Source organism: Kribbella pittospori, from assembly GCF_004331465.1.
GTDB classification, from domain to species: domain Bacteria; phylum Actinomycetota; class Actinomycetes; order Propionibacteriales; family Kribbellaceae; genus Kribbella; species Kribbella pittospori.
In genome coordinates, this window is sequence record NZ_SJKB01000003.1 from 1 (window position 1) to 56,610 (window position 56,610).

Annotated in this window: 55 protein-coding genes (1 of these 55 only partly in view); 27 read left to right on the forward strand and 28 right to left on the reverse strand. The window is 69.0% G+C overall.

The features are described from left to right. Window positions 1–95 precede the first annotated feature (95 nt). The 4 genes from crcB to E0H73_RS10415 form a co-directional block, all read right to left on the reverse strand. Window positions 96–569, reverse strand: a complete 474-nt coding sequence (gene crcB / locus E0H73_RS10405; RefSeq protein ID WP_131353391.1) for a fluoride efflux transporter CrcB — start codon at window positions 567–569, stop codon at window positions 96–98. Window positions 570–750: 181 nt separating this feature from the next. Next, complete coding sequence (locus E0H73_RS47140; protein ID WP_238163927.1) at window positions 751–894, reverse strand: hypothetical protein; 144 nt, start codon at window positions 892–894, stop codon at window positions 751–753. Between the two features lie 85 nt (window positions 895–979). Continuing rightward, window positions 980–1,831: a helix-turn-helix domain-containing protein gene (locus tag E0H73_RS10410; protein WP_238163928.1), complete on the reverse strand. Its 852-nt coding sequence runs from the start codon at window positions 1,829–1,831 to the stop codon at window positions 980–982. 56 nt (window positions 1,832–1,887) lie between these two features. Further along, window positions 1,888–3,300, reverse strand: a complete 1,413-nt coding sequence (locus E0H73_RS10415) for an MFS transporter (protein WP_131353395.1) — start codon at window positions 3,298–3,300, stop codon at window positions 1,888–1,890. 189 nt (window positions 3,301–3,489) lie between these two features. Between E0H73_RS10415 and E0H73_RS10420 the strand changes: the two genes are divergently transcribed. The 4 genes from E0H73_RS10420 to E0H73_RS10435 are packed head-to-tail and all read left to right on the forward strand — an operon-like array spanning window position 3,490 to window position 9,090. Next, window positions 3,490–4,497, forward strand: a complete 1,008-nt coding sequence (locus E0H73_RS10420) for an LLM class flavin-dependent oxidoreductase (protein WP_131353397.1) — start codon at window positions 3,490–3,492, stop codon at window positions 4,495–4,497. A 43-nt stretch (window positions 4,498–4,540) separates the two neighbouring features. Continuing rightward, window positions 4,541–7,303 carry an ATP-binding protein gene (locus tag E0H73_RS10425; RefSeq protein WP_131353400.1) on the forward strand — a complete coding sequence of 921 codons (2,763 nt, stop codon included), beginning with the start codon at window positions 4,541–4,543 and terminating at the stop codon, window positions 7,301–7,303. Between the two features lie 51 nt (window positions 7,304–7,354). Next, complete coding sequence (locus E0H73_RS10430) at window positions 7,355–8,383, forward strand: LLM class flavin-dependent oxidoreductase (RefSeq protein WP_165555586.1); 1,029 nt, start codon at window positions 7,355–7,357, stop codon at window positions 8,381–8,383. An 8-nt stretch (window positions 8,384–8,391) separates the two neighbouring features. Next, window positions 8,392–9,090: a class I SAM-dependent methyltransferase gene (locus tag E0H73_RS10435; protein WP_165555587.1), complete on the forward strand. Its 699-nt coding sequence runs from the start codon at window positions 8,392–8,394 to the stop codon at window positions 9,088–9,090. Here the strand turns inward: E0H73_RS10435 and E0H73_RS10440 are convergent. Beyond that, window positions 8,994–10,157: an MFS transporter gene (locus E0H73_RS10440; protein WP_131353405.1), complete on the reverse strand. Its 1,164-nt coding sequence runs from the start codon at window positions 10,155–10,157 to the stop codon at window positions 8,994–8,996. The two genes, E0H73_RS10435 and E0H73_RS10440, sit on opposite strands and share 97 nt — an antisense overlap. A gap of 128 nt (window positions 10,158–10,285) precedes the next feature. Between E0H73_RS10440 and E0H73_RS10445 the strand changes: the two genes are divergently transcribed. Next, window positions 10,286–11,362 (forward strand): mandelate racemase/muconate lactonizing enzyme family protein, encoded by a 1,077-nt coding sequence (locus tag E0H73_RS10445; protein WP_131353407.1) that lies wholly within the window; start codon window positions 10,286–10,288, stop codon window positions 11,360–11,362. On the opposite strand, the gene E0H73_RS10450 is transcribed toward E0H73_RS10445, so the two are convergent. From E0H73_RS10450 to E0H73_RS10470, 5 genes are read right to left on the reverse strand one after another with little or no spacing between them, the layout of a single operon-like run. After that, window positions 11,349–13,232, reverse strand: a complete 1,884-nt coding sequence (locus tag E0H73_RS10450) for a Na+/H+ antiporter NhaA (RefSeq protein ID WP_131353409.1) — start codon at window positions 13,230–13,232, stop codon at window positions 11,349–11,351. The genes E0H73_RS10445 and E0H73_RS10450 overlap by 14 nt on opposite strands. Further along, the gene (locus tag E0H73_RS10455) at window positions 13,229–13,654 is read right to left on the reverse strand and encodes a VOC family protein (protein WP_131353411.1); all 426 of its coding nucleotides are present in this window, start codon (window positions 13,652–13,654) and stop codon (window positions 13,229–13,231) included. The genes E0H73_RS10450 and E0H73_RS10455 overlap by 4 nt, the downstream gene beginning before the upstream one ends. After that, complete coding sequence (locus E0H73_RS10460) at window positions 13,654–15,336, reverse strand: MOSC and FAD-binding oxidoreductase domain-containing protein (RefSeq protein WP_131353413.1); 1,683 nt, start codon at window positions 15,334–15,336, stop codon at window positions 13,654–13,656. Before E0H73_RS10460 ends, E0H73_RS10455 begins: the two co-directional genes overlap by 1 nt. After that, window positions 15,333–16,190 carry a DUF427 domain-containing protein gene (locus E0H73_RS10465; RefSeq protein WP_131353414.1) on the reverse strand — a complete coding sequence of 286 codons (858 nt, stop codon included), beginning with the start codon at window positions 16,188–16,190 and terminating at the stop codon, window positions 15,333–15,335. The genes E0H73_RS10460 and E0H73_RS10465 overlap by 4 nt, the downstream gene beginning before the upstream one ends. Before the next feature lie 13 nt (window positions 16,191–16,203). Next, window positions 16,204–16,542, reverse strand: coding sequence for an SDR family oxidoreductase (locus E0H73_RS10470; RefSeq protein ID WP_131353416.1), 339 nt, complete (start codon window positions 16,540–16,542; stop codon window positions 16,204–16,206). Between the two features lie 178 nt (window positions 16,543–16,720). Between E0H73_RS10470 and E0H73_RS10475 the strand changes: the two genes are divergently transcribed. Continuing rightward, a complete protein-coding gene (locus E0H73_RS10475; RefSeq protein ID WP_202867313.1) occupies window positions 16,721–19,468 on the forward strand; it encodes a helix-turn-helix transcriptional regulator in 2,748 nt (915 codons plus the stop codon). Here E0H73_RS10475 and E0H73_RS10480 read toward each other — a convergent pair. Then, window positions 19,465–20,460 (reverse strand): phosphotransferase family protein, encoded by a 996-nt coding sequence (locus tag E0H73_RS10480; protein ID WP_165555588.1) that lies wholly within the window; start codon window positions 20,458–20,460, stop codon window positions 19,465–19,467. The genes E0H73_RS10475 and E0H73_RS10480 overlap by 4 nt on opposite strands. Beyond that, the gene (locus E0H73_RS10485; protein WP_131353420.1) at window positions 20,457–21,911 is read right to left on the reverse strand and encodes a sulfatase family protein; all 1,455 of its coding nucleotides are present in this window, start codon (window positions 21,909–21,911) and stop codon (window positions 20,457–20,459) included. Before E0H73_RS10485 ends, E0H73_RS10480 begins: the two co-directional genes overlap by 4 nt. Before the next feature lie 24 nt (window positions 21,912–21,935). Between E0H73_RS10485 and E0H73_RS10490 the strand changes: the two genes are divergently transcribed. The 5 genes from E0H73_RS10490 (at window position 21,936) to E0H73_RS10510 (ending at window position 27,551) form a co-directional block, all read left to right on the forward strand. Further along, entirely contained in the window at window positions 21,936–22,949 is a 1,014-nt protein-coding gene (locus E0H73_RS10490; RefSeq protein ID WP_131353422.1) for an acetylxylan esterase, read from the forward strand. Between the two features lie 76 nt (window positions 22,950–23,025). Beyond that, window positions 23,026–23,439, forward strand: a complete 414-nt coding sequence (locus tag E0H73_RS10495) for a VOC family protein (protein WP_131353424.1) — start codon at window positions 23,026–23,028, stop codon at window positions 23,437–23,439. Next, on the forward strand, window positions 23,436–24,407 hold the full coding sequence (locus E0H73_RS10500) for an RNA polymerase subunit sigma-70 (protein ID WP_131353426.1): 972 nt from the start codon (window positions 23,436–23,438) through the stop codon (window positions 24,405–24,407). The genes E0H73_RS10495 and E0H73_RS10500 overlap by 4 nt, the downstream gene beginning before the upstream one ends. A 37-nt stretch (window positions 24,408–24,444) precedes the next feature. Then, a complete protein-coding gene (locus tag E0H73_RS10505; protein ID WP_131353428.1) occupies window positions 24,445–25,188 on the forward strand; it encodes a beta-phosphoglucomutase family hydrolase in 744 nt (247 codons plus the stop codon). Further along, window positions 25,185–27,551, forward strand: coding sequence for a glycoside hydrolase family 65 protein (locus E0H73_RS10510; RefSeq protein ID WP_131353430.1), 2,367 nt, complete (start codon window positions 25,185–25,187; stop codon window positions 27,549–27,551). Before E0H73_RS10505 ends, E0H73_RS10510 begins: the two co-directional genes overlap by 4 nt. A 24-nt stretch (window positions 27,552–27,575) precedes the next feature. Here E0H73_RS10510 and E0H73_RS10515 read toward each other — a convergent pair whose 3' ends face one another. Both E0H73_RS10515 and E0H73_RS10520 read right to left on the reverse strand, forming a co-directional pair. Continuing rightward, the gene (locus tag E0H73_RS10515) at window positions 27,576–27,845 is read right to left on the reverse strand and encodes a GlsB/YeaQ/YmgE family stress response membrane protein (RefSeq protein ID WP_131353432.1); all 270 of its coding nucleotides are present in this window, start codon (window positions 27,843–27,845) and stop codon (window positions 27,576–27,578) included. A gap of 104 nt (window positions 27,846–27,949) precedes the next feature. Then, window positions 27,950–28,678, reverse strand: a complete 729-nt coding sequence (locus E0H73_RS10520) for a hypothetical protein (protein WP_131353434.1) — start codon at window positions 28,676–28,678, stop codon at window positions 27,950–27,952. A 290-nt stretch (window positions 28,679–28,968) separates the two neighbouring features. Here E0H73_RS10520 and E0H73_RS10525 point away from each other — a divergent pair, with 290 nt between their 5' ends. The 3 genes from E0H73_RS10525 to E0H73_RS10535 are packed head-to-tail and all read left to right on the forward strand — an operon-like array spanning window position 28,969 to window position 32,031. Continuing rightward, on the forward strand, window positions 28,969–30,072 hold the full coding sequence (locus tag E0H73_RS10525; RefSeq protein ID WP_238163929.1) for a DNA glycosylase AlkZ-like family protein: 1,104 nt from the start codon (window positions 28,969–28,971) through the stop codon (window positions 30,070–30,072). A gap of 31 nt (window positions 30,073–30,103) precedes the next feature. Then, window positions 30,104–31,516 (forward strand): ricin-type beta-trefoil lectin domain protein, encoded by a 1,413-nt coding sequence (locus E0H73_RS10530; RefSeq protein WP_131353438.1) that lies wholly within the window; start codon window positions 30,104–30,106, stop codon window positions 31,514–31,516. Between the two features lie 14 nt (window positions 31,517–31,530). Next, complete coding sequence (locus E0H73_RS10535; protein ID WP_202867314.1) at window positions 31,531–32,031, forward strand: DinB family protein; 501 nt, start codon at window positions 31,531–31,533, stop codon at window positions 32,029–32,031. Here E0H73_RS10535 and E0H73_RS10540 read toward each other — a convergent pair. Continuing rightward, a complete protein-coding gene (locus E0H73_RS10540) occupies window positions 32,028–32,795 on the reverse strand; it encodes an SDR family oxidoreductase (protein ID WP_131353440.1) in 768 nt (255 codons plus the stop codon). The two genes, E0H73_RS10535 and E0H73_RS10540, sit on opposite strands and share 4 nt — an antisense overlap. A gap of 89 nt (window positions 32,796–32,884) precedes the next feature. Between E0H73_RS10540 and E0H73_RS10545 the strand changes: the two genes are divergently transcribed. From E0H73_RS10545 to E0H73_RS10565, 5 genes are all read left to right on the forward strand, one after another. Further along, entirely contained in the window at window positions 32,885–33,178 is a 294-nt protein-coding gene (locus E0H73_RS10545) for a hypothetical protein (protein WP_165555589.1), read from the forward strand. Next, complete coding sequence (locus E0H73_RS10550; protein ID WP_238163930.1) at window positions 33,138–34,592, forward strand: sensor histidine kinase; 1,455 nt, start codon at window positions 33,138–33,140, stop codon at window positions 34,590–34,592. Before E0H73_RS10545 ends, E0H73_RS10550 begins: the two co-directional genes overlap by 41 nt. After that, window positions 34,589–35,251, forward strand: coding sequence for a response regulator transcription factor (locus tag E0H73_RS10555; protein ID WP_131353442.1), 663 nt, complete (start codon window positions 34,589–34,591; stop codon window positions 35,249–35,251). The genes E0H73_RS10550 and E0H73_RS10555 overlap by 4 nt, the downstream gene beginning before the upstream one ends. A gap of 96 nt (window positions 35,252–35,347) precedes the next feature. Next, a complete protein-coding gene (locus E0H73_RS10560) occupies window positions 35,348–35,944 on the forward strand; it encodes a DUF4956 domain-containing protein (protein ID WP_131353444.1) in 597 nt (198 codons plus the stop codon). Window positions 35,945–35,964: 20 nt separating this feature from the next. Then, complete coding sequence (locus E0H73_RS10565; protein WP_131353446.1) at window positions 35,965–36,720, forward strand: polyphosphate polymerase domain-containing protein; 756 nt, start codon at window positions 35,965–35,967, stop codon at window positions 36,718–36,720. Here E0H73_RS10565 and E0H73_RS10570 read toward each other — a convergent pair. The 5 genes from E0H73_RS10570 to E0H73_RS10590 all read right to left on the reverse strand — a co-directional run bounded on the left by E0H73_RS10570 (window position 36,704) and on the right by E0H73_RS10590 (window position 41,069). After that, complete coding sequence (locus tag E0H73_RS10570; RefSeq protein WP_131353448.1) at window positions 36,704–36,892, reverse strand: DUF1918 domain-containing protein; 189 nt, start codon at window positions 36,890–36,892, stop codon at window positions 36,704–36,706. The two genes, E0H73_RS10565 and E0H73_RS10570, sit on opposite strands and share 17 nt — an antisense overlap. 144 nt (window positions 36,893–37,036) lie before the next feature. Beyond that, window positions 37,037–37,423, reverse strand: a complete 387-nt coding sequence (locus E0H73_RS10575; protein ID WP_131353450.1) for a RidA family protein — start codon at window positions 37,421–37,423, stop codon at window positions 37,037–37,039. Between the two features lie 27 nt (window positions 37,424–37,450). Next, entirely contained in the window at window positions 37,451–38,095 is a 645-nt protein-coding gene (locus E0H73_RS10580; RefSeq protein ID WP_131353452.1) for a LysE family translocator, read from the reverse strand. A gap of 59 nt (window positions 38,096–38,154) precedes the next feature. Next, entirely contained in the window at window positions 38,155–40,179 is a 2,025-nt protein-coding gene (locus E0H73_RS10585; RefSeq protein ID WP_131353454.1) for a glycoside hydrolase family 36 protein, read from the reverse strand. Continuing rightward, window positions 40,176–41,069 (reverse strand): DMT family transporter, encoded by an 894-nt coding sequence (locus tag E0H73_RS10590; RefSeq protein ID WP_202867315.1) that lies wholly within the window; start codon window positions 41,067–41,069, stop codon window positions 40,176–40,178. Before E0H73_RS10590 ends, E0H73_RS10585 begins: the two co-directional genes overlap by 4 nt. 40 nt (window positions 41,070–41,109) lie before the next feature. On the opposite strand from E0H73_RS10590, the gene E0H73_RS10595 reads away from it, so the two are divergent. The 4 genes from E0H73_RS10595 to E0H73_RS10605 all read left to right on the forward strand — a co-directional run bounded on the left by E0H73_RS10595 (window position 41,110) and on the right by E0H73_RS10605 (window position 45,361). Continuing rightward, a complete protein-coding gene (locus tag E0H73_RS10595) occupies window positions 41,110–41,628 on the forward strand; it encodes a MarR family winged helix-turn-helix transcriptional regulator (protein WP_131353456.1) in 519 nt (172 codons plus the stop codon). A gap of 111 nt (window positions 41,629–41,739) precedes the next feature. Then, window positions 41,740–43,656, forward strand: coding sequence for a glycosyltransferase family 4 protein (locus E0H73_RS10600; protein ID WP_131353458.1), 1,917 nt, complete (start codon window positions 41,740–41,742; stop codon window positions 43,654–43,656). A 5-nt stretch (window positions 43,657–43,661) separates the two neighbouring features. Next, complete coding sequence (locus tag E0H73_RS45800; protein ID WP_165555590.1) at window positions 43,662–43,820, forward strand: hypothetical protein; 159 nt, start codon at window positions 43,662–43,664, stop codon at window positions 43,818–43,820. Between the two features lie 83 nt (window positions 43,821–43,903). Further along, on the forward strand, window positions 43,904–45,361 hold the full coding sequence (locus E0H73_RS10605) for a glycosyltransferase family 87 protein (protein WP_131354618.1): 1,458 nt from the start codon (window positions 43,904–43,906) through the stop codon (window positions 45,359–45,361). Here the strand turns inward: E0H73_RS10605 and E0H73_RS10610 are convergent. The 5 genes from E0H73_RS10610 to E0H73_RS10630 form a co-directional block, all read right to left on the reverse strand. Continuing rightward, window positions 45,358–46,287 carry a threonine ammonia-lyase gene (locus E0H73_RS10610; RefSeq protein ID WP_131353460.1) on the reverse strand — a complete coding sequence of 310 codons (930 nt, stop codon included), beginning with the start codon at window positions 46,285–46,287 and terminating at the stop codon, window positions 45,358–45,360. The two genes, E0H73_RS10605 and E0H73_RS10610, sit on opposite strands and share 4 nt — an antisense overlap. A 212-nt stretch (window positions 46,288–46,499) precedes the next feature. Beyond that, window positions 46,500–47,348: an ATP-grasp domain-containing protein gene (locus E0H73_RS10615; RefSeq protein WP_131353462.1), complete on the reverse strand. Its 849-nt coding sequence runs from the start codon at window positions 47,346–47,348 to the stop codon at window positions 46,500–46,502. Further along, complete coding sequence (locus E0H73_RS10620) at window positions 47,305–48,324, reverse strand: glycosyltransferase 87 family protein (RefSeq protein ID WP_165555592.1); 1,020 nt, start codon at window positions 48,322–48,324, stop codon at window positions 47,305–47,307. Before E0H73_RS10620 ends, E0H73_RS10615 begins: the two co-directional genes overlap by 44 nt. A gap of 619 nt (window positions 48,325–48,943) precedes the next feature. Further along, window positions 48,944–50,200 (reverse strand): DUF2064 domain-containing protein, encoded by a 1,257-nt coding sequence (locus tag E0H73_RS47925; RefSeq protein ID WP_131353466.1) that lies wholly within the window; start codon window positions 50,198–50,200, stop codon window positions 48,944–48,946. Next, window positions 50,197–50,847 carry a glycosyltransferase family 2 protein gene (locus E0H73_RS10630; RefSeq protein WP_131353468.1) on the reverse strand — a complete coding sequence of 217 codons (651 nt, stop codon included), beginning with the start codon at window positions 50,845–50,847 and terminating at the stop codon, window positions 50,197–50,199. The genes E0H73_RS47925 and E0H73_RS10630 overlap by 4 nt, the downstream gene beginning before the upstream one ends. A 122-nt stretch (window positions 50,848–50,969) precedes the next feature. On the opposite strand from E0H73_RS10630, the gene E0H73_RS10635 reads away from it, so the two are divergent. Then, entirely contained in the window at window positions 50,970–51,668 is a 699-nt protein-coding gene (locus tag E0H73_RS10635) for a response regulator transcription factor (protein ID WP_131353470.1), read from the forward strand. After that, complete coding sequence (locus tag E0H73_RS10640) at window positions 51,665–52,816, forward strand: sensor histidine kinase (RefSeq protein WP_131353472.1); 1,152 nt, start codon at window positions 51,665–51,667, stop codon at window positions 52,814–52,816. The genes E0H73_RS10635 and E0H73_RS10640 overlap by 4 nt, the downstream gene beginning before the upstream one ends. Before the next feature lie 136 nt (window positions 52,817–52,952). On the opposite strand, the gene E0H73_RS10645 is transcribed toward E0H73_RS10640, so the two are convergent. Then, on the reverse strand, window positions 52,953–53,990 hold the full coding sequence (locus E0H73_RS10645) for an NAD-dependent epimerase/dehydratase family protein (RefSeq protein WP_131353474.1): 1,038 nt from the start codon (window positions 53,988–53,990) through the stop codon (window positions 52,953–52,955). Continuing rightward, window positions 53,987–54,769 (reverse strand): S-methyl-5'-thioadenosine phosphorylase, encoded by a 783-nt coding sequence (locus tag E0H73_RS10650; protein ID WP_131353475.1) that lies wholly within the window; start codon window positions 54,767–54,769, stop codon window positions 53,987–53,989. The genes E0H73_RS10645 and E0H73_RS10650 overlap by 4 nt, the downstream gene beginning before the upstream one ends. Before the next feature lie 89 nt (window positions 54,770–54,858). Between E0H73_RS10650 and E0H73_RS10655 the strand changes: the two genes are divergently transcribed. Both E0H73_RS10655 and E0H73_RS10660 read left to right on the forward strand, forming a co-directional pair. After that, window positions 54,859–55,341, forward strand: coding sequence for a hypothetical protein (locus E0H73_RS10655; protein ID WP_131354620.1), 483 nt, complete (start codon window positions 54,859–54,861; stop codon window positions 55,339–55,341). Continuing rightward, window positions 55,338–56,300 carry an RNA polymerase subunit sigma-70 gene (locus tag E0H73_RS10660; protein WP_131353477.1) on the forward strand — a complete coding sequence of 321 codons (963 nt, stop codon included), beginning with the start codon at window positions 55,338–55,340 and terminating at the stop codon, window positions 56,298–56,300. The genes E0H73_RS10655 and E0H73_RS10660 overlap by 4 nt, the downstream gene beginning before the upstream one ends. Here E0H73_RS10660 and E0H73_RS10665 read toward each other — a convergent pair. Then, window positions 56,282–56,610 carry the 3' portion of a bifunctional 3'-5' exonuclease/DNA polymerase gene (locus E0H73_RS10665; RefSeq protein WP_131353479.1) on the reverse strand. It continues 1,327 nt past the right edge of the window, so the window shows 329 of its 1,656 coding nt (coding positions 1,328–1,656); its start codon lies beyond the right edge, outside the window — the gene reads right to left on this strand; it ends in the stop codon at window positions 56,282–56,284. The genes E0H73_RS10660 and E0H73_RS10665 overlap by 19 nt on opposite strands.

A 56,610-nucleotide genomic window follows, 5' to 3' on the forward strand; every position in this document is an offset into this window, starting at 1 on the left:
GTCATCTGGCGCTGCTGGCAAAACCACACCACCTACAACCCCCAGCTCCACGGAGGCGCCATGCAAATCGCGCCCTGAGGTTGACCTAGGGAATCTCATCGGGCCACCAGGGTTCGAGTTGCGGTGACGGTTGCCCAGACGGCGATGAGGGCTCCCGCGACCGTGGCCGCAAGGTAGAGGAGCGCCGTTCCGGGATGCCGGTTGGCGATGAGTTGCTGGATGTCGAGGGTGTACGTCGAGAACGTCGTGAATCCGCCGAGTACGCCGGTGCCGAGAAAGGGCCGGATCAGCCGTTGCCGGGTCAGGACCTCGCTGACCACGACCATCAGGATCCCGATCAGGCCGCAGCCGACGACGTTGATGATCAGCGTCGCCCAGGGGAAGCTGCCGATTGGGGTCGGCCACGCTTGCCCGACCAGATACCGAGCCACCGCGCCGATCGCTCCGCCGGCCGCGATGACGGCCAGGACCGCGGTGTCCCCGGTACGGCGTACCGGGCGGTCGTGGCGCAGGTCGACGTCGGGGTCGACGGGTTCCCAGGGAGCTGGGTCCGTCCGCTCGTGCTGCATCCGATCTCCTACCTGGACATGCGCAGGCGCCTCGTGCTGCGGCGCCGCGCGGTTCGACAGGTAGGGACTGTTGGCCGCCGGGTGGCGACGGTTCGGTCCGGCGAGCCCCACCGCCGGTCAAGCCCCGCCAGCATACCTACTGCCCTGGCCGTCCGGATCGCCCAGTCCGCCTACCGGCAGGTCAGAACCGCTCGAACGGGAACTCCCGCGACTGGACGCCGAAATGGGTGTCCAGCAGTACGTCGTCGTCCGCCGCCGTGGACTGTGAGCGCTCTCCCTCCAGAAGCCGCAGTAACGCCAACATCCTGCGGGTCGCCTCGCACATACCGGATCACCCCCTCCTGAGACCTATCGTCACCAGCCCCCGAAACGTTTCGCCGGGCTTGGTTGCAATTGGCAACAGGACCGAGTCAGGAGGTGATTTCCGCGGTGCCGCGGTCGAGGAGGTCGAAGGCTGCGGCTGAGGGGGAGTCGGGTTGAGCGGTGTACATGAGGAGGCGGTGGGCTGAGGAGTCCGGGAACTGCACAGCCTCGTAGCCGAGTTCCAGCCGGCCGACCGTCGGGTGCTGGAAGAGCTTCGTGCCGAAGGAGCAGTTGAGGACGGAGTGGCTCGACCAGAGCCGGGCGAACTCGGGGCTCTTCATCGAGAGCTCACCGATCAGCTCGGCCAGGTAGCGGTCGTCCGGGTGCCGACCGGCGACCAGCCGCAGCGACGCGACAGACCGCTCGGCCTCCAGTTCCCACTCCACGTACAGCTCGCGGGTGTGGAGGTCCAGGAACAGCATCCGGGTCAGGTTCGGCCGGGTGTCGGGCGAGTCGGGGCTGTGCTCGTCGTAGTGGCCGGCCAGCAGGCGGTGGGCAGTGGAGTTCCAGGCCAGTACGTCGCTGCGCCGGTCCATCGCGACTGCAGCGACACCGCTCATCGCGGTGACCAGACGGCGGGCGCCGTCCCGGGCCGCCTCGGGCGCCGGTGCCTGTGGACGGCGGTGGTTGGACGGGCGGGCCAGGTTGCGCAGGTGGGCAGTCTCGTCGTCGTCCAGGCGGAGTGCCCGGGCGATGGCGAGCAGGATCTCGTCGGAGGCCTGCTCACTGTGGCCCTGCTCCAGCCGGGTGTAGTAGGTCATGCTGACCCCGGCCAGCTGGGCGAGTTCCTCCCGGCGCAGTCCCGGCACCCGGCGGGCGCCGTACGAGACCAGTCCGACGTCCTGAGGCTGCAGCCGGGCTCGCCGGCTGCGCAGGAAGTGTCCGAGGTCGGTCTCCACGAAATCCATCGTAGATCGGGTGCCTGGGTCCCACTCCGCACAATTCCGGCACATGGTCACTCGCCGCCCTTCGCCGGCCGCAGCAGAGCACCAGTCAGTACGGCGCCTAGCACGCACAGGCCGGCGTTCACCCAGATGGCCGTCGTGACCCCGTTGATCACCTGGTCCGGACCGTCCGCGCCGTGCATCGCAGCCGTGGCGATGGCGCTCATCACCGGGATGCCCATCGTGATGCCGACCTGCTGACTCATCGTGGTCAGGCCGGTCGCGAGGCCCTGCTCTTCGTTGGGCAGGTTGGATGTCGCGGTGACCATGAAGCCGACGATGGCGATCAGGTTGGCCACGCCGCCGACGAACGTGGTGATGAGCAACAGAACCATCCAGCCGCTCGAGGTGCCCAGCAGCACCAGCGGGACGGTTGCCGCAGCCTGGAGCCCGAAGCCCGTCACGATCGTCTTCCGCGAGCCGATCCGGCCCAGCACCTTCGGTGCGACCAGGCCGCCGAGGACTGTGCCGATTCCGAGGACCGCAAACGACAGACCGGTCGTCAGAGGCGAGTAGCCGAGCACCTTCTGCAGATAGAGGGTCAGCAGGAAGACCAGCGAGGTCTCGGTGGCGAACGCGAGCAGACCGGCCAGGTTGCCCCACCGGACCGACGGACGACGCAGTACCGGCAGTGGGACCAGCGCGTCCTGCACCCGCCGCTCGACCAGGAGGAAGCTGACCAGCAGTACGACGGCCGCCGCGAGCGCGATCAGAGCGTGGGCATCGGTCCAGGAGGTTTCGCCGACCCTGGTCAGGCCGTACACGAGGACCAGCAGGCCGCCGGTAGCGGTCAGCGCGCCCCAGACGTCCAGCCGCAGCCGGTCCTTCGGCCGGCCCTCGACCAGAGTGCGTGGGCCGAGGAGCAGCACCATGGCAGCGACCGGGATGTTGATGAAGAACGCCCAGCGCCAGCTCAGGATGTCGGTCAGCAGACCGCCGAGGATGGCGCCGGTGGTGAAGCCCGCAGCCATCAGAGCGCCGTTCAGGCTGAGCGCGCGCTCCCGCAGAGGTCCTTCGGGGAACGAGGTGGTCAGCAGCGACAGCGCGGCCGGGGTGACTGCGGCGGTGGCGAGGCCCTGGGCGATCCGGGCCGCGATCAGGATCGTCGGCGAGGTGGCGAGTCCGCCGGCCAGCGAGGCGATGCCGAGGACGGCCATGCCGATCAGGAAGAGCCGCTTACGGCCGAACAGGTCGGCGACGCGGCCGAACAGCAGCGTGAAGCCGGCGGCGCAGAGCGCGAACGCGGTAGCGATCCACTGCAGCTGCGCGAGCGGCAGCCCGACGTCCTGGCCGATGGTCGGCAGCGCGACGTTCAGGATGGAGAAGTCGACCGCGAGGGTGAACCCGGCGGTCAGCAGCACCAGCAACACCAGTCGCTGCCGCGAGGGGCTGACCGCGGGGGTGGTCAGGCCGACGACACTCATGGGAGAAAGTCCTTTCGGAGGTTGGTTTCTCCACTGTCGTGAATCCGGACCCGCCGTACCTCACTCCCTTCTGCCTAGCACTGACAGTGACAGGCAGGACCGGCAGGACCGGTCAGCTGACGGATTCGGACCGTGACCGGCGTCCGTAGCGTCCGGAGCACCCACAGCTCCCGACCGAAAGGCCAGTCGATGAAGTTCGGAGTCGAGGCTCCTACCTGCACGGCCGGAATGATGTACCCGACCCCGTTCGCCACCGCGCAGGACGTCGTCCGCGTCGCTGTGGAGGCCGAGCAACTCGGGTACTACGACGTCGGCGGCAACGATCACCTGAGCACGATGCAGTTCATCCGGGACGCGTGGACCGAGCCGCCGGACTTCTTCGAGCCACTGGTCACGCTCTCGAACATCGCCGCCCGGACGTCGGTGATCCGGCTGACCACCGGGATCCTGGTGCTGCCGATGCGCGATCCGGTGCTGCTGGCCAAGCAGGTCGCGACGCTCGACCAGCTCAGCGGTGGCCGGGTGATCCTCGGCGTCGCGGTCGGCGGCTACCGTGACGAGTTCGAGGGCGTCGTACCGGATCTGGCGGACGCACCGCGAGCCCGGCTGGCGGTCGAGGGCATCGAGTCGCTGCGGGCGCTGTGGACCGAGCGGCGGGCCGGGTACGCCGGGAGGTATCGCCGGTTCGACTCGGTCGAGTCGTACCCGAAGCCGGTGCAGGATCCGCTGCCGATCTACTCCGGCGGCAATGTGGAGGGCTCGCTGCGCCGGGCGGGGGAGCTGTGTGACGGCTGGCTGCCGGCCAAGGTCGGTCCGGACAAGATCCGGGCCGGCCGCGAGAAGGTCGACGCGTACGCCCGGGCCGCGGGTCGCGATCCGGCGGCGATCACCACCGCGCTGCAGTCGGTGGTCTGCCTGGGCGACACTGCGGAGCAGGTGCGTGAGCGGTTCGAGCGTTCCGCCTTCGATCTGTTCCGCCGGTCGTTGCAGACCACGATGACCAAGGGCGTCGACCTGGACGCGTACTTCGACGCCAACCTGATCGGTACGCCGGACGAGGTGTGCGCCAAGGTCCAGGCGTACCAGGAGGCCGGGCTGGAGCACTTCTGTGCGAGCCTCTTCGTCGGCAACACCGTCGACGAGATGCTCGACCAGCTCCGGATGTTCGCGAAGTACGTGATGCCTGCGTTCCAGTAGCACCGGCGTCCACAGCGGGCGGTGGACGCAGTAGCTTGTGGGCATGTTGTTCGGCAGGGAGCCGGAACGGGTCCGGCTCCAGCAGTTGGTCGCCGCCGTTGAGGACGGCCACCCAGGCCTGCTGGTGGTGCGTGGCGAGGCAGGCTCGGGCAAGTCCACACTGCTCGAGCACGCCGCCTCCTGCTGTGCCGACGACACCCTGATCCTGCGGGCGACCGGCGGCGAGAGCGAGGCCGAGCTTCCGTTCGCCGGACTGCACCAGCTGCTTCGCCCACTCCTGTGGCGGACAGGCGATCTCCTGCAACCGCAGGCGGACGCCCTGGACAGCGCGTTCGGTACGACGCCTGCCCGCCACGCGGACCGCATGCTCGTGGGACTCGCCGCGCTGACTCTGCTGTCGGAGGCCGCCGACGAGCATCCGGTGCTGTGCTTGGTCGATGACGCGGACAAGCTCGATCGGCCATCGGTGGACGCACTGTGGTTCGTCGCCGGCCGGCTGCTCGCGGAGCGGATCGGGCTGCTGATGGCCGCCCGGGACGAGTTTCTGAGCGGCGCACCGGAGCTATGGCTGACCGGTCTGGACGAGGAGGCAGCCACTTCGTTGCTCCGGGCCCGCAATCCTGAGCTGACCGATGACATGGTCGCGCGAGTGATCGAGGAGACATCCGCCAACCCACTCGCGTTGCGTGAGGTGCCAACCGCGCTGTCCGCCGCGCAGCGAGCCGGTGTGGAGCCTGTTGTCGGGCCGTTGCCGCTGACTGAGCGGTTGCAGGACATCTTCAGCGCGCGGGTGAGTGAGTTGCCGGAATCGACGCAGAAGCTGCTCCTGCTCGCAGCCGCCGAGGACAGCGGGGAGCTGGCGGTCATCCTGCGGGCGGCGCGGTTCGGCGGCATCGAGGCGACCGGACTGGACGCGGCCGAGGCTGCGGAACTCGTCAGGATCGAGGACGACGTACGCGGTGCGCGGGTGCGGTTCCGGCATCCGCTGGTGCGCGCGGCTGTCTACCGGTCGGCGACGCAGACTGCACGCTTCGCCGCCCACACGGCACTGGCCGAGGCACTGGACCCTGCTCTCGACCCGGACCGGCGTGCCTGGCAGCTCGCTGCCGCCGCGCCAAGTCCGGACGACCGGATCGCTGACGAGCTGGATCGCTGCGCAGTGCGAGCCCTCCAGCGGGGTGGACCGTCGACCGCGGCCACCGCTTACGAGAAGGCTGCCTGGCTGACCGAGTCCGAGGCTGCCCGCGCCCAGCGGCTCGCCTCTGCGGCCGAGGCGGCGGACTCGGCCGGCCATCCGGTGCAGGCCGTGCGGCTCGCCGACCAGTCCGATCAGCTGACCACCGATCTGGTTGTGCACGCCCGGAATCGTCGTCTACGCGCCAACCTGGCCTTCGACCGGGGATCACCGGTGACGGTCCACCGACTCTTGATGACTGACATCGCTGCTGTCGCCGCAGCAGATCCCGATCTGTCCGCTCGGTTGCTGGTCGATGCGGTGAAGAACGCTTGGTTCGCCAACGAACGCGAGTGGTCTCGTGAGGCGATCGCTGGGCTGCGCACGCTGCGACTCCCGGAGAACAGTTCGCAGCGGTCCGCGGCGCGGGTGGTTCTGGAACTGTCGGATCGGCTGGAGGTGATGACCGGCGGGCGGCCGCTCGGGTTGCCGGCGTCGTACGACGTATCGCTCGTGGACGATCGGACGCCGCTGGAGCTGGTGCTGCGAGGGGGCGCGGATCTGTCGCTCGCCGACGACAGCGGTGCGTTGGGCCGTGCGGAGACGGCGGTCAGGGTCTGCCGGGCCGGCGGTCAGCTCGCGCTGTTGGTGCTGTCGCTGCAGATCCTCGCGACAGTCGAGACGATCACTGGCAGATACCGGTTCGCGCGGGCCAACGCACGTGAGGGACTCGAGCTGGCGACCGCGCTGGGGCAGGACAACCGGTCCTGTCACTTCCAGGCCCTACTGGCCTGGCTGGAAGCCGTTGCTGGCAACGAGGAGTCGTGCCGGAAGCTGGCTGCTGAAGCACTCGGGCACGCGCGGCTGCAGCGCATCGCCCCGGTGGTCGCACTCGGCCGCTGGGCACTCACCCTGCTCGATCTTGGCCTGGGGCAACCAGTCCAGGCGCTCGAGCAGGCGACGTACGGCGATGTGGAGGAGTCCGAACATCCGGTGGTTGCGATGCGCCAGAGTCCCGATCTGATCGAGGCCGCTGCCCGCTGCGGCCGCGCCGCGGAGGTCCGTGAACGACTCGAGCAGCTGGCGTCCTGGGCGGAGGACAACGGCCGACCGTCGGCACTCGCGGTCAGTCTCCGCTGCCAGGCGTTGCTGGCTGACGACGAGACCGCCGATGACCTGTACGTGAGGGCGCTCGAGCTGCACGACGAGGCCGGCCGCGGTGGTGAGGTCCGTCCGTTCGACCGGGCGCGCACGCAGCTGCTGTACGGCGAGTGGCTGCGCCGCCAACGCCGGCGTACCGATGCGAGCGCACCACTGCGGGCCGCGGCGGACACGTTCGACCAACTCGGTGCCGTGCCGTGGAGCCGGCGCGCGAACGGCGAACTGCGCGCGACCGGCATCGGGGGACGGCCGAGTCGATCGATGCCGCTGGAGACGCTCACGCCGCAGGAGCTGCAGGTGGCCCGGCTGGCCGGTGAAGGCGCGAGCAACCGCGAGATCGGCGCGCAGCTGTTCCTCAGCCCGCGGACGGTCGCCTACCACCTGCACAAGATCTTCCGGAAGCTGCACCTGCGGTCCCGGGTCGAGCTGGGTCAGCTGGCCGCCGAGGAGTTCGCGGACGGTCAGCGGTAACTGTTCGATCGACGGATGCGGCTCCGGCCCGGGCCGGTGAGAATCCGGATCATGTCCACGCCTTCCGAGACCGACTCGTTGACGTTCGGCGTCCAGCTCCCGACCGGCCTGGCCGGTGCGGGCCGGGCGGCGTCGTACAGCTGGGTCGACCGGGTGATCCGGGTCGCCGTCGAGGCCGAGCGGCTCGGGTTCCACGAGGTCGGCTGCAGTGACCACTTCAGCAGCACCCATGTCGTCCGCGAGAAGTGGGAGAACCCACCGGAGTACTTCGAACCGCTCGTGACGCTGACCGCCGTCGCGGCCCGGACCTCAGTGGTGCGGCTGGCCGCCGGTGCGCTGGTGCTGCCCCTGCGCGAGCCGGTGCTGCTGGCCAAGCAGGTCGCGACACTCGATCGGCTCAGCGACGGCCGGACGACGCTCGCCGTGGGGGTCGGACCACACCGGGACGAGTTCGAGTGTGTGCTGCCGAGTCTCAAAGGCGCCAGACGGTCGCGGCTGACCCGGGAGAGCATCCAGTGCCTGCGCGGCCTGTTCACCGAGCGGCTGACCAGCTTCAGCGGCAACTACCGGCACTTCCGGAACGTCGAGTGCTACCCGAAGCCGGTCCAGACGCCGCTGCCGATCTACTCCAGTGGCAACGACGACGGCGCGATCCGGCGCGCCGGTGAACTCTGCGACGGCTGGCTCGCCGACCGGATCGGTCCGGACGACCTCCGCAACGGCCGCAAGAAGGTGCTCGAGTACGCCGATCGCGCCCGCCGGGACCCGGACACGATCCACACCTCCTTGCGGTCGATCGTTGCGTTGGGCACGACAGCGATGCAGGCTCGCGAGCGGTTCGGGCGGTCTGCACTGGTCCGGTCGCCGCACGTGGCCGGCCCGGATCCGTACCTGGACGGCAATCTGGTCGGTACGCCGGACCAGGTGTGTGCTCAACTCGAAGCCTTCGCCGAGGCCGGACTCGATCATTTCAGTGCCTCGTTCGTCGGGAACACAGTCGACGAACTGCTCGACCAGCTGCAGGTGTTCGCCGACCAGGTTCTGCCGGCCTTCGCCGAGCGCGTGGACCGGACGGCATGATGAATGGCATGAGCGCGATCCGTGAACTCCCGCGTGTGGTGCCGGCCGATCCCGGCAAGCCGGTCCGCAAGGAGGCAGCAGCCAGCCAGCAGGCGTCACTCAACCTCGCGGTCCACCCGTCGTCGTGGTCGCAGGACCAGGCCGACGAGGTGGTACGCCGTTACACCGAGCTGGCACCGGAGTGGGACGGCGAACGCGGTGGCTACCGGCCGGTGCCTTTGTCGGACGCGTTGCAGCGTGGTGGGCCGTGGCCCGACGGACTCTGTCTGGAGGTCGGCTGCGGTACGGGTCTGCTGACCGGTCTGATCGAGGACGTGTGGCCGCGGGTCGTGAGCATGGACCTGACCTGGGAGATGCTGCGCCGGTCGTCAGCGCAGCAGCGGCTGCAGGGGGACGCGTCGCGGTTGCCGGTCCGGGACTGTTGCGCGCAGGCCGTCGTACTGGCTGATGTGCCGTTGTTTGCGGACGAGGTGGTGCGGGCGCTGGCGCCGGACGGTGTGGTCGTGTGGTCGAACGCGCTGGGTGTCGACGCACCGCACCACGTGCCGATCACCACTGTGCTGGGCGTGCTCGAGGATGCGTCAGGCCGATCGTGGTCTGCTGTGACCTCTCACGCCGGTTGGGGACTCTGGGCGGTACTGCGAGTCAACGCCAGCGCAACTGCGGAGACCAGGCAGGTCACCGCGGAGCCGAGGATCAGCGGCTGATAGCCCACGGCAACGGCCAGTGCGGCAGCGATGAGCGGTGCCGTCGCCCGGCCGACAGTGGTGGGGGTTCCGAGAATGCCGGAGATGGTGGCGTACCCCTCGTCGCCGTACCGGTCGAGCAGGATGGCCGGAGTAGCGACCGAGGCGACGCCGAAGCCCAGCCCGAACAGGATCAGGCTGATCGCGGCCCCGGTGATGCTGCGCCCGATGAACGGCAGCAGTCCGATCGCGATGCCCTGCAAGGTCATCACCGCCGCGGTGATGAGCGTGATGGACAGCCACCGCTTGGCCACGGTGGTGACGATCCGGCCGGTGACGGACAGTACGCCGAGCAGTCCGGTGAGGCCGGCGGCGACAGTGGGCTTGTGACCCAGCTGCACCAGGTACGTGACCAGGTGCACGGCTATGACCGCCAACGCCGCGTTGTGCAGGACGAAGGCGCACGCGATCAGCCAGAAGCCGGGATCACGCAGCACGCGGGCCGGTGAGCGCGTGCTGCCCTGGTGCGTGACAGCGGCCGTCGGTCTGGTCCCGCGCAGGCTGATCCCGTGCAGCGGAATGGTCAGCCCGACGAAGACGGCCAGCACCAGGACCGCATGCCGCCAGCCGAGTGCATGGATGAGCTGACCGGCGAGCGGGATGAAGATCGAGCTGGCGAAGCCGGCCACCAGCGTGATGCTGAGGATCGCGCTCGCCCGCCGGGCCGGTGCGGTGATGGCGACGATGACCGCGAACGCCGGTTGATAGAGCACCATCGCCGAGGCAGCGCCGATGAGGACGAAGACGCCGTACAGCTGGGTAGCCGTCTGGACCTGCGACCACGCGAGTACGGCGATTGTGGCCAGCGCGGACCCGAAGGTCATCACGCCGTACCCGCCGTGGGTGTCGAGCCAGCGTCCGACCGGGACAGCCATTGCTGCACTGACCAGGACCGATGTGGTGAGTGCTCCGGTCGCTGTGGTGGTGCTGAGGCGCAGATCGCTGCGCATCGGTTCGAGCAGCGCGCTGAAGGCGTAGTACAGGATCCCGTAACCGATGGTCGTGGTGACCGCGAGCGTGGCGATCACCACCGGACCGCGTGGCCGTTCGCTGAGTCGCAGCGGTCCTCACTCCTCTCCACCGATCCCTTCGCACTCTAGGCGGACGACGCGCCTACCGCATCCGTCGGCTGACCGGTCCGACGTAGGGTTCCAGGGTGACTCTCTCCCGGCATGTGGTCAGCTCCGTCACGACCGCCGAGGTCGGCTCGCGCTATCTGCGGGCCGTCGGACGGAACTCCTTCCGCGGTCATCACGGCAGCGGCAACACCTCGACGGCGTACGTCGTCGAGACCGATCGCGGCGCCAGTGGCTGGGGACTGCCGCTGTACGGCGGTGATCCGGCGAGGCTGATCGGGAAGAACGTGGCCGAGCTGATCGATCCGGAGCGGGGAGTGGTCGATCCGGCCGCGGAGTTCCTCGACTATCCGTTGCACGATCTGGCCGCGCGCATCCTCGACGTACCCGTGTACGCGATGCTCGGCGGTACCGGGTCGCCGCGGGTGCGGAGCTACAGCGGCGGGATCTACTTCGACGACCTGGATCCGGAGGACGCGCCGGCCGGGACGGACGCGATCCGGACGAACCTGGCGCAGGACTACGAGTCCGGCTTCCGCGACTTCAAGCTGAAGCTCGGCCGCGGCTACCGCTGGATGGACCCACAGGAAGGCCTCGAGCGCGACATCGAGGTGACACTGCTGACCCGCGAGCTGTACCCGGACGCGGACATCCTGGTCGATCCGAACGACGGCTACACCGCGAACGCGCTGACCGCCTACCTGGCCGCCGTGTCCACCTGCCACCTGTACTGGATCGAGGAGCCGTTCGCCGAACGCTGGGAGGACTTCCGCTTCCTGCGCGAGCACCTCGCGACGCTCTCCTGGCAGCCGAAGATCGCCGACGGTGAGTTCGACCCGGACGAGGACCACATCCTCCGGCTCGCGCGGGAAGGTCTCGTCGACGTCGCCCTGATGGACGTCGTCGGCCACGGCCTGACCGCCTGGCGCCGCACCATACCGCGCCTCGCCGAGACATCGGCCGAGGCATCCCCGCACGCCTGGGGGATGCCGCTCAAGACCTTGTACGCCGCTCACATCGCGGCCGGACTCGGCAACGTCCCTATCATCGAAGGCGTGCCCGGCAACACGTTGGGCACCGATGGCAACGGCTACACCCTCGCCGACGGCCACCTCACCCTGTCCGACGAACCCGGCTTCGGCATCACGTTGAAGTAGCCAACTGCTGGTCGTACGCCAGTTGGATGGCCTGGTTGAGGACGGGCAGGTCTTGTGGGCCGTCGTGACGGTGGTCGTTGATGAAGAACGTCGGAGTACCGGCCACGCCGCTGCGATCGGCGGAGTCGACGTCCTGCGCGACGCGGGTGGTGTGGTCGTGCTCGACGAGGTCCTCGCGGAAGCGGTCGACGTCGAGGCCGAGGTCGGCGGCGTACCCGAGCAGGTCGTCGAGTTCGAGATTCTGCTGGTTGGTGAGCAGGACGTCGTGCATCTGCCAGAACATGCCCTGCCGGCTGGCAGCCTCGGCGGCTTCGGCGGCGAGTTGGGCGTGCGGGTGTACGTCGGGCAGCGGCAGGTGCCGCCAGACGTAGCGGATGTGGCTGTTCTCGGCGAGCAGTTCGCGGGCTGTCGGTGCAGCCATCTGCGTCCACGGGCACTCGAAGTCGCCGTACTCGACCACTGTCACAGTCGCCTCCGCCGGACCGCGGATGTGGTCGCGGGACGGGTCGACCGGTGGGGCGAGGTCGATGGGCAGAGTGGCGGCCCCGAGCAGCGCGCGGGTGCGGGTGCGGACCGGCAACAGTCCGATCAGCCGGTAGAAGCTCACGCTCAGCACCGCAGCGCCGATCGCGGCGGCCAGTACGCCGAGCTTCGCCTCCTCCAACGTCGGGCCGGTGAAGGCGAGGTCCGCGATCAGGAGGGAGACAGTGAACGGTACGCCGGAGATCATGCCGCTGCCGAGTACGCCGGCCCAACCGACCGACGGACGTACGGCGCCATGCGTCGACCGAGTGAGGATCCACGAAGTGCCCGCCACGGCGATCGGCTTGCCGACGACGAACGCGACGAAGATCCCGACCGTCACCGGAGCGGTCAACGCTGCCTTCAGCAGGTCCGCGTCGATCACGATCCCGGCGTTGGCCAACGCGAACAGCGGAACGATCACATAGCTGGTCAGTCGGTGAAAGGCGTGCTGCAACCGCGCGTTCGCCGACAGCGTCCCCGTGAGCTCACGCGTCGCCTCGCGAGCGAGCTCGGGTGTGGGTTGCTCGCGGAACAGCCGAACAAGAGTGGTCGCCTGCTCCAACGCATCCCGCCGCGGCACGTACGCCGATGTGGCCAGACCGACCGCGAGACCTGCGACGACCGGGTCGATGCCGCTGGCAAGCAAACCCGCCCAGACCACGAGCGCGAGCACAGTGAAGACCGGCCGGCGGTAGCGGTAGCCCAACCGCGTGCTGGCGAGGACCCCGGCGTACGCCGCGATCGCGACCAGCAAGCCGGTCAGGTGGATCTCGCTGGTGTACGCGACCGCGATGACGAGCAGGGCAACGACGTCGTCGACGACGAACACGGTGAGCAGGAATGTCCGGATGCGGTCCGGCACATGCTTCCCGGCCACCGCGAAGACACCGAGTGCCAACGCGGTGTCGGTCGACATCGCCGCACCCCAGCCGTGCACGCCGGTGCCGGAGCGGTTGATCGCGAGGTAGATCAGGACCGGGATCAGCATGCCGGCCAGGCCGGCCGTGACGGGCAGGATCATCCGTCGTCGCTCGCGCAGTTCGCCGAGGTCGAACTCGCGCCGTGCCTCCAGGCCGACGACCAGGAAGAACAACGCCATCAGCCCGCTGTTCACCCAGGTGCGCAGATCCAGCTCGGCCGCCCACGGCCCGAGCCGGATCGCGAGAACCCAGTCCCAGAACGCGTCGTACTGCTCGGTGGCGACGTTCGCCCAGATCAGCGCGAGCACGATCGCGGCGGCCAGGATCGCGGCGCTGGCGGCCTCGGTCCGCAGGAACGCACGCAGCGGACTGGTGGCCGGACCGACCATGGACATCGGCAGGTCGGCCGGGTCCTTCGGTTTCATGAGCGCCTGATCTCCTGCAGCGTCCAGGTGTTGCCATCGGGGTCGGCGAAGTCGGCCAGGCTCGCGTAGCTGCGGCGTTCGGGGTCCACACCGGGTGCGAACGCGCCGTCCCAGGTGTCCACCGGCGCCTTGTGCCGGATGTCGGAGACCTTGATGCCGCGAGCAACCAGTTCGCCGTGCGCGGCGGTCAGATCGGCGACGACGAGGTAGTTCGCACGGGCCGATCCGGGCGCCGCGTCGGTCAGTCCCTCGCCGAACTGGATCGAGCAGGCCGAGCCGGGCGGCGTCACCTGGACGACCCGGAAGCCGTCGCGCGGGTGGTAGTCGACGTCGAGGGCGAAGCCGAGCTTCGCGGTGTAGAAGGCCTTGGCCTCGTCGACGTCGCGGACGGCCAGGGTGACGACTTCCAGTGAAAATTCCATCACATGTCCAGAACTAGATCGGTGGTCGGTCGGGCGCAGCAGACCAGCGTCTGACCTTCGGGCGGTGGCTCCAGCGGCGTGGGGGAGTAGGTGACCTCACCGGACAGCAGCGGAGTGATGCAGTTGTGGCAGACGCCGGTGCGGCAGCTCCAGCGCGTCGGTACGTCGCAGGCCTCGGCGAGCTCGAGCACACTGCCGTCCCGGAACGGTGTGGAGATGCCACTGCGAGCAAACCTCACCAGAGGCCCGTTGCCAGGCGGTCCTGGTGGCTGGTGCGGAGGGCGCGTGGTCTGGTCGGTGATGCCGGGGTTCGTCGGCGGCAGCGCGCCGAACAGCTCGGTCCGGATGCCGGCCGGATCGATGCCGACCGCGGTGAGCGCCTCGCGCATGTCCGTCATGAACCCAGCCGGTCCGCAGATGTACGCCGTCGCGTCGACCGGGAGGTCCAGGTCGACCAGCTGGTCCTTGGTGAGGCGGCCCGCGGTCGCGGTGTAGCAGATGTACTCGTGCGTGTTGGGCAGAGACCGGAGCAGCTCCCGCGCCTCAGCGGCCAGCGGATGCTCGTCCGGCCCCCGAGCACAGTGGATCCACCAGACCTCGCGCGTACTGCGTTGTTCCGCGAGGTCGTGCAGCATCGACAGCACCGGCGTCAGCCCGATCCCGGCGGACAGCAGCACGATCGGACCGGTCGTCTCCTCCAGCACGAACTCGCCCCGCGGCGCGGCAACCTCCAGTACGACGCCCGGCCGCAGCTGCGTGGTCAGGTAGCCGCTCCCGACACCGTGCGGTTCGTGCTTGACGCTGATCCGGTAGGAGCCGGTCCCGGGCGAGGAGGACAGCGAGTAGCTCCGCACCGGGACCGGCAGACCGGCATCCGCGAGTTTGAACGTCAGGTACTGGCCGGCCCGTGCGGCCGGCAGCCGGCTCCCGTCCGCAGCGGCCAGGCGGATCGAGGAGACGGTCGCGGTCTCCGGGATCACCTCGGTCACTCGCAGCGGACGGAAGCCGTCCCAGGCCGGCTTGGGGGTGGTGGTCTCTTCCAGCAGATCGCGGAACGAGCCGAGCCAGCCTGGGCTGAGGGCCGGGATCTGCGTCGCGATGCGCAGCTTCGCGACGTCCCTGTTCGGTAGGTAGAGCAGGGCATCGATGTCCGCGACGCTCAGGGCACCCGGGCCGGTTTTGGTCTTGACGATCCGGTCACCGGCCTCGATGTGCCCTTCGGTGATCACCCGGCAGTAGAAGCCGGGCCGGTGACGGCTGACCAGGAGCGCGGGCAGCTCGGGTTCGCCCATCCGCAGGCCGACGCGGTAGCAGGTGACTCGCGGCTGGGTCACCTCGAACTCGGCCTCGCCGATCCGGTAGCGGTCGCCGATGCACACCTCGTCGTCAGGTAGCCCGTCGACGGTCAGGTTCTCGCCGAACTGCCCGTAGACGAAGTCGTCCCGCCCGAAGTGCTGCTCCCAGTACCGGTACGAGTCGAGCTGATAGACGAGTACGGCGCGCATCTCGCCGCCGTGCCCGGCGGTGTCGCCTTGCCCGTCGCCGTCGATGTTCAGCCGCCGGACCATGACCGGGCCGTCGACCGGTTCCTTCCACACGCCGGTGTAGACGGTCTTGCCGTTCCAGCCGACGTCTTTCGGCCGGCCGACGTTCACCGCCAGCACTGTTGCCGCATCGCTCATCCGGACAGTTCCTCCACGGTCAGATCGCGGTCGACCCCATGCGAGATCACGCTCTGCCCAGGCTCCAGCCGCAGCCGCGTGCCGTCCAGTTCCACCTCGACCTTGTCCGGCTCGAACGAGATCATCCCGGAGATCCGCCGTACCTCGGTCCAGGCGTCTTCGTAGCCCCAGGCCGCACCACGGGCGTCGCCGATGTCCCAGTAGCTGCACAGACCCTTGTACGGGCAGAACGTCTGGCCCTCGACCGGAGTCAGCGCCGAGTCGTCCACGTCCTCGCGCGGCACGTACCACCGCGGTGCGAAGCCAGATTCGTAGAGGGCCAGCGGCCGGGTGGACTCGGCGACGACACGGTCGCCGTCGCGAACGATGAGGTGGCGGCTGGTCTGCCGGATGTCGATCCGGTGGTAGGCGTCGGCCGCGTGGCCGACGATCCGCTCATCCTCCTCGTAGAACGCATCCATCGCCCGCCACGCGAACGCGACGCGTCCCTTCAGATCGCTCGCGTGGTCGGGCAGAGCGGTGTGCTGCCAGGCCGAGCGGGCCTTGCTGCTGTCGCCCGCGGTCACGGTGTACCAGGTCGTCTCGCCGAGGTCGCGATGCTGTGTGGTCCGCTCGGCGGCCTCCAGGACACCGGTGACGATGTCACCGATCGGGAAGTACGCCACCGGATATCGCGCCGGCTCGTGCAGCAGTACGACGTCCGCACTGTCGGCGATCCACCGATCGCCGAACTTGACCCGCATCCGCCGGCGCAGTGGCTCGGCGAACAGCAGTCGCTCCGGCAGCGGATCGGGGACCAGGAATCGGCCGATCGCCGCGGTGGCGAGCGGACCCTGTTGCCAGGAAAGGCCCATGGTTCAGCTCCTCTCAGATGAGCGGTTCGCCGCCGTCGATGCGCAGCGTCGTACCGGTCAGGAAGGTGTTGGTCATCGCGAACAGGACCGCCGTGGCGATGTCTTCGGTGGTGCCGATCCGCCGGGCGGGATTGCGGGTGCTCACGTCCTCGAAGTAGTCCGCCTTGCCCGCGTCGCCGAGGGCGTCCCACGCGCCGGTGTCGTCGGCGTACGCCTTGGCGAGGGCCTCCTGGTCCCGGCCGGCCGCGATGACCTGTGCTCCCGCGTCGCGCGCGGCCGTGGTCACGGCGCGGGCGATCCCGCCGCCGCGCCCGATCACGAGCACGGTGCGGTCCTGGAGTGGTCTGGCCATGGCGAGGGTCCTTTCGGAGGGCAGCCGATTACCGGACGCGAACGGATCGCTCCGGCGATCCGCGGCTCGGGATGCAGGTCCGCGCGCCCTGCACGAGCCTGCGGGACGGGGATCCACGTCCGCATCCGCCACTGGCCAGCCAGGTCCGCTCGTGCTCGCCAGCCGCTAGCGTGATGACGTGCATGGGCAGGGCGAGCCGCCGGGTTGGCGGCGTGCGATCGAGTTGACGGGCCGCGACCTGGAGTGCGGCGTGCTCGACCGGCTGATCGGCGCTGTCCGGGCCGGCGAGAGTCGCGCGCTGGTGCTGCACGGCGAGGCCGGTGTCGGGAAGAGCGCACTGCTCGACTACCTCGAGACACAGTCGGCCGGATGCCGGGTGACGCGTGCCTCGGGAGTGCAGTCGGAGATGGAGCTGGCATTCTCCGGTCTGCACCAGCTGTGCGCACCGGTGCTGGACCGGATCGAGGTGCTGCCGCCACCACAGCGGGAGGCGCTACGGACGGTGTTCGGTATCAGCGCAGGCTCCGCACCGGACATGTTCCTGATCGGACTGGCTGTGCTCGGCCTGCTGTCCGAGGCGGCCGAGCAGGAGCCGCTCGTCTGTCTGGTCGACGACCAGCAGTGGCTCGACCGGTGCTCGGCGCAGATCCTCGCGTTCGTCGCCCGCCGGCTGGACGCCGAGTCGGTGGCGATGGTCTTCGCGACCCGTGCGGTCGCCGGCGACCTGGCCGGCGTACCCGGGTATCCGATCGGTGGTCTGCACGACACGGAGGCGCGCCGGCTGCTGGACGCCGTACTGACCGGGCCGATCGATGCGCAGGTGCGGGACCAGTTGGTCGCCGAGGCGCACGGCAATCCGCTGGCCCTGCTCGAACTGCCGCGTGGGCTGTCTCCGGCTCAGTTGGCCGGCGGCTTCGGTCTGCCGGGTGCGGGCACGATCGAGGAGAGCTTCGTCCGCCGGGTGAACGCCGTACCGGACGAGACCCGGCGGCTGCTCGTGCTGGCCGCCGCGGATCCGTCCGGAGACGCTGTTCTGGTACGACGTGCCGCCGAGCGACTGGGGATCGGTCCAGAGGCAGCGAGTGCGGCGGCCGATGCCGGGCTGGCGGAGTTCGGGACGCGGATCCGGTTCCGGCATTCGCTGGTGCGATGGGCGGCGTACCGGTCGGCCTCGGCCGCGGAGCGGCGTCAGGTGCACGGCGTACTGGCCGAGCTGACCGACGCCGAGGCCGATCCGGATCGGCGGGCGTGGCACCGGGCGCAGGCCACCCCCGGACCCGACGAAGAGGTTGCGGCCGAGCTCGAACTGTCAGCCGGGCGGGCGAGTGCGCGGGGTGGACTGGCCGCGACCGCCGCTTTCCTGCAACGGGCGGCCGAGCTGACGATCGACCCGGCGAAGCGGGCGGACCGGGCGCTGGCGGCCGCACACGCGGAGCTCGGGACCGGCGCCTTCGACTCAGCGGCGGACCTGCTCGCGATGGCCGAGGCAGAGCCTCTGAGCGACCTGCAGCAGGCTCGGGCCGACCTCGTCCGTGCGCAGCTCGCCTTCTTCACCAACCGCGGCAACGACGCACCGCAGCTGATGCTGAAGGCAGCCAAGCGGCTCGAGACCATCGACGTGGCGTTGTCGCGGGCGACGTACCTGGACGCTCTGTCGGCCGCGATCTTCGCCAGCGGGCTCGCGACTCCGGGCGGCGACGTCATCACCGTGGCCCGCGAGGCAGCCAACGCACCGCGGCCGGTAGTGATGCGGTCGGCGGATCTGTTGCTGGACGGCACCGCGACGTACTACCGGGACGGGTACGTCGCCGGAGCGCCGACACTGCACAAGGCTCTGGCGGCGTTCGGCACTGATGTGACCGTCGAGGAGGAGCTCCAACTCCTCTGGATGGCGACCACCACCGCACTGCGGCTGTGGGACGCGGACCGGTGGGAGCAACTGTCCAGGCGGCACCTGCAGCTCGCTCGCGAGACCGGTGTGGTCAACGACCGCGCGCTGGCGCTGACCTCACTCGCCTATGCGTCGTTGTTCGCCGGCGATCTGGACGCGGCGGCGTTGCTGACCGACGAGGTCCAGGCGGCCAACGAGGCAACCGGCGGGAACCTCGCGCCGTACGGGCGGCTCGCGCTGGCAGCGTTCCGCGGCGACCGGACCGAGACGCTGGCGCTCGGTGAAGCCACCAAGAAGGACGGGTCGCGGCGTGGTGAGGGGATCGGGATCGCGTTCGCCGGGTGGTCGGCCGCGGTCCTCGACAACGGGCTCGGCCGCTACCAGGACGCGGCCGAGGCGGCGGAGCGAGCCTGTGAGGATCCGCGCGACGCGTTGTCGGTGATGCTCGTACCGAGCGAGCTCGTCGAGGCGGCTGTCCGCAGTGGGTCGATCGACACGGCGTACCGCGCCTGTGAGCGGCTCGGCGAGATGGCGACCGCGACCGGCACCGACTGGGCGCTCGGAGTCCACGCCCGATCGCTGGCACTGGTCAGTGCGGGCGACACCGCCGAACGGCTGTACCGGGAAGCGATCGCGCACCTGGACAAGACCCGGCTGCGGGTCGAGCTCGCCCGCGCCCACCTCCTGTACGGCGAATGGCTGCGACGCGAGCGTCGCCGTACCGATGCCCGGGAGTCTCTGCGGACGGCACACGGGATGTTCGAGGCGATGGGGATGGCCGGCTTCGCCGAGCGGGCCCGCCGGGAGCTTCAGGCCGCCGGGGCCGCCGCCCGCAAACGCGTCGTACCGGCTCAGAGCGAGTTGACCGCGCAAGAGGCGCAGATCGCGCGGATGGCTCGCGACGGTCTGTCCAACCCGGAGATCGCCACGCGCCTGTTCATCAGCGCCCGCACGGTCCAGTACCACCTGCGCAAGGTGTTCACCAAGCTCGAAGTCACCTCCCGCAGCCAGCTCGACCGGGTGCTTCCGCCCTAGCTGATGGGCGGCTTCCCGGTCAGGGTCGCGCGGGCGTCGAGAGCGTCGATCGCGGCCAGCGACGTCCGGTACCACCTGACGCTGCGCTGGAAGACCGACTGGAAGAGATTGCTGATCACCGAGAACCGGAAGTCCCACTCGCAGAGCTCCCAGCTGTAGTCATCCATACCGGCGGCGCGCAACGCCTCCCAGTAGCGCCGCAGCAGTTCACGATCGCGAGCGAGCCGGTCGCCGGTCGGGACCACCGACAGGCAGTAGGCGAGATCGTGCGGTCCGAGCCCGGGCTTCAGCTCCGACCAGTCGATCACCTTCGGCCGGGGGTCGTCCGCGGTGAAGAACACGTTGCCGAGGAAGTGGAGATCGCCGTGGATCAGCGTGATCGCGCGGCCGTCGGCGACGCGGGCCAGGAACTGGAGCTCCCAGTGCTCCAGGACTTCCTCGAGCACTGAGCGCTCTGCGTCGTCGAGTTCCGTCGCCGCTGGGATGAACCGGGCGGTCTCGCTGCGCACCGCCGCGGCATTCCGCGCGATCATCTCAGCCGGCAACGCCTGCGCCGAACTGGTCACCGACGGCTCCGAAGCGCTGAGCAGGTACTCCGGTACGTCGTCCCAGAACCGCGCGTGCAAACCCGCCAGCATGTCGATCGTGCCGTGCAACTGGGCGTCCGACACCTCGGCACCGACCACGCGGTAGCCGGCCGCCTCCAGGTCCTCGCTCAGCAACAGGATCTCGTCACCAGCATCCGTAGCTCCCAGCAACCGTGGTGCCGGATGGTCCCATCGCGGCGCGAGCTCCTCGAAGAACCGGATCTCACGCCGCGCCGCCGCCACTCCAGCACCGGTCGCGTGCTTGGCGATGACAGTGGTCTCGGATCCCGCCGAACGCACCCGCAACCGCACGACCTCGGCCTCCGACGCGGCGAACGTATCCAGCACCTCCACACCGGACACGGGCGTACCCAAGGCTGCACTCACGTCGGCGGTGCTGGTCATGCGGTCCATGGCCAGTGCGGGTGCGGCGTTGCCGGGCCGGTGTACGGAGTGTCTTGGTAGTGCTCCTGCAGCTCGGTGAGCCGCTGGGTCAGTCCGGACCGGATCTCGGCGTACGTCGGATCGTCCGCGACGTTCGCCAGCTCCTCGGGGTCGTTCACCAGGTCGTAGAGCTCCCACTCCGGTTCGGACAGCTGCTCCGACGACCCGGGTACGCCGAGGCCGGCGCCGTAGTAGTGGATGAGCTTGAACTCCTTCGTCCGTACGCCGTAGTGCGCGGGCGCGTGGTGATTCGGATCGTCGTGCTCCCAGTACCGGTAGTACATGGCGTCCGGCCAGTCAGCGACCTCCTCTCCACGCAGCAGCGGCAGGAAGCTCCGGCCCTGCGACGAGGGCAGAACGGTGGCGGTGTCCATCCCGGTCATGTCCAGGAACGTCGCAGCGAAGTCGACGTTTGTCACCATCGCGTCGCAGGTGGTGCCGGCCGGGATCCGGCCCGGCCAGCGGATCAGCATCGGCATCTGCAGCGACTCGTCGAACATCAGCCGCTTGTCGAACCAGCCGTGATCGCCGAGGAAGAACCCCTGGTCGGACGTGTAGACGACCACCGTGTCCTCGGCCAGCCCTTCGGACTCCAGTACGTCGAGCAGCCGGCCCACGTTGTCGTCGATCGACTGGACGCACTGCAGGTAGTCGCGCAGATAGCGCTGGTACTTCCACCGCATCCGCTCGGTCCGGTTCTCCGGCCCGCGCAGCTCCGTCGGCAGCTCCTCGCCGAGCTCCTCCGCACCGAGGTCGTCCGCCACGGACATCCGGACGCTGCGCACCGCACGGCTGCGGGTGGAGTAGTCGTCGAAGAGCGTGCTCGGCTCGGGGATCGAGCCGACCGGGTAGAGCTCCTTGTGCTTCTCGTCCGGCACCCACGGCCGGTGCGGTGCCTTGTGATGTACGAGCAGCAGGAACGGCCGGTCCGGGTCGCGCTGCCGCAGCCAGTCGATGCTCTGGTCGGTGACGATGTCGGTGGCGTACCCGACCACGGTCTGCGCTCCGTCCGGCCCGATCATCAGCGGATCCACGTAGTCGCCCTGACCAGGGAACACCTGCCAGGAGTCGAAGTGCCGCGGCGCCGACTCCGGCCGCTCGCCGAGGTGCCACTTCCCGAACAGAGCGGTCTGGTACCCGGCGCCGTGCAGCACCTCCGCGAACGTCGGCACGCGGTAGTCGATGTCGGTGTAGATCGAGGCGACCCCGTTGATATGGCTGTACGTACCGGTCAGGATCGAGGCCCGCGAGGGAGAGCAGATCGAGTTCGTGCAGTAGGTGGCGTCCATCCGTACGCCGTCCCGGGCCAAGCGGTCCAGGTGCGGGGTCTGGTTGACCTTGCTCCCGTACGCCGAGATGGCGTGCGCGGCGTGGTCGTCTGACATGATGAACACGAGGTTGGGCGAAGGCATGGTTCCACCTTAGGTTTGTTGCCCATGGCCATGTTCGACTTTTCCCTCGACAAGCTCCGCGCGTATCGGCCCGAGGTGGCCGCGCCCGCCGACCTGGTCGATTTCTGGCGCCGCTCCTTGGAGAAGGCGCGGACCGACGACCTCAACGCGACGTTCACCCAGGTGGACAACAAGCTCGCGGTGATCGACACCTACGACGTGACGTACGCCGGCTTCGGCGGCGCGCCGATCAAGGGCTGGCTGCACGTGCCGGCCGGGGCGACCGGACCACTGCCGACGGTGGTCCAGTACTTCGGATACTCCGGCGGCCGCGGGTTCCCGCACGCCACCAACCTGTGGGCGCAGGCCGGCTACGCCCATTTCGTGATGGACACCCGCGGTCAGGGCTACAGCGCCGGCGGCGGCAGCGGTACGGCGGACGACAGCCCGTACGCCGGTCTCAACCACACTCCCGGCTTCATGACCGCGGGCATCACCGACCCGGAGACCTACTACTACCGCCGGGTGTTCATCGACGCGATCCGGGCGCTGGAGGCGGCCCGGACGTCACCCTTCGTGGACCCGGACCGGATCATCGTCACCGGCAGCAGCCAGGGCGGCGGGATCGCGATCGCGGCCGCCGGGCTCGCAGGCCTGGCCGGGATCGAGTTGCTCGGCTGCGCTCCCGACGTACCGTTCCTGTGTCACTTCCAGCGTGCGCTGCAGATCACCGACAAGGACCCGTACGGCGAGATCACCCGGTTCCTGAAGGGGTTCCGCGAGCACGTCGAGCCGGCGCTCCGGACGCTGGGTTACTTCGACGGCGTCAACCTCGGCCGCCTGGCCACCGCACCGGCGCTGTTCTCGGTCGCGCTGATGGACGCGACCTGCCCGCCGTCGACCGTGTTCGCGGCGTACAACCACTACGGCAGCGCGCAGAAGGAGATCGAGGTCTACCAGTACAACGAGCACGAGGGCGGGCAGGCGTACCAGCAGCTCGCGCAGCTGAACTGGTTCGCGGAGATCTTCGCCGGAACGGAGTCATCGGCGGACCGATGAGTTTCCGCCGCGGCTGTCGTTACACGGTCAACAGCGTCGGTCAGACTGTGACCGACCCGACCGCAGGAGGCAGCAGATGGACTGGAAGCTCGAACTCGTGATCGTGCCGGTGTCGGACGTCGACCGGGCCAAGAAGTTCTACACCGAGCAGCTCGGTTTCACCGAGGACGTCGACCACCGGGCCGGTGACGACTTCCGGGTCGTGCAGCTCACGCCGCCCGGATCCGCGTGCTCGATCACGATCGGCACCGGACTGACCAAGGCCACGCCGGGCACGTACGAGGGCACGCACCTGGTGGTGAACGACGTCGAGGCGGCCCGGGCCGAGCTGGTGGAGCGCGGTGTCGAGGTCAGCGAGCCCTTCCACTTCACCGCGGCGGGCAAGCAGGACGGCGTACACCCGGACCGCAGCGACTACGGCACCTTCCTCAGCTTCCAGGACCCGGACGGCAACGGCTGGACGGTCCAGGAGGTGGGCAAGGCCTCATGAGCACGCTGGAAGAGGCGGCGTTCGCGGGTGACGAGACCGCGTTCGCCGACCTCGCCGGCCGGTACCGGCGCGAGCTGCATGTGCACTGTTATCGGATGCTGGCGTCCTTCGACGATGCGGAGGACGCCGTACAGGAGACGCTGCTGCGGGCCTGGCGCGGCCGGGACTCCTACGACGGCCGCACGTACTTCCGGGCGTGGTTGTACCGGATCGCGACCAACGTGTGCCTGGACGAGACCCGGCGGCACGCACGCAGGCAGAACGCGTCGCCGGGCGAGATGGTGTGGCTCCAGCCGTACCCGGACCGGTTGCTGGACGAGATCGCTCCGTCCGCCGACCAGCCGGACTCGGTCGCAGTGGACCGGGAGACGATCGAACTGGCCTTCCTGGTCGCACTGCAGGCGTTGCCGCCGCGGCAGCGGGCCGCACTGATCGCCCGGGACGTGCTGGGCTGGCCGGCCACCGACACCGCCACACTGCTCGAGACCAGTGTGGCGGCGGCGAACAGTGCTTTGCAGCGGGCTCGGGCGACGATGCAGCAGCAGTTGCCTGCTCGCCGTACCGACTGGACGGCACCGCGACCAACGGCCGCCGAGCGGGAGCTCCTCGATCGCTTCATCGACGCGCACGAACGGTGCGACACGGCGGCCGCGGTCGCCATCGCAGCCGAGGATCTGCGCGTGTCGATGCCGCCGGACTTGCTGTCGTTCGAGGGTCTGGACGCGTGCCTGCCGTTGTTCGAGCGGGCGTTCGGCCCGGACCGCGACGGCGACTGGCGGCTGGTGCCCACCTCGGCGAACCGGCAGCCGGCCGCGGCGACGTACCTGCGCCGGCCGGGGGACACGGAGTTCCGTGCGTTCAAACTCGACGTGCTCCGCGTCACCCCCGACGGGCTGATCTGTGAGATCACCACGTTCGGCTACTCCCGTTTCCCCGCTTTCGGGCTGCCGCCCCTGTTGTCTGTCTAATCTGGAGGCACGCTCACCGGACACGAGAAGGTGGAAGATGCTGGGACTGCCCACGGGGATCCGGGCTTGTCTGTTCGACCTCGACGGTGTGCTCACCGACACCGCGGCCGTCCATGCCGCCGCCTGGAAAGAGATGTTCGACAAGTTCCTCCAGGCGTACGCCGACGAGCACGGCCGGCCGTTCAAGCCCTTCGACGCCCGCGAGGACTACGACGCGTACGTCGACGGCAAGCCCCGCGTCGACGGAGTCCGGGACTTCCTCACGTCGCGCGGGATCAGTCTGCCCGAGGGGACACCGGACGACCCGCCGGACGCGATGACCGTCAACGGTCTCGGCAACCGGAAGAACGAGGCGGTCCAGCGGCGGATCCGGACCGAGGGCGTGCACGTGTTCGAGGGCTCCCGGCAGTACCTGCAGGCTGTCGAGGCGGTCGGACTCCGGCGGGCGGTGGTGTCGTCGAGCGCCAACACCCGCGAGGTCCTCGCCGTCACCGAGCTGGCGCAGTACGTCGAAGAGGTTGTCGACGGCATCACGATCCGGACCGAGGGACTGCGCGGGAAGCCGGCGCCGGACACGTTCTTGGCCGCGGCGAAGAAGTTCGGCGTGGATCCGTCCGAGGCCGCGGTGTTCGAGGACGCATTGGCCGGCGTGTCCGCCGGCCGATCCGGGCATTTCGGGCATGTGATTGGTGTTGACCGGGTCGGACAGGCCGATCAGCTCAAGGTCCACGGTGCCGACGTCGTGGTCCGCGACCTGGCCGAGCTTCTGGAGGGTCGATGATCGATCGCGGGCACCATCCGATCGAGCCGTGGCGGCTGCGGGAGACGCGGCTGCAGATGGACCGGCTGGCCCAGTCCGAGTCGCTGTTCGCACTGTCCAACGGGCACATCGGACTGCGCGGCAATCTGGACGAGGGCGAGCCGTACGCGATCCCGGGCACCTATCTGAACTCGTTCTACGAGCAGCGCCCGCTGCCGTACGCCGAAGCCGGGTACGGCTACCCCGAGTCGGGCCAGACGCTGGTGGACGTGACGAACGGCAAGCTGATCCGGCTGCTGGTGGACGACTCGCCGTTCGACATCCGCTACGGCTACCTGACCCAGCACGAGCGCTCACTCGACTTCCGCACCGGCATCCTGCAGCGCGACGTGGACTGGACGTCACCAGGTGGCAAGCGGATCCGGGTCCGCAGCCGCCGACTGGTGTCGCTGACGCAGCGTGCGATCGCCGCGATCGAGTACGTCGTGGAGCCGGTGGACCAGCCGGCCCGCTTCGTGGTCCAGTCCGAGCTGGTTGCGAACGAGAGCCAGCCGAAGCTGTCCGACGATCCGCGGGTGGCCGCCGTACTGGACAACCCGTTGAAGCCGGTCAGCCACGACGGTGGTGACAACGGCGTCGTGCTGATCCACCGGACCACGCGAAGCCGGCAACTGATGGCGGCCGCGATGACGCATGAGGTCGAGGCACCCGCGCGATACGCGATGGACCTGGACGTGCGGGAGAACTGGGCCCGGTCGACGGTCATCTGCCAGCTGCAGCCGGGGGAGAGCCTGCGGGTGGTGAAGTACCTCGCGTACGGCTGGTCGAGTCTCCGCTCGGAGACGGCGATCCGGGACCAGGTCGCCGCCGCCCTGTCCAGTGCGCGCTTCTCGGGCTGGGACGGTCTGGTCAAGCAGCAGGCCGACTTCCTGGACGACTTCTGGGACGGCGCAGACGTCGAGGTGCACGGTCACTCCGAGCTGCAGCAGGCCGTCCGGTTCGCGCTCTTCCATGTCCTGCAGGCGGGTGCACGCGCGGAGCGACGAGCGATCCCGTCGAAGGGCCTGACCGGGGCGGGGTACGACGGCCACACGTTCTGGGACACCGAGGGCTTCGTGCTTCCGGTGCTGAACTACACAATGCCCGATGCGGCAGCCGACGCACTCCGCTGGCGCCACTCCACCCTTGGCATGGCCAAGGAGCGGGCAGCGGTGCTGGGGTTGCGCGGTGCGTCGTTCCCGTGGCGGACGATCCGTGGTCAGGAATGCTCCGGCTACTGGCCCGCGGGGACGGCAGCGTTCCACATCAACGCCGACATCGCCGACGCCGTGATGCGGCACTACACCGTCACCGGCGACGACCAGTTCCTCGAGGAGGTCGGGCTGGAACTGCTGGTGGAGACGGCCCGGCTGTGGATGTCGCTCGGCCACCACGACCGGCACGGCCGGTGGCATCTGCCCGGCGTGACCGGACCGGACGAGTACAGCGCCGTTGCCGACGACAACGTTTTCACCAACCTGATGGCCGCGCGGAACCTGCGGTCGGCCGCCGAGGTGGCGGTCAAGCACCCGGCCAAGGCCCGGGAGCTCGGCGTCGACAGCGAGGAGGAGGCGTGCTGGCGCGACGCGGCGGCCGCTGTCCATATTCCGTACGACGAGGACCTCGGCGTACACCCGCAGTCCGCGGGCTTCACCGGGTACGCCGAGTGGGACTTCGAGGCGTACAAGGACAAGTACCCGCTGCTGCTGCACGCGGCGTACTTCGAGCTGTACCGCAAACAGGTGATCAAGCAGGCCGACCTGATGCTCGCGACGTTCTGGTGCGGCGACGCGTTCACGCCGGAGGAGAAGGCCCGGAACTTCGACTACTACGAGCGGCTGACAGTGCGGGACTCGTCGCTGTCGGCCTGCGTCCAGGCCGTGATGGCGGCCGAGGTGGGTCATCTGGACCTGGCCTATGACTACGCGTACGAGGCCGCGCTGATCGACATGCGGAACCTGCACCACAACACCGGCGACGGCCTGCACATGGCCTCACTCGCCGGCGCGTGGACCGCTCTGGTCTCCGGCTTCGGCGGACTGCGCCAGGTGCAGGGCGGTCTGTGCTTCGATCCGGCCCTGCCCGAAGGCCTGCCCCGGCTGGTGTTCACGATCCGCTGGCGCGGCGTCCGGCTGAAGGTGGACATCAACTCGGTCGACGTGACCTACAGCGTCCATGACGGTCCGGGCGCCAGCATGACGTTGCGACATGCAGGAGAGCGGATCACCGTGACGACGGATTCGCCGGTGACCCGCTCCCTGGAGAAACGCCAGCCGTTGCTACCGCGGCCGACCCAGCCGGTGGGCCGGGAGCCGCGGTCGGCCATTGCGCACAACGACCACTGAGCTTCGGACTGATGCCTGGTCGGGTCAGTGCTGGCTGATCGAGCGCTTGCGGCGGGCGGAGAGGGACTCCGCGGTGCCGACCAGCAGGACCGAGGAGATGACCGCGACGATGAAGCCGAGGACGTTCAGTTCGAAGATGCCGCCGGTGCCGAGAATGCCGGCGATCGTGCCGCCGATGACGGATCCGGCCAGGCCGAGTAGCAGGGTGGCGAGCAGGCCGAGCTTCTGCTTGCCGGGCGTGAAGAGTCGGGCGAGCGCGCCGATGATGAGTCCGGCAACGATGAAGCCGATCATGGTCTGATTCCTCCGGGTGCGAACGATTCTGTCTCCAGTGTCCGGCAGATCGGCTCACCGCACAGTTGGAGTTGACCCTGATCGCACCCGGAGCCGACCCTGGGTCAGCCGCGCGCCAGAGCCGCGAACAGCCTGGTCGTCTCCAGCAGTTGCGGAGTCCGTTCCAGCAGGTTCAGCACCGAGGTGCTGGTCCGCTGGGCGGCTCGCTCGTCGTTGGAGAGCAGCGCCTTGTAGCTCGCGCGGCAGGTGGACTCGGCGCCGAGCACCTCCGCGTAGAGCTGGATGTCTCCTAGATCCGGTCGCTCCTTGAGCAGTTGCAACGTGCTCTTCGCGCACTCCAGCAGCGTGGTTCCAGGCTTCTTCGTCTTCGAGACCAACTGGTCCGCCAGTCCCTTGACGACGAAGTACTCCGCACTGGACGCCTTGTCCCTCAGGTAGCGCACGCTCGCCGGCTCACGGACGTCGTCGGACAGGGCACACACCGCCCAGCCCGGTGGCACGATGACCGCCTGGCTGGACGGGAACCCCGTCGGCAACTCGGTCACCGCGCTGAGACCGCCGCTACCGATCACGGCTGCCAGCGCCGCCACCGAGGCCGGATCGGTCGGGTTGGCGTGCCGCGCGGCCGTCAGGCGCGTGGTCCAGCGCTCGTCCGGGATGACGACGACCGACAGGAGCCCGGTGTTCTTGAGCAGCAGCGACGTCTGGGTCGCGTCGGTGCTGGCATCCAGCCGTACGCCGTCCATCGCCGACGCCGGCTCCACCGGTACGTCGGACTTGAAGCAGTCGGCCGCCGGCCTCAGTGGAGCTGCCTTGCTCGGCGGTGGAACCAACGGAGTGACCGTGTCCCCACTCGATTGGTCGGCCCCCGCGGCACTCGAACATCCCGCGACCAGACCGAGTACCGCGACACATGCCAACGTCCATGCGCGAACCATCACGATGCCCCCTGCGACCACGCCTCCGAGCTCACCAGGTCCCCACCTGCTCGGGCGTGTACAAGACCAGTTTGCATCGCCCGGGGTTCATCGCCAACGTCCTGCGCGGCGGGTTGTCGATGAACCCGGCAGTGTCGAAATCCGCTCGGCCGGAACTTGTCCGCGGGGTGGATTAGCCTCGGGACGTGACTGTTCATCAGCTGTCCCGGCGGGATGCGCGGCGCCTTGCCGTGCGTGCGCAACTGCTCGGGCGCGAGCGGCCGGCCGGTCTGATGGAGATGGTTCGTGGCCTGACCGCAGTGCAGCTGGATCAGACGGCTGCCGTCGCACCCAACGCCGACCTCGTGGCGTGGAGCCGGCTCGGATGGTCGTACTCGCCGTCCGAACTGGCCGACTCGCTGGCGACGCTGGAGCTGCTGGAGTTGCGGGGATTCGCCCGGCCGAGTGAGAGTCTCGTGCTGTTCCGCGCCGAGATGGAGGCGTGGCCGGGCACGGGTCCACTGCTCGACTGGCAGGAGTACCGGCGCGACTGGGTGAAGGCCAACGAGGGTTGCCGGCTGGACATCTTGGAGCGGCTGCGGCAGGACGGTCCGCTGATCATGCGCGAGCTGCCGGACACCTGCGTGGTGCCCTGGAAGTCGAGCGGATGGACCAACAATCGCAACGTCTCGCAGATGCTGGAGTTCATGATCCAGCGCGGCGACGTCGCGATCGCTGGCCGGGACGGGCGCGACAAGCTGTGGGACCTGGCCACCCGGGTCTATCCGGACGAGCCGGTGATCCCGATCGAGGAGGCGCGGCGGATCCGGGACGGACAGCGGCTGCGATCGCACGGGATCCTGCGGGTCAGAGGTGAATCGTGCCCGGGCGAGCCGCTCGATGCCGGCGTCGCGGGGGAGCGGGCCGTCGTCGACGGCGTCCGGGGCGAGTGGCGCGTCGACCCGGAGCTGCTGGATCAGCCCTTCGCCGGACGGACGGCATTGCTGTCGCCGCTGGACCGGTTGGTCTACGACCGGAAGCGGATCCTGGAGCTGTTCGAGTTCGACTACCAGTTGGAGATGTACAAACCGGTCGCCAAACGCCGCTGGGGGTACTTCGCGCTGCCGATCCTGCACGGCGACCGGCTGGTCGGGAAGGTCGACGCCACCTCGGACCGGAAGGCCGGTGTCTTCCGGGTCGACGCCATCCACGAGGACGCGCCGTTCTCCAAGACACTGAGTGCGGCGGTGCATCGCGAGCTGCAGGATCTGGCCAACTGGCTCCGGCTGCACCTCGTCGTGAAGTCTTGACGAGGCGGCATGTTTACGTGAACATCGCAGCGTGAGATCAACCGCCCGCCGTATCGCAGCCGCCCTGTTCTCCGTCGCCACGCTCAGCACCGCGCTGACCGTTCCCGCCGTCGCGGCACCACCGCCGCCGACGACGAACGACTTCCGCGGGGTCAACTGGGCCGATCCGAGGGACAACTACGCCGACGACGAAGTGGTCCCGTCCGGACTGAGCACGGCCGACGACTACCAGACGACGTACCGGAAGGCGACCGGCATCGTCGGCGAGTTCCGGCACGAACTGAAGGCCAACACGATCCGGCTGCCGATCAACCCGTCGAGCGTCGGCACGGCCTGGTGGAACTCGTACCGCGCCGCGATCGACGCGTCCGTCGCGAGCGGCTTCAAGGTGATCCTGAGCTACTGGGAGGCCGACAACGCCAAGGACGGCCGGGTCGACGACCCCGCGAAGTTCGACACGATGTGGGACACCGTGTTCAACGCCTACGGCAAGAACCCGCGGGTGTACTTCGAGCCGATGAACGAGCCGTTCGGCTACTCGCTGCCCGAGTGGGTGTCGCTCACCTCGTCCTGGATCCAGCGGCACAACAGCGTTCCGCGCGGCCGGTTCGTCATCTCGGGCACCGGCTACAACGACAACGTCACCGGTGTCGGCGCGGCTCCTGAGCTCACGGGCACGCTGTTGTCCCTGCATTTCTACGGCTTCTGGGCCTCCGACACGACCGAGGCCGCGTGGCTGGCGAACCTGCGGCCGCGGATCGGTTCGTACGGCTGGCGCACGGTGATCGACGAGGCCGGCTCACCGATGACGATCGGCCTGAACTACGGCAACCACGAGGGCAACGTCTATACGGCGTACCTCGGTGCACTCACGCAGGTCGCGCGCGAGAACAAGATGGGCATCGTCTACTGGCCCGGGCTGCGGACCGGCGACTCGTACTCGATGACCACGCAGGTCGGTCCGGCGGACCTGGAGGTGAACAGCCAGAGTGGTCGCGCGCAGCTGTGGTGGGGCTGGGGTCTGCTCAAGACGGAGCCGACGAACGACCTGCCGCCCGCGCCTCCGGGTGAGCCGCTGCGCGGAGTCGCCAGCGGCCGGTGCGTCGACGTACCTGGCTTCTCGACCAGCCCTGGTACGGCGCTGGACCTGTGGGACTGCAACAACGGCGGCAACCAGTCGTGGAACTACACCGCCGACAAGCAACTCACGGTCTACACCGACAAGTGCATGACTGCCGGGGCAGCCGCTGGGAGCGCGGTCACGATCGAGAACTGCACCGGAGCCGCCAACCAGGCGTGGGAGCTAAACGCCGACCAAACCGTCACCAGCGTCGCCGATCCCACTCTGTGCCTGGACGCCGCCGGCGCCGGGACGGGCAACGGTACGGCGGTCGACCTGTGGCTCTGCAACGGCGCGGACAATCAGAAATGGACTCGCTCCTGACTACAGTCCAGCGAGTGGATCTGTTTGATGAAGACCTCGCCCGGACCGCGGGTGAGCGCGAGGTGCTCGAGGCGTTCCTCGACGCGCACCGGCGGGTCGCGGTCGAGAAGCTCCGCGGCCTGTCCGAGGCGGACGCCCGCCGGCGGCTGGTGCCGTCGCTGACCACGCCGATCGGGCTGGTCAACCATCTCGCCGGCGTCGAGCGCAACTGGTTCCAGCACAGCATCGCCCGGCGGCCCCGCGAGGAGATCGCGGGTGACGCACGTGGCGGCGAGGCGAGCTGGACGGTTCCCGACGACGTGACCATCGACGAGGTCATCGCCGCGTTCGAGGAGGCGTGCGCAGAGTCCCGCCGGATCGCAGCCGATCTGCCGCTGGACCACGTCGTACCGCATGAGCGGCTCGGGGAGGTTTCGCTGCGCTGGGTCTATGTCCACATGATCCGCGAGCACGCCCGCCACGGCGGCCACGCGGACATCCTCCGCGAACAGATCGACGGTGCGACCGGAGCTTAGGCGAAGCCGCCGTTGCTCAGCAGGAGCTGGCCGTTGATCCACTGGCCCCGTGGTGAGCAGAGGAAGTCGACCAGGTTGGCCGTGTCCTGCGGCGTACCGAGGCGGCCGAGCGGGGTCTGGCGGATGCCGCTCGCGCGGATGTCGTCGGTCATCCAGCCGGTGTCGATCGGGCCGGGGTTGACGACGTTCGAGCTGACACCGAGGTGGGCCAGTTCCTCGGCCGCGGCCAGGGTGATCCGGTCCAGCGCGCCCTTGCTCGCGCCGTACGGGAGATTGCCGACGGTGTGATCGCTGGTCAGCGCGATGATCCGGCCGGTGCCCGGCGTGGCCTTGAACCGTAAGCCGTACTCGCGGATCAGCAGCCACGTCGCCCGCGCATTCACGGCGAAGTGCCGGTCGAAGCTCTCGAGGGTGGTGTCGAGGATGCCGGAGTTGACCGATTCGGTGTGGCACATCACCAGCGCGGTCACGCCGCCCAGCCGCTCCTCGGCCGCGGTGAAGATCCGCTCGGGAGCCGCTGGGTCGACCAGGTCCGCCTCGATCGGGACCGCGGTCGCCCCGAGGCCGGTGAGTTCCTTGGTGATCTCGTCGGTCGCGCCCGACTGCACGCCCCACGTCATCCGCTCGTCGTACGCCGTCCAGTAGGTGAAGGCGATGTCCCATCCGGACGCGGCGAGTTGGCGGGCGATGCCCGCGCCGATGCCGACGGTGCGGCCGACGCCGGTGACGAGCGCGACAGGACGGTCCGAGGTGGGTTGAGTCATGCCGTGATTCTGCCGGTCCGGGCTTCTGGATGAGAAATCTGTAATGTTCGGCTCATGCGGTTCACCGGGAGGGATCGCAGGCTGTGAGCATGCGGTCTCCACGTCTGATCTACGGGCTTGTCGCCGGTGTGCTGGTGGTGGCCGGTTTCGTGCTGCCGCGGTACCTGGCCGAGCGGTCCCAGCCTGAGCTCGGCGACACGGTCGTCGTCCCCGCCGCCACGAGCCCGTCGACGCCGCCACCGACCGCGAACCCGCGGCCGTCGACGCCGCCACCCAGCGTGACCCCTGGCCAGGGCGCCGAGCAGGTGTCGCCGGCCCCGGCCCGCACCGCGGGAGACGACGATGACGATCTGTGGGACGACCCGGACGACGACGATGGATGATCTCCGGCCGTGGCCCGTGGTCAGCGCCCGGGTGCGGATCATCGGCTGGATGTTCGGCGTACTGACGCTCGCCCTGTCCGCGCTGGTCTTCCTCACCTGGCAGGTGCTCGCGGCCCGCGCGGATGACGCGGCCGACGACGAGCTGACCCACGAGGCGAACAAGTTCCGTGCCTTCGCGGGCTCCGGCGAGGCGGCCGCCTTCGACCGGCCCGAGGAGCTGCTGGACCGCTGGCTGCAGAGCAATCTCCCGGACGACTCGGAGGCACTGTTCACCATCGTCGACGGCCGCGCGTACCACCGCAGCCAGGGCAGTCCACCGGCCCGGCTCGACACCGACTCGGCCTTCGTGCAAGGCATCGCCGGTGCGAAGGAGCCGACGTACGGCTGGATCGAGAGCACGGCCGGACGCGTCCGGTACGCCGTGATGCCGGTGCAGATCGGGAGTCAGCCGGTCCGGGCTCAGCTCGTGATGCTCGAGTTCCGGGACATCATCGCGAAGCCGTCGATCGACGCGGCCCGCGCGCTGGTCATCATCGGTGCGCTCACCCTGGTGCTGGCCGCGGGTGCGTGCTGGCTCGTCACCGGCCGGATCCTCGCACCGATCCGGCAGGTGCGGGCCACCGCCGAGCAGATCGGGGAGAGCGATCTGCGGCGCCGGATCGAGGTCGTCGGGAACGACGACGTGGCGCAACTGGCGCGCACGTTCAACACCATGCTGGACCGGTTGGAGGACGCGTTCGTGGCCCAGCGGGAGTTCGTCGACAACGCCGGGCACGAGCTGCGGACGCCGATCACGGTGATCCGCGGGCACCTGGAGTTGATGGGCGACGACCCGCGCGACCGGGCCGAGACCAAGGCGCTGGTGCTGGACGAGCTGTCCCGGATGAACCGGATGGTCGACGACCTGCTGGTGCTGGCGACGACCGAGCGCCCGGACTTCCTCGAGACCGGCGAGATCAACCTGACCGAACTGGTCGTCGAGGTGATCGCCAAGGCCCGGCCGCTGGCCGACCGGGTCTGGCGGGTGGACGAGTCGGCCGACGCGACGATCGTTGCCGACGGCCAGCGGCTCACCCAGGCATTGATGCAGTTGGTGTCCAACGCTGTCCGGCACACCACGACCGGTGACCGGATCACGCTGGGATCCCGCCTGAACGGCGACCACGTCCTGCTGTGGGTGGCCGACTCGGGTCCCGGTGTCCGCGCGTCGGACCGCGAGCGCATCTTCGAAAGATTTGCCCGCGGCAACGATCAGCGGCGGACGGGCGGTGCCGGACTCGGACTGGCGATCGTACGCTCGATCGCGCAGGCCCACGGTGGCGACGTCCGGCTGGCCGACGGCCCGGGCGGCGCCCGCTTCGAGCTCACCTTGCCACTCACCGTGCCGGCCGACCGAGCGGTGGTCGCGCCGTGAACCGGATCCTGATCGCGGAGGACGAGGAGCGGATCGCCTCGTTCGTCGAGCGCGGACTGCGCAGCAACGGCTTCATCACGACGGTGGTCGGCGACGGCGAAACGGCGTACCAGGAAGGGGTCAGCGGCTCCTACGACCTGCTGGTCCTGGACATCGGCCTGCCGCGAGTGGACGGGTTCACCGTGCTGCGACGGTTGCGCGAGGCAAGGGTGACGATGCCGGTGGTGATCCTGACCGCGCGCGACAGCGTGCGTGACACGGTCGCCGGGCTCGAAGGCGGCGCGGACGACTACATCGCCAAACCCTTCGCCTTCGAGGAACTGCTGGCCCGGGTGCGGTTGCGGCTGCGTGGTGGCGACGGTACGCCGGACGCCACCATCCTGCGGGTGGGGGAGTTGAGCCTGGATCTGCGGACCCGGCGTGCCCTCGTGGACGGACAGTCGGTCGAGCTCACCGCGCGGGAGTTCGTGCTGGCCGAGGTGTTCTGCCGGCATCCCGATCAGGTGCTGTCCCGGGAGCAGCTGCTGTCCCAGGTCTGGGGCTTCGACTTCGACCCGGGCTCGAACGTGGTGGACGTCTACATCCGGTATCTGCGCCGCAAACTCGGCCCCGACCGGATCCAGACGGTCCGTGGGATGGGCTACCGCCTGCTTCCGTGAGAGCACTCTCACGTGAACCTCAGACCATCCTCACCGCCGGACGAGACGGTAGAACCACCATCGTCCAGCTAGGGCGTGTCTCCCGAGGAGGAATCCATGTCCGGTCTGGGAATCGCCATCCCCGCCGATCTGCTCGCCATCGCTCTGCTTGCCTATGGCACCTACTTCCGCCGGTACCACCGCCGGGACCTGCTGCTCGCGTACGTCGCGCTCAACGTCGGGGTGCTCGCGGTCACCGCGATGCTGGCCGGCAGTGGTGCCGGCATGGGCCTGGGACTGGGGCTGTTCGGCATCCTGTCGATCATCCGGCTCCGCTCGGACTCGATCACCCAGGAAGAGGTCGCCTACTACTTCATCGCGCTCGCGATGGGGCTGGTGAACGGGCTGCATCCCGGTCCGTTCTGGCTCGCGCCGGCGTTGAGCTTCCTGCTGGTAGGACTCATGTACGTCGTCGACCATCCGCGCCTCACCCTGCGTTCGCGGCGGCAGCGCGTCGTACTCGACCAGGCCTACCCCGATACCCGCGATATCGGTCCCGCGCTCGAGCGGTTGCTGCAGGCCGACGTCCGGTACTTCGTGGTCCTCGATCTGGATCTGGTCACCGACACCACGGTCGTCGATGTCCGATTCCGGGTCCGGCACAACGCCGTACCCGCGAACACCGTCCGCCGGTTCGAGCGGTACGCGTCGTGAGCCCGCGCTTGCAGGCAGCGATGGCGGGAGCACTCTCCGGCTTGCCGTCCGTCTCGCTCGACGAAGTGCTGGCCGAGGCCGCTCTGCAGGTCCGCGTGGATCGTAAGTACCTGGTGCCGATCGGGACGTTCGTGGAGCTGGTGGCCAGACTGCGCGACCGGTTCGCCGTACTCGAGATCGACGGCCGGCGAAGTTTCCGGTACGAGTCGGTGTACTTCGACACGCCGTCGCATCAGTTGTATCGGCAGCACGTGCAGCGGCGGCGGCACCGGTACAAGGTGCGCACGCGGTCGTACCTCGACAGCGGGGAGTGCAGTTTCGAGGTGAAGTTGAAGAGCAACCGGTCGGAGACGGTCAAGTCGCGGATGCCGTACTCGCCGGCCGACCGCGCTCGGCTGACCGGGCCGGCCCGTGAGTTCCTCGGCGAGCAGTTGCGGTCGGCGTACGGCACGACTGCTGACGAAGGACTGCGGCCGTCGCTCATCACGACGTACCGTCGGAGCACATTGGTCGATCCGGTGGAGCACGCGCGGATGACCTGTGACGTCGGGCTCCGGTTCCTCGACGCGGGGAAGTCCATCGAGGTACTGCCGGACACCGTGCTGGTGGAGAGCAAGACGGCCGGGCGTGCGGGACTGGCCGACCGGGTGCTGCGCGAGCTTCAGGTCCGGCCGATCTCGGTCAGCAAGTACTGCGTCGCCGCCGCGCTGCTCAATCCCGATCTGCGGTCCAATCCGTGGCACCGGACCGTACGGCTGTTCACCCGGCCGGGATGATGTGTGCGTCCGGGCCCGGGAAGAACAGGGACTCGGTGTCGGTGTCGGACCAGTGCACCAGGTACGGCGGTGCGCCGCCGGGGTCGTGGACCTCGACGATCTGGCCCTCCCGCCGGTGCGCGCTCAGGTGGGTGCTCTCGACAACTACCTGGTCGCCGGCCGCCGCCTTCACCGAGCCCACCTGCTCGCGTCGAACATCTCCTTCGCTCCCATCACAACCTCCGTCGCCGCTGGTCGGACGGCGATCCCCGTTGCCGCCCCGATTCACCCCCAGCTTGGCCCCGAACCCCGGCCCGGCACCACCCCTTGCGGCCGGTCAGATCACCGCGATCGCATCCACCTCGATGAGCTGCTCGGGGTGGGCGAGCGACTGGATGCCGACGAGTACGTCGGTGGGTTTGTGCTCCCCGAACAGCGAGTAGCGACCGACCTCGACCGCCGCCTGGTGCTCGCGGCGGTACCCGACGAGGTAGATGGTGATCTTGGTGACCTGATCGGGGCGCGCTCCCGCTGCGGCCAGGGCGCGACCGAGGTTGGCGAACGCCTGCCGGGACTGTGCTTCCAGGTCGCCCGCTCCGACCAGGTTCCCGGCGGCGTCCTCCGGTTCCTGGCCGGCGACGAACACCAGCTTCGTCCCACTGGCGATCGCGACGTGACTGTAGGTCTCCGGTTCCAGGAGGCCTTCGGGGTTGATCAGTTCCACGGCTTCTCCGGCAGGTGTCAGGCAATGTCAGTGGATGTCGGTGGCGAGGCGGGCGGCCAGGGCGGCGAAGATGCCAGCACAGACGCGTTCCAGGCGGCGACGGACGGTGCTGCCCGCGCTGAGGAACTTGCTGGTCAGGCCGCCCGCGAGCAGCGCGACCGAGACGTCGACCGGGAAGCCGACCAGGATGAAGATCGCGCCGAGGATCAGGAACTGGACGGTGGCCGGCCAGGCGCCCGCGCCGGTGCTGATGAACTGCGGGACGAACGCCAGGTAGAACAGGATGACCTTCGGGTTGGCGAGGTTGGTCAGCGTCGCCATCACATACGTCTTGCGCAGCGTCCGCTGGGGTACCTCGGGCCCGTCCTCGAGCTCACCGACGTGCTGTCGGCTGGCCCGCCAGGTCAGGTAGGCCAGGTACAGCAAGAACGCCGCTCCCGCGATCCGTACGCCGTTCAGCACCTGGGGTGCCGCCTGGATCAACGCGCCGAGCCCCAGTGCCGCTGCCACGGTGTGCCCCACCAGTCCGGACGACATCCCCGCCGCGGCGACCACCCCGGCTCGTCGGCCCCCGACCGCCGCATTCGCCACCACGAACAGCATGTCCGGGCCCGGTACCACGCTCACCAGGAACACTGCCACCACGAACCCCACGACTACCGAAGTCTCCATCGCCCCATCCTGACCCGGCCTCGCCCAACCCTCACGCGAATTTCCACGTCGTGAAACCGTCAGAGAGCGCTCACCCGGATGACGCGGGCGGAGGGCTCGGGAACGGTGGTCGTGACGGTGAGGGAATCGCCTGACCAGGTGTAGGTCCAGCCGTCGAGGTCTGTGGGGAAGACAGGCGTGATGTCGCCGTGTGGGAGAGAGAACGTGATCTCGGACGGGCCAGGGCTCCGGTGCCACAGACTCAGATAGGTGGTCGAGGAGTCGCTCAGGCCGAGGGCGATCCACTCGTCATCCCAATCCGGGAGGCCCAGAGGCCAGCGGGGGAGCAGGTTCGGCAGATCCTCGAGTACGCCGCGGTGCGCGCTGACCGCGGATCGGACCAGCTCCCGCTCGGACTCGCTCATCTGGTTGAGGTGACCGGACAGATACAGCCGCCCGAGGATGCCGTTGACCAAGGCGAGAGTGAACTCTTCGCGCGTCGTCCCGGTGATCGGATACGCCCAGTGACCGGCCTGCTCGGGGAGTACGGCGGCCGGCGCGGCAGCCGCGATCGGTATGTAGAGCAAGGGGTGTTGCTGGTCGGACGTCGACTGCAGGTGGAGCCGCGACAACATCGCGTAGTCCATCCGCATCGCGCCGGACGCGCAGTTCTCGATCAGTAGGTCTGGGTGCCGTGCCTGGACGCCGTCGAGCCAGCTCAGCAGTGCGCGGTTGTGTTCGAGCAGTCCGTGGCCCAGCGACGTACCACCCTTGTCGGTGCCGGGGCCGGTCATGGTGTTGTTGTCGAACTTGAAGAAACCGATGCCGAAGTCACCGACCAACCGGTCGACGGTGTCGTCGAGGTGCTGGCGGGCGAGCGGGCTGCGCAGATCCAGGAGGTAGCGGCCGTGTTCGGCGACCCGGACGCCCTGGCGGGTGAGGAACGCGTCGTCGGGCAGGCTGCCGGCGATCGGGGAGTCGATACCGATCACCTCTGGCTCCAGCCACAGACCGGGCACCATGCCGCGCTCGTGGATCCGATCGATCACCTCGCCGAGTCCCTTCGGGAAGCGGGTGATCGACGGCTGCCACGCACCGACGGTGCTCCACCAGTCGCCTTCGGCGTACCAGCCGGCGTCGATGCAGAAGTAGTCCGCGCCGGCCTCGGCCGCGGCGTCGATGAGCGGCAGCAGCTTCTCCGTCGTCGGGTCGCCCATCAACGTGTTCATGTAGTCGTTGAAGATCACCGGCATCCGGTCGTCGGCCGGCCGCCGCATCCGCAGCGCGCGCCGCTGCCGCGTGAGGGCGCCGAAAGCGCCGTCCGAGTCGGCACCGATTACCAGCGAGACAGGCACGGTGGTGAAGGGCGCGTCCGCGGTCAGCCGCGCGGTCCACTGGTGTTCCTGATCGGTCGGGCCGCTGAGCAGCAGGTAACCGCCCTGCCGGTTCTCACCTAGTTCGTAGTGCCACGGTCCGTTGTGCTCGATCTGCCATCCCAGCGCGTACTCGCGCTCAACCAGAACGCCGACCGGCAACGACTCGCCACTCGACCACGAGCCCGTACTCGTCACCGCGTGCCGACCCTTCGCTACCGGGTAGTGCGGATCGCGGACGATCTTCGGGACCCCGCCCGACCGCAGTGATTGGACCGACCATCGGTTCTCGGCCATCCAGTCGTTGGCGGCCGAATGCAGCTCCCCTTCGACCGACTCGAGACCGACGACCAGCGACGACAGGAAGGTCAGCACGAGTTCGCCCGGCCCGGTCAGCGACGCCTCGGACCACGCCCGCACGCCGGCTCGCGCCTCGAACACACTGGTGATCCGCAGACCGGTCCCGGCGTCTTCCTGGACGATGCGCACCGTGGATCCGTCGTCGTGATGATCGACGTACCGCAGGCGCTGGCCGAGGATCGTGTCGACGTGCCGGTTGGTCCCCGGGGAGCGCCCGTACCCGAGTGCCGAGACCTCGACCAACGCCTGCCCGGGGACCGGGGACTCGGGGGCGGGTGCCCCGATGGCCTGGACGGCGATCAGCCGGACCGGACCGTCGTCGAGCGTGAAGGTCAGGGTCAGCTCGGGCGTGCTCCAGCGCAGGAGGTTCATCGATAAACCTTAGAAGGTTCCTCCGTCCGCACTTCAACCCTCGATCCGCGTCGTGGACGACTCAGCGTGATCCCCGCGAGAACCAGCGCCAGCCCGGCCACCTGGCGGAGCGTCAGCGCCTCACCCGACAACGTCAGCCCGAGCAGTACGCCGGTCACCGGATTGAGCAGCCCGACCAGACCGACCGTCGCGGCACTCAGATGGCGTAAGCCGGTGAACCACGCCGTGAACGCAACCGCGGTCGCGATCAGACCGACGTACGCGAACCCGCCGACCGCCGCGAGATCCAGCGCCGGCGGCGCGCCCTCGAAGATGACGGCGAACGGAATCAGCACGAGACCGCCCGCGATCAACTGCCATGAGGTCGTGGCGAGCGGTCCGTCGGCGCGGCCCCATTTCTTGGCTAGTACGTAGCCGCAGGACGACATCGTCATCGCCGCCAGCGACGCGATCACACCCCGTACGTCGACTGCCGTCGTACCCGCGCCGAGCATCAGACAGACGCCCGTGAGGCCGGCCGCGGCGCCGACCAGCACCGGCATGGTCGGCCGCTCGGACAACAGGCCCCAGGCGAACAGCGTCATCGCGAGCGGCGACGCGGACATGATCGTCGACGCGAGGCTGACCGGCAGCAGTTGTGATGCGAGGTAGATCAGGGCGAAGAACGCGCCCATGTTGCAGACGCCGAGCAGTAGCGAGCGCCACCACCAGACGCCGCGGGGGAGGCGGCGTGCCAGGCAAAGGAGCAGCAATCCAGCGGGCAGGGCCCGGAACACCGCGCCGTACAAGGGCGATCCGGCCGGCAGGTACTCGTGGGTGACGAAGTAGTTCGTGCCCCACGCCACCGGCGCGATCGCGGTGATCAGCACCCACCGCAAAGTATTTTCCACGGAAGGCACTATATCTTCCCGGGAAGATATAGTCGTCCGTGTGACCGAAGACCACGTGGCCAGGATCCAGGCGGAGTGGCGGGCCGTCCGGCCGGATCTCGACGTCGCGCCGCAGGGCGTGATCGGCCGGCTGCACCGGATCGCGAATCATCTGACCGGCGAGCTGACGCTGCTCTATGCGAAGTACGGCCTGACCGAGGGGGAGTTCGACGTCCTCGCGGCGCTGCGGCGTGCGGGAGCGCCGTACGAGCGGGCGCCGGGCGAGATCGCGCTGCACACGATGGTGACGACCGGCGCGGTCACGAAGCGGGTCGATCGCCTGGAGGAGGCCGGTCTGGTCCATCGTCGGCGCAGCGATGCGGATGGCCGCGGTCGCGTCGTACGGCTGACTCCGGCCGGCCGGAGGCTGATCGACAAGGCGTTCGCCGCCCACATGACGAACGAACGGCGGCTGCTCGGCTCTCTCAGTCCGGCGCAGGCGGATCAGCTGGAGGAACTGCTCACGACGTGGCTCGCCGACCTCGAGCCGCCGGGGGATACTCGAGCCGTCAGCGAGTGACGGCAAGGCCCTACGACTCCGGTACGATCCCTAGGCTGTCCGTGAAACCGTGCAACGCTTCTGTGCGTTCGGCACGTTTCCACAGTGCCGAAGTCTCATGAAGGAGAGTACGTGGCCGGCCCCCATGTCGTCATGATCGTCGCGAACGACATCGCCAACGACACCCGAGTCCTGAAGGAAGCCGTCGCTCTCGGGCAGGCCGGGCGGCGGGTGACGCTGCTGGGCGTCTCGGCGTCCGGCGAGCTGAAGATCGACACGATCGACGCCGGCGTGGTGATGATCCGGCTGCCCGGGAAGTTCCTGCTGCGCGACGACCGGAACCGGCGCCGCCGGGTCCGCCGGGCTCGCCGGATGCTGATGGTCAGCAAGCCGGCACCGGTCCGGAAGGCTCTCCTCACGGCCCGGCTGGCCGATCTGAAGGCCGAATCCGGGCGCGCGGTCGCTCAGCGCAAGGCCGGGGCGGTTGGTCCGCTGGCGTTCAAGGCCGGGACGGTCCGCCGGGCGCTCCAGCGCCGGCAGTTGTCGTTCTCCGGGAAGGGCGCCGGGCTGCTGAACCGCGCGGCCCAGTTCGAGGCCCGTAAGGCGACCCGGTTCTGGCAGCGGTGGGACCTCTGGATGACCCAGCAGAAGCGGCCGATCAACTGGCGCAAGGTGATCCCGGAGGCCGACGACTACGAGACGATCTTCGCCACCGTGCTGGACCGGCTGATGCCCGACGTACTGCATGCCCACGACATGCACGTCATCGGCGTGGCCTCCCGTGCCGCCGGGCGGGCTGCACTGCGTGGCCGGACCGTGAAGGTCGTGTACGACGCTCACGAGTACGTCCCCGGCCTGTCGACGTACCCGCCGCGTACGCCGCGGTTGGTGGCGGCCTGGGCGCAGCACGAACGCGACTACATCCGGACCGTCGACCGTGTGGTCACCGTGAGCCCCGCGATCGCGCGGACGCTGCACACCCGCTACAAGCTGGACCGCGAGCCGAGCGTGGTGATCAACAGCCCGCAGCTGGTCGAGTTGGATCACGATGCGCCGGACATCCGGAGCACGATCGGGCTGGACGCCGACGTACCGCTGATCGTCTACAGCGGTGGCATCACCCGTGCCCGTGGCGTCGAGACCGCGATCTCGTCGCTGCCGCAGCTGCCGGGCGTTCACCTTGCCGTGGTCTGCGTGCCGACGACCGAGATGAAGCCGGTCGACGAACTGCGTGCGCTCGCCGCGAAGGTCGGCGTGGTGGACCGGGTGCACTATCTGAATCCGGTCGCGCCGAACGACGTGACCAGCTTCCTGCGCACCGCGGACATCGGGCTGATCCCGATCCTGCGCTACCCGTCGCACGAGATGGCCCTTCCGAACAAGGTCTTCGAGTACACGTTCGCCGGGTTACCGGTCGTCACCAGCAACATGCCGACGCTGGAAGAGTTCGTCGGCAAGACCGGGATCGGCGAGGTGTTCGAGGCGGAGAACGCGACCGACCTCGCGGCCAAGGTGTTGAAGGTCCTGGCCGACCCCAAGCCGTACCGCGAGCGCGCCGCCTCCCCGGAGCTGCGGCACGAGATGTCGTGGGAAGCGCAGGCCGACAACCTCCGCGCGCTGTACGACGAACTCCTCGGGCCGGTGGACGGCGTCGAGACCGTCAAGCCGCGGCTGGTCATCGGACCGGTGGACTCCGACGGAGTGCCGAGCGCGTGGGTGCGGGAGATCGACGAGGCCGAGGTGGTCGGGCGCCGGCTGACTCCAGCTGACCTCGACGGCATCACGCACGTCGTGATGGAGGACTGGAAGTCCGTACTCGGTAGCACCGACATCACCACGGATCTCCCGCTGCTGGCGGCGGCGCGGATCAAGCACGGCGTCGTCGTCTACGGGCGGCCTGACCGCCCGGCGACGCGGGAGCGCGCGAAGGCCTACAACGGCACGGTGTTCGCCACCGACGAGTCAATGCTCGACTCCGTCGCCGACAGCCAGTGGCTGCCGGCAGGCGAGCAAGGGACCGAGATCCTCCGGAAGTTCATCGCCGACTGACGTCGATGGACTTTCTGACTGGGGTCGGTGGGCGGGCGCGGGAGATCTACCGCCGGCGAGCGCTCGCCGTGGAGGTTGAATTGTTCGACGACGTGGGTCATCTGTTCTGGTGGGAGGATCCGGACCGGACCGCAACGCTGCTGGTGACCCACACCACGGCCTGACGGCGCGCGGGGGACCGGGTGCGGTCCCGGGTGGTCGTGGGTGGGTAACCTTCCCTGGTCGTTTGGGTGAGCGATAGGAGATGATGCCCACCGTGACCGGACCACGTAGCCAGGACCCGCAGGACCGGCTGACCCCGTCGGAGGTCGATCCTGCCGTTGCTGGGCTGACCGTGGGGCTCGGTGGGCCGTTGGGGCGGTTCGCCCGGCTCAGCTCGTCCTGGTGGACGCCGCTGCGGATCGCGCTCGCGGTGTGCACGATCACCTTCGGGCTCGGCGTACTGCAGAAGGCTCCTTGTATGGAGGCCGGCTGGGACCGGCAGAGCTGGCGGCCGTTCAAGGCGCTGTGCTACTCCGACATCGGCTTCCTGTACCAGGAGCGCGGCTTCGCGGAGGGCAACCGGCCGTTCCTGGACACCGGCAACTACCCGGTCCTCGAGTACCCGGTGCTCACCGGCGGCTTCATGGAGGTCGCGGCGCGGATCACCTGGGTGATCACCGGTGACCCGAAGAACGACCACACGGTCGAGCAGAAGCGCGACACCGCGGGCGTGTTCTTCGTCGTGAACACCGTGATGCTGTTCCTCTGCGCCCTGATCCTGGTCGGGCTGACCCTCGCCACCGCGCGTGGCGTCGAGTCGCGCCCCGGCGCGGCCCGCGGCCAGCCGATGAACGCCCTGTACGTCGCCGCCGCGCCGGTGCTGGCGCTGACGTCGACGATCAACTGGGACCTGTTCGCGGTCGTGCTCACGGCCGGGGCGATGTTCGCCTGGTCGCGCGGCAAACCGATCTGGTTCGGCATCCTGCTCGGGCTGGGAACGGCGGCGAAGTTCTACCCGTTCCTGCTGCTCGGGCCGCTGCTGATCGTGTGCATTCGCGGCCGCAAGCTGTGGCCGTGGTTCCAGGCGGTGATCGCGACGGGCGTCTCGTGGGCTCTGGTGAACGCGCCGATCTACCTGCTCGCGAAGAACGAGTGGATGTCGTTCTGGACGTTCAACGATCAGCGCGAGAGCGACTACGGATCGATCTGGTACGTGCTGAAGCTGGCCAAGCACGAGGTCGCCGACGTCAACCAGCTGAACATCGTGATCTTCGCCGGGCTCTGCCTGTCGATCGCGATCCTCGGCCTGATGGCGCCACGACCGCCCCGCTTCGCACAGCTCGCGTTCCTGGTCGTGGCGGCGTTCCTGCTGATCAACAAGGTCTACTCACCGCAGTACGTGCTCTGGTTGCTGCCGTTGGTGGCGCTGGCCCGGCCGCGGTTGCGGGACTGGCTGATCTGGCAGGCGTGCGAGTGCTTCTACTGGATGCTGGTGTGGATGCATCTGGCCCAGTTCCTGGCGCCGGGGAATCCCGACGTACCGGACCGGATCTACTGGTTCGCCGTGATCCTGCGGATGGCGGGGACGCTGTGGCTGATGCTCGTGGTGGCGCGCGACATCCTGCTGCCGGAGAACGATCCGGTCCGGCAAGGTGACCTGCTCGACGATCCGAGCGACGGCGTCAAGTCCGACGCCGCACCACGTCAGTTGGCCACGGCCTAGAGCATCAGTTTCGACACGTCGAGGTTGCCGCCGCTGACCACGCTGGCGGTGACCCCGGCGGGCCGGATGCTGCCCTCGATCATTGCGGCGAACGGTGCTGCGGCCGCAGGCTCCAGCGCCAGCTTGGTCCGCAACATGACGAGCCGGGTCGCTTCGAGCAGCGCGTCCTCGCTGACGCGGACGACCTCGTCGACGTACTGCTGGATGAGTGGGAAGTTGCGCGTGCCGCACACCGGCGCGGCAAGTCCGTCGGCGATCGAGCGTGCGGTCGGGAGCTTCTGCGGTTCACCGGCCGCGAGGCTGCGGCTCACGACGTCCGCCTGCTCGGGTTCGATGCCGATCACGCGGATCTCCGGCTTGACCAGCTTGACCGCGAGCGCGACGCCGGAGATCAGGCCGCCACCGCCCACCGGGACCAGGACGGTGTCGAGATCCGGGCGGTCCTCGAGGAGCTCCAGGCCGAGGCTGCCGTGGCCGGTGATCACGTCCTCGTCGTCGAACGGGTGTACGCCGGTGAGCTTCCGCTCGTCCCGGATCCGCTCGTACTGACCCATCAGGTCTCCCTCGACGAGTTCGACCGTGGCGCCGTACCCGCGGGCCGCGTCGATCTTGGCCTGTACAGCGGTCTTCGCCATCACCACTGTGGCCGGTACGCCGGCATCCCGGGCGGCCCAGGCGAGCGCGCCGGCCGCGTTGCCGGCCGAGACCGTGATGACGCCGCGCTCGCGCTCCTCGGGGCTCAGCCGCAGCAGCTTGGTGAGCAGTCCGCGGACCTTGAAACTGCCCGTCTTCTGGAACAGTTCGGCCTTCAGCACCAGGTCCGTGCCGAAGCGCTCGTTGAGCGCGGTCGAGGTGACCATCGGGGTGCGGTGGATGCGGCCCTGCAGTTGCTGCGCGGCCAGGCGGATCTCATCGAGCGTCGGCATACCCCAGACGATAAATGTCTAGCAAACCGATCATATTTCGAGACATGTCCCACCAGCCCTGACGACGAGATCCCGGGCAGCCGGACAGGAGGTATCGGGCGAGATCCGGCTCGCGACGGGATCCTTGACCGTGCCGGGTGGATGCCAGCCCGACACCTCCTGTCGAAATGCACACACCCCCAAGCGACCGTGCGAGGCAGACGCCGCGCCGGCTAGAGGCGCGTGGCGACGGTGGTGGCGAGTTTGTGGGTCGCTTCGGGGGACTGGGGGAGGTACAGGTAGGGCTCGATGAGCTCGAGTTCCATCAGGAGGAAGCGGCCGTTGACCACAACGCCGTCGATGCGGGCATAGACCGGCGTGCGACCGGCCGCCTGCAGTGCCGCTTGGGCGCTGTCGAGGATGGCCGGGGACGGCTCGGTGACCGTTGCGTGGCCGCCGTACTCCTCCTGGACGCGGTAGTCGCCTGCCGCGGGGCGCTTCACGACGGCGTGGGTGAACTCGCCGTCGATGAACATCAGCGACCACTCGCCGTCGGTCTGGATCTCGGGCAGGAACGGCTGGACCAGGTACACGATGTCGGGGAGTTCGTCGATCGCCTGGGTGAGCTCGGGGGAGCCGGCCACGCCGCGGACAGTGTGGCGGGCGGTCGCGCTCACGGTCGGCTTGATCACGATCTGCTGGCCGTCGAGCCCGCCCACGACCTCACGCAGGCAGGCACCGGCCGCGATCTGCGACGGCACGATCGCGACGCCGCGCTCGCGCAGTTCCAGCAGGTAGCGCTTGTCGCCGTTCCAGCGGACCAGACCGCTGTCGTTGAAGACCGGTACGCCGCCCTTGTCGACGAGCGCGAGCCATTCGGTGAACTCGTCGTACCTCAGGTGGTAGTCCCACACCGAGCGGAGCAGGACCCCGTCGTACGCGGACCAGTCGACCGACGGGTCGGTCCAGACCTCGGCGACCGGGTCGAGGCCGGCGGCACGGAGGGCGTCGACGAGTGGGAGGTCATGCGCGTGCAGCTCAGCGTGATCGGCCGAGGTTGCCAGTGCGATGCGTTTCGTCACGCCGATCAGTGTTGGTGGCAGCATCGATCGCGTCAAACCGCTTTGGTGTAACGGACCTGTGACGCAGTGTGAGTCCGATGAGGACGATGACAGCGGCTGTGAGGTGGATCAGACCCTGCCGGGTCTCGTGGCCGAAGCTCGCGTAGGCCAGGTACGACGCGAGTGGTACGGCGAGCCATTCGGGGCGGTGGGACAGGGCTGCGAGGGCTATCAGGGGGAGGCCGTACCAGGGGTACGTCGGGGTGGCGACGAGGAGTGCGGCGCCGTACAGCCAGCAGCAGGTGATCGCGATCGGTTCGTGGCGGGCGCGGTGGAAGGCGAGGGCGGCGAGGCCGATCGCGAGGGCGGCCGCGACGAGCTGGCGGGCCTCAGGAGGCAGCAGGAGCGCGAGAATCGCAGATCGGGAGCTGCCGTCGGAGAACCCTTCCTGGGTCAGGTAGCCGGGGAGGAAGCCGAGGACCAAGGTGCCTGCGGCAATCAGGTGCGGGATGTAGGACGCGGTAAAGGTGCCGATGGCAACGAGGCCGGAGCGTTTGCGGAATGCTGGCAGGAGTAGCAGCGGCAGGAGCTTGACGCTGGCGGCGGCTCCGAGGATCAGGCCGGCGAGTTTCGGGCGGCGGGCGGCGGTCATCACTGCCGCCGTGATCAGGAGTGCGCCGAGGACGTCGATGTGCGCGGCGTTGCCGGCTTCGAGCGCGACGATCGGTGACCAACCCCACAACGCAGCCCAGCGCGGATCGCGGCCGCCTACCGCGAGTAGCCAGGTGAGCGCGATCGCAAGCAACGCGGCGGCGACCTGAAGCCCTAGGGTGCCCGCGGACCACGGGGTGACGAACGCGACCACGGCGAAGTACGCCTGCGCCACAGGCGGGTAGATGGTCGGCACCCGAGGTCGATTGATCCGCGTCCTGGGGTCGTCGGCGGACAAGGCGGCAAGCGCCGCCGGATCCTTCGGGAGTCGCGGGGGACCAGTCACTCCCGATCTCTCAGCGGGTGACAGCCCCGGAAACAGCACCGGATCCCTCAGTTGCGCCAAAGCGTCATCGAGAGGCACGTGCGAGTACGGCGAACTCCCCGACAACTGCACCCGCCCGTCCCACACGTACCGATAAGCGTCGGTGCTCGTAATCGGCGCATGAAGCAGCCCCGGCACCTGACAAACCCCAGCAACCACTACAACCACCACCACCCCCCACCGCCGCCCAACCCCCCAAACCACCCCCGCAACCACCAAACTCCCCACCACCAACACCAAGTTCGGCCACCACTGCCTATCAGCAGCCACAACCACAACCCCAGCAACCCCCACCGCCACGCCCCCACCGACTGCTCCGGCAACCAGCCGCCCGCTCGCCCCGCCGACCCCGCCGGCCGCTCGCCGGATCACCCCATCCACCCCGCCGACGCCACCGCCACGCCGCCCCCACCGACTGCCCCGCCAACCACTCGCCGGTTCAGCCGAGGGACCCCGCCAACCACCTGCCGCTTCACCGGACCAACCCCGCGGACCGCCCGGCCGTTCGCCCCACGCATCGTCGCTCCAGCATCGCCCCTCGTCTGTCGCGGCGGCGTTCCCGGGCTTGTCTGTTCTGTCATCAGGCGGTGGGGCGGAGGGTTAGGAAGGCTCGGTGGCCGGCGCGCCAGTCTTCGGTGGGGTGGAGGTGTACGGCGTGAGCGTGCCTGAGCAGAGCGCGGGTTCCCACTCTTGCCCAGGGCAACGGAGTCGAGCGACGGCCGGTGGAGCTGCGCAGGACGATCGGAGCGGTCTCGTCCAGGTCGTCATCGGGATCGACCTCGACCAACACCAAGCCGTCGGGGCGGACGAGTTCGGCACACCGTCGCAGCAGGTCGGCCGGGTCCCCTCCGATCCCGATGTTCCCGTCCATCAACAGAACGCTGCCCCACCGCCCCTCGCCCGGCAGCCGATCCTGCACCGGCCGCCGTAGCGCAGCCGCCCCACGCGACGTCGTCAGCGAAACCGCCCGCGGCGAGATATCCACCCCAAGAGCAGGTATCCCACGTTCCGCCAGCGCTGTCACGATCCGCCCAGGCCCACATCCGACGTCCAACACCGGCCCCTCGCAGCGGCTCAACGCCAGCCGGTCCACCTCATCCGCAGGAGACCTCCACCGATCCAGCTCCGACAACGACGGCACCGTCCGTCCATCGATGCCGGTAGCGACCACCCTCGTCGTACCATCCAACGCCTGCTCGAACAGCAGCCCCGGATGCGCTGCGTGCTGCAACCGCCGGTACAACCGCGACACCCGCAACGACGGATGCGCCGCCGCAATAGCCGACGCGTCCCGAGGCGTGTCCATGTCCCGCAACGTCGGCAGCAACAACACCCGCAGCCCGAGATCCTGCAGCCGCCGCAGCTGATCCCGCCCGGTGTGATCCGTCGACATCGGTACGCCGATCAGCGCGCGAGCATCCGGCCTGCGCAACCCGAGACACCAATAGCCACCGTCCTCAGTCAGCCCGAGCATCGCGTCGTACCCGGACCACGGCACACTCAACAGACCGGCCGTGAGCTGCGGCGTATCCATCCCGACGAGCAGCATCGGCGTACCGTCGAAGGCGTCCTCGAAGGCCGCCGCCAACCGCTCGTCCAGCCCGTCACCGCGCTGTCCGATCACCTCGAAGCCATCCGGCAGCCACGGCCCCGGGTCACCGTCGAGCGCAAGGACACGACGGGACGCGCGCGCCGACCGAACCGTGTTCAGCGTGTCCACCAGCGACGCCCGAGCCAGCGCGGCCGCTTCGTGCGCGGTGAACTCGGTCTGCAGCCGCGTCTTCACCCGCCCCGCCACCGGCTCCTTCGCGATGACGATCAGAGTCCCGCGGTTCATCCGGCCAGCACCTTCGACATGTCCAGCACGGCCCGGGCAGCACCGAGCGGCGTACCAGTGACCTTGGATCGCCCGGATCGAGGCAGGTAGTCGACGTCCACCTCAGCGATCCGCCATCCGGCCTCCGCGGCACGGACCACGGTCTCGAGCGGATAGCCCGACCGCCGGTCACGCAGCTCCAGACCCAGCAACGCCGACCGACGCGCCGCGCGCATCGGTCCCAGGTCGTGCAGCGCAACACCGGTACGGCGCCGGATCCGCCGGGACAGCTCGGCGTTCGCCAACCGCAGATGCCACGGCCAAGAACGCCGCGAGAGCGCCCTACGACGCCCCACCATCAGATCGACCGCGCCCGCGAGCACCGGTGCCGTCACCCGGTCCAGCTGCCGCGGATCGAGCGAGGCGTCCGCGTCCATGAACGCGACCACCTCGGCCTCGGCCGCTTCCAGACCGGCATGACACGCAGCGCCGTACCCGCGAACCTCGCACCGGACCACCGACGCGCCGAAGCGCGCGGCGATCTCCGGCGACCCGTCGGTGGATCCGTTGTCGACGACAACGGCCCGGACGCCCACGGGCAGCCGTTCGAGCACCCAGGGCAGCGCGGCCGCCTCGTTCAGGCACGGCAGGATGAGATCGACTGACACTCTTCGACCGTAGGGACAATCGCCGGCCGCGGGGCGCCGAACCTGACTACGGCTCGCTTACGTCCGGTGTCACCCAGGAAGCACCGGGCTCGGCCCCGGCCCGGACGATCTAGGCTCTGATCGTGGCTACTCGTGTACTCGTCGTCGACGACGACCCGACCGTGTCCAACGTCGTCTCTGCGTACCTGACCAAGGCCGGGTACGACGCCCGGGTGGTGGCCGACGGTGTCGCGGCGGTCGAGGTCTGGCAGCAGTGGAAACCGTCGGTCGTCGTACTGGACGTGATGCTGCCCGGACTGTCCGGGCTGGAGGTGCTGCGCCGGATGCGCGCGGCCGACGACGGGGCCGCGGTGATCATGCTGTCCGCCCGGGCTGACGAGGAGGACCGCCTGGTCGGACTCGAGGTCGGCGCGGACGACTACGTGGTCAAGCCGTTCAGCCCGCGCGAGCTCACGCTGCGGGTGCAGGCGATGCTGCGCCGCGAGGAGCGCTTGGCCGGGCTCGATCTGACCCCGACGAAGCTGAGCGCGGGACCGGTCGCGATCGATACGGGCGCCCGGCTCGCGTCTCTGGACGGGACTGAGCTGTCGCTGACGCATCGCGAATTCGATCTGCTCGCGTTCCTGGTGTCGCACGCGGGGAAGGCGTACACGAAGGCCGAGCTGCTCCGGCGGGTCTGGGGCTGGGACTTCGGAGACTCCTCGACGGTCACGGTCCACGTACGCCGGCTGCGGGAGAAGATCGAGGCGGATCCGTCCGATCCGCGGCTGGTGGTGACCGTGCCGCGGACGGGCTACCGGTTCGTCGGGGATGCCGAATGAATCGAGACATGGTCACGATCCTCGCGCTCACCACGCTGTGGACACTGGTGGTCGCGGCAATCGGTGGCGCGATCCTGTGGCAGTTCCGGCGTCGTTCGCTGCGCATCACGATGATCGTGGCGGCGCTTGCGCCGATGGCGGCTGCGCTCGCGGCGGTGCTGCAGAGCGTGCGGGCGATGTTCATCTCCGAGCATGACTCGTGGGTGGTGCTGTGGACGCTGGCGTTCGCCGCCTTGCTCGGGCTCGGGATGTCCGTGCTCCTCGGTCAATGGATCAGCACAGGATCGCGGGAGGTCGGCCGGCGGCTTCGCCATCTGGGTACGTCGTACGAGCCGTCCGAGGTGGTCAGGGGCGCGGTCCCCGCGGAGTTGGCGGCGCTGACGGAGGAGCTGGAGCTGACGCGGCGCAAGCTGGCCGCGTCCAACGAGCGCGAGCGTGCGCTCGAGTCCAGCCGGCGGGAGCTGGTCGCGTTCATGTCGCACGATCTGCGTACGCCGCTCGCCGGGTTGCGGGCCGTCTCGGAAGGACTCGAGGACGGCGTGGTCGACGACGTACCGGGGGCGCTACGGCAGATGCGGTCGACCGTGGATCGCATGACCGGATTGGTTGACGATCTGTTCGAGTTGTCGCGGTTGTCGGCGGCGCCGTTGCCGCGGCGGCGGTCGGCGGTCAGTCTGCGTGAGCTCGCGGAGGACGTGGCGGGGGAGAACGGTGAGCACGCACGGGCATCCGGCGTGCGGCTGGCGGTCTCGACGCCGGGTGGTGACGATCGGCTCGCGGTTCAAGGCGATCCCGACGAGCTGACCCGCGCGGTGACGAACCTGGTCGGCAACGCGATCCGTCACACCGAACCAGGCGGGACGGTCACCCTGACAGTCGACCGTGAGGCTGACGGCCGCGTGCGCCTCGCCGTGACCGACGCGTGTGGCGGCATTCCGACCGACGATCTGGAACGCGTCTTCGACGTCGGCTGGCGCGGCGACGAACAACGCACCCCCGCCAACGCCGCCGGCTCGAGCGGCGGAGGCCTAGGCCTGGCAATAGCCCGCGGCGTAGTCGAATCGCACGACGGCACCATCGGCGTCACCAACATCGCCGGCGGCTGCGCCTTCCAAATAGACCTCCCCCCAGTCTCAGCCAACAACTAAGCACCTCAAGCTCACCGCGCAGCCGAGCTCCTGCAGCTCACCGCCGAGCTGAGCTCGTTCACCACCGCCGCGCCGAGCTCCTCCAGGTCGCCTGTGTGTGCCGTCGCTCGGCACTTCTTCTTTCTGCTGCTCCGGCTCAGGCCGGAGCTGGGTCTGTGGACTGGAGGAGGTTGGCTAGGCCGGTTGCCAGGTCGTAGGTCGGTTTCCAGCCGAGTTGGTCGCGGAGGCGATCGGAGTTCGCGGTGATGTGGCGGACGTCGCCGAGGCGGTATTGGCCGGTGGTGACTGGGGGCGGGCCGTTGTAGGCGCGCGAGAGTTCGGCGGCTACGTCTCCGATCGTGTGGATAGTTCCGCTGCCGACGTTGTAGGCGGTGAATGGCTCGGACAGCGCTCCGGCGGCGGCGCTCACGGCGGTGGCGATGTCGTGGACATGAATGAAGTCGCGGCGTTGCCGGCCGTCCTCGAAGACCGTCGGCGCCTCGCCCCGCTCCAGCGTGGACCGGAAGATCGCCGCGACCCCGGCGTACGGCGTGTTCCGCGGCATGCCGGGGCCGTAGACGTTGTGAAACCGGAGCGCGCTCACTCGGCCGCCGGTCTCGCGCGCCCAGGAGGCAGCGAGGTGTTCACCGTTGAGCTTGCTGGCCGCATACGCATTCCGCGGATCCAGTACGGCGTCCTCCTCGACGAGACCGGGCCGGAGTTGGGCGCCGCACCGCGGGCAGGGTGGTTCGAAGCGGCCGGCGTCGAGATCTTCGGTCTGGCGCGGACCGGGCGCGACATGACCGTGTACGTCGCAGTCGTACCGGCCCTCGCCGTACACGACCATCGAGCTTGCGTAGACGAGGCGCCGGACCTTCGCGTGCGCGAGTCCGCGGAGGAGGATCGCCGTACCGAGGCTGTTGCTGGAGACGTAGTCGTCCAGATCGTCGAGGTCGACCCCGAGGCCGACCTTCGCGGCCAGGTGGACGACGGTGTCGATGCCGCGGAGCGCTCTCTGAACGACCTCGGCGTCGCGGACGTCGCCGACGATCAGCCCGGGCCGCGACGCGGGTTTGTGCGCGTGGACGTCGGGGCGGAAGGAATCGAGTACGACGACCTCGTGGCCCTCGGCAACGAGCTGGGTGTGGACGTGCCGGCCGATGAAGCCGGCCCCGCCGGTCAGTAGGACTCTCACCAGAGGTCCTCCGCCGCCGTACCGTCGAGCACATGCCGGCAGCTGCAATCGGCGTCCGGCTTCGGCAGCTGACTGATCACCTCGATGACGAGACCCCTGAGTCGCTCGATGCTGTGCTCGAACGCCTCGAGGACCTCGGCCTGCGTGACGCCGCTGCCGGTCTCCACACCCGCATCGTGGTCGGTGACGACGGCGATCGAGGTGTAGCAGAGCGCGAGTTCCCGCGCGATGGACGCCTCGGGTGCGCCGGTCATGCCGACGACCGACCAACCCTGCGCCGCATGCCACCGAGACTCGGCGCGAGTCGAGAACCGCGGTCCGTTGATCACCACCATCGTCCCTTCCGGTACGACGTTGCCGGTAGCAATCACCGTGGCCCGGCCGACCGGGCAGTACGGGTCGGCGGCCGACGTGTGGACCACCGGCGTCTCGTCGTACACCGTGTGCGCGCGTCCCCAGGTGCGGTCGACGTACTGGTCGGGGACGACGAACGTCCCGGGAGTGAGCTCCGGTTTCAGCGAGCCGACCGCGCACGGCCCGAGGACCTGGCGGACGCCGAGCGACCGCAGCGCCCACAGGTTGGCGCGATAGTTGACGCGGTGCGGTGCGAAGCGGTGATCCGCGCCGTGCCGGGGGATGAACGCCACCTCGCGACCGTCCAGATCACCCACGACCGGCGGCTCGCTGGGCGCGCCGAACGGGGTGTCGACCTCGACAGGTTTCGCGTCGGTCAGGAACGAGTAGAAGCCGGAACCGCCGATCACACCGATATCAGCCATGGTCCCGACGCTAGTCGCGGCCGGAGCGATGATTACCGGATTCGCCTCGTCCGTCAGCGCTCCGTAAGGGGTGATCGAATAGATTCGTGATGGTGTCCTGGGCGCTGCTCGCGATCGGTGTGGTGCTGCTGCTGTTCGGCGCCTACGCGAGCTGGACGGCCGGACGGCTGGATCGTCTGCACCACCGGGTCGACCTCGCCCGGGCGTCACTGGAGACTGAGCTCGCCCGGCGTTCCGCGCTGGTCGGTGAGCTAGGTGGCAGTGGGATGCTCGACCCCGCGTCGTCGCTGCTGCTGCTCGACGCGGCGCATCGCGCCCGGACCGCGTCGCCGGAGGAGCGCGAGCAGCGGGAGTCGGCGCTGACCCGCGCGATCCATGCCACCGGCACCGATGTCGAGCCGTGGACCGCTGAGCTGAACCTCGCGATGCGGCGGGTCCAGTTGGCACGCCGCTTCCACAACGACATCGTGGTGTCGACGCGCGAACTGCGCCGGCGGCGGCTGGTGAGCTGGTTCCGGCTGGCCGGGCACGCGCCGATGCCGACCACGATCGAGTTGGAGGACGGCAGTTGAGCACCGACTTCGAGGATTTCGAGAAGCACCGGCATGAGTTGCGGGTGCACTGCTACCGGATGCTCGGCTCGTACGACGACGCCGAGGACATGGTGCAAGAGACGTTCCTGCGGGCGTGGCGCCGGCGCGACGACTTCGAAGGCCGCTCTTCGCTGCGTGCCTGGCTCTACCGGATCGCGACCAACGCGTGCATCGACGACGTACGACGTCCGCAGCGTGTCCTCCCGTATCAGCTCGAACCGGCGTCGTTCCCGGCGACCGCGCTCCCGCCTCGCGAGGATCTGCCGTGGCTGCAGCCGTTCCCCGACGTACTGCTCGATCGCGCCGAGGAGCCGGACGCGCAGGTCGTACGCCGGGAGACGATCGAGCTGGCGTTCTTGGTGGCAATCCAGCAGTTGCCACCGCGGCAACGCGCCGTACTCATCTTCCGCGACGTCCTCGGCTGGCCCGCTCGGGACACCGCCGACGCCACCGATCTGACCGTCGCGGCCGTCAACTCAGCCCTCCAACGCGCCCGTCCCGTCCTCCGCGACCACCTGCCCCCACACCGCTCCGAGTGGTCCGCCACCCCGTCATCCGCCGACGAACAAGCCCTCCTCCGCAAGTACGTCGCCGCCTGGGAAGCCGGCGACCCCGACGCCCTGGTCGCCCTGATGCACGAGGACGTCCGCATCACCATGCCGCCGTACCCCTTCTGGTTCGAAGGCCTAGCCGCCGCCCGCCGCTCCCTGGCCCCCGACCTCAACCCGACCTACCGCGGCCACTGGCGCTTCCTCCCCACCACCGTCAACCACCAACCCACCCTCGCCGCCTACCTAAAACCCCCCGGCACCCCCACCCACACCCCCTTCGGCCTAGACATCTTCCGAGTAGAACAAGGCCGAATAGCCGAAATAACCGCCTACGAAACCACCAACTTCTCCCTCTACAACCTGCCGGACTACTTGGCGTCGGCGTAGGTTTTTGCGGTTGTGGTGGTGAAGGCGAAGTTGGTGGGGGTGGGGCCGAAGGTGAGAGTGCCGGCCAGGTTGCTGGCGGCTTGGATGGCTTCGGCGACGGTCGGGGCCTCTTCGGTGGGGCAGTGGACTATGACCTCGTCGTGTTGGAAGAAGACGAGTTCGGCTTTGAGGTCCGCCAGGGATTGGCGGAGGGCGGCGAGCATGAGGAGCGCCCAGTCGGCGGCGCTGCCTTGGACGACGAAGTTGCGGGTGAAGCGGCCGCGGGCTCTTGCGTGGCGGGCGTCGGTTTGCGGCTCGTCGGCGGGTGGAC

Coding starts and splice junctions, on each gene's coding strand:
- E0H73_RS10465 (WP_131353414.1), bottom strand. CDS start 16,190: ATGGGCCTTTCCTGGCAACAGGGTCCGCTCGCCACCGCGGCGATCGGC.
- E0H73_RS10415 (WP_131353395.1), bottom strand. CDS start 3,300: ATGAGTGTCGTCGGCCTGACCACCCCCGCGGTCAGCCCCTCGCGGCAG.
- E0H73_RS10560 (WP_131353444.1), top strand. CDS start 35,348: ATGTCCGGTCTGGGAATCGCCATCCCCGCCGATCTGCTCGCCATCGCT.
- E0H73_RS10505 (WP_131353428.1), top strand. CDS start 24,445: ATGCTGGGACTGCCCACGGGGATCCGGGCTTGTCTGTTCGACCTCGAC.
- E0H73_RS10485 (WP_131353420.1), bottom strand. CDS start 21,911: ATGCCTTCGCCCAACCTCGTGTTCATCATGTCAGACGACCACGCCGCG.
- E0H73_RS10455 (WP_131353411.1), bottom strand. CDS start 13,654: ATGGAATTTTCACTGGAAGTCGTCACCCTGGCCGTCCGCGACGTCGAC.
- E0H73_RS10550 (WP_238163930.1), top strand. CDS start 33,138: ATGACGATCTGTGGGACGACCCGGACGACGACGATGGATGATCTCCGG.
- E0H73_RS10510 (WP_131353430.1), top strand. CDS start 25,185: ATGATCGATCGCGGGCACCATCCGATCGAGCCGTGGCGGCTGCGGGAG.
- E0H73_RS10610 (WP_131353460.1), bottom strand. CDS start 46,287: ATGCCGACGCTCGATGAGATCCGCCTGGCCGCGCAGCAACTGCAGGGC.
- E0H73_RS10425 (WP_131353400.1), top strand. CDS start 4,541: ATGTTGTTCGGCAGGGAGCCGGAACGGGTCCGGCTCCAGCAGTTGGTC.
- E0H73_RS10495 (WP_131353424.1), top strand. CDS start 23,026: ATGGACTGGAAGCTCGAACTCGTGATCGTGCCGGTGTCGGACGTCGAC.
- E0H73_RS10585 (WP_131353454.1), bottom strand. CDS start 40,179: ATGAACCTCCTGCGCTGGAGCACGCCCGAGCTGACCCTGACCTTCACG.
- E0H73_RS10490 (WP_131353422.1), top strand. CDS start 21,936: ATGGCCATGTTCGACTTTTCCCTCGACAAGCTCCGCGCGTATCGGCCC.
- crcB (WP_131353391.1), bottom strand. CDS start 569: ATGCAGCACGAGCGGACGGACCCAGCTCCCTGGGAACCCGTCGACCCC.
- E0H73_RS10460 (WP_131353413.1), bottom strand. CDS start 15,336: ATGAGCGATGCGGCAACAGTGCTGGCGGTGAACGTCGGCCGGCCGAAA.
- E0H73_RS10540 (WP_131353440.1), bottom strand. CDS start 32,795: ATGACTCAACCCACCTCGGACCGTCCTGTCGCGCTCGTCACCGGCGTC.
- E0H73_RS10435 (WP_165555587.1), top strand. CDS start 8,392: ATGAGCGCGATCCGTGAACTCCCGCGTGTGGTGCCGGCCGATCCCGGC.
- E0H73_RS45800 (WP_165555590.1), top strand. CDS start 43,662: ATGGACTTTCTGACTGGGGTCGGTGGGCGGGCGCGGGAGATCTACCGC.
- E0H73_RS10565 (WP_131353446.1), top strand. CDS start 35,965: ATGGCGGGAGCACTCTCCGGCTTGCCGTCCGTCTCGCTCGACGAAGTG.
- E0H73_RS10580 (WP_131353452.1), bottom strand. CDS start 38,095: ATGGAGACTTCGGTAGTCGTGGGGTTCGTGGTGGCAGTGTTCCTGGTG.
- E0H73_RS10500 (WP_131353426.1), top strand. CDS start 23,436: ATGAGCACGCTGGAAGAGGCGGCGTTCGCGGGTGACGAGACCGCGTTC.
- E0H73_RS10640 (WP_131353472.1), top strand. CDS start 51,665: ATGAATCGAGACATGGTCACGATCCTCGCGCTCACCACGCTGTGGACA.
- E0H73_RS10650 (WP_131353475.1), bottom strand. CDS start 54,769: ATGGCTGATATCGGTGTGATCGGCGGTTCCGGCTTCTACTCGTTCCTG.
- E0H73_RS10480 (WP_165555588.1), bottom strand. CDS start 20,460: ATGACCAGCACCGCCGACGTGAGTGCAGCCTTGGGTACGCCCGTGTCC.
- E0H73_RS10605 (WP_131354618.1), top strand. CDS start 43,904: ATGCCCACCGTGACCGGACCACGTAGCCAGGACCCGCAGGACCGGCTG.
- E0H73_RS10450 (WP_131353409.1), bottom strand. CDS start 13,232: ATGAAACCGAAGGACCCGGCCGACCTGCCGATGTCCATGGTCGGTCCG.
- E0H73_RS10470 (WP_131353416.1), bottom strand. CDS start 16,542: ATGGCCAGACCACTCCAGGACCGCACCGTGCTCGTGATCGGGCGCGGC.
- E0H73_RS10430 (WP_165555586.1), top strand. CDS start 7,355: ATGTCCACGCCTTCCGAGACCGACTCGTTGACGTTCGGCGTCCAGCTC.
- E0H73_RS10420 (WP_131353397.1), top strand. CDS start 3,490: ATGAAGTTCGGAGTCGAGGCTCCTACCTGCACGGCCGGAATGATGTAC.
- E0H73_RS47140 (WP_238163927.1), bottom strand. CDS start 894: ATGTGCGAGGCGACCCGCAGGATGTTGGCGTTACTGCGGCTTCTGGAG.
- E0H73_RS10655 (WP_131354620.1), top strand. CDS start 54,859: ATGGTGTCCTGGGCGCTGCTCGCGATCGGTGTGGTGCTGCTGCTGTTC.
- E0H73_RS10515 (WP_131353432.1), bottom strand. CDS start 27,845: ATGATCGGCTTCATCGTTGCCGGACTCATCATCGGCGCGCTCGCCCGA.
- E0H73_RS10545 (WP_165555589.1), top strand. CDS start 32,885: ATGCGGTCTCCACGTCTGATCTACGGGCTTGTCGCCGGTGTGCTGGTG.
- E0H73_RS47925 (WP_131353466.1), bottom strand. CDS start 50,200: ATGAACCGCGGGACTCTGATCGTCATCGCGAAGGAGCCGGTGGCGGGG.